The sequence below is a fragment of the Pseudomonas sp. IPO3774 genome (assembly GCF_013386835.1).
In the GTDB taxonomy this organism is placed as follows: domain Bacteria; phylum Pseudomonadota; class Gammaproteobacteria; order Pseudomonadales; family Pseudomonadaceae; genus Aquipseudomonas.
Genome location: NZ_JACAQY010000036.1, coordinates 55,096 through 109,685, shown reverse-complemented (window position 1 = coordinate 109,685; position 54,590 = coordinate 55,096). Strand labels below are relative to the sequence as shown.

At 60.0% G+C, this 54,590-nt stretch carries 58 protein-coding genes, 5 tRNA genes and 1 pseudogene (2 of these 64 only partly in view); 39 read left to right on the top strand and 25 right to left on the bottom strand.

Going from position 1 to position 54,590, the window contains the following annotated elements:
* The 9 genes from folC to HYE77_RS20390 form a co-directional block, all read left to right on the top strand.
* Nucleotides 1-1,238: the 3' portion of a bifunctional tetrahydrofolate synthase/dihydrofolate synthase gene (folC, locus tag HYE77_RS20430; protein WP_177069229.1), read on the top strand. It extends 70 nt beyond the left edge of the window; 1,238 of the gene's 1,308 nt are visible here — the last part of the coding sequence; the start codon falls outside the window, past its left edge; its stop codon occupies nt 1,236-1,238.
* A complete protein-coding gene (locus tag HYE77_RS20425; protein ID WP_087693954.1) occupies nt 1,222-1,884 on the top strand; it encodes an SPOR domain-containing protein in 663 nt (220 codons plus the stop codon). The genes folC and HYE77_RS20425 overlap by 17 nt, the downstream gene beginning before the upstream one ends.
* A gap of 254 nt (nt 1,885-2,138) precedes the next feature.
* Nucleotides 2,139-2,696 carry a CvpA family protein gene (locus tag HYE77_RS20420; RefSeq protein ID WP_003212681.1) on the top strand — a complete coding sequence of 186 codons (558 nt, stop codon included), beginning with the start codon at nt 2,139-2,141 and terminating at the stop codon, nt 2,694-2,696.
* Nucleotides 2,697-2,737: 41 nt separating this feature from the next.
* The gene (purF, locus tag HYE77_RS20415; RefSeq protein ID WP_003212683.1) at nt 2,738-4,243 is read left to right on the top strand and encodes an amidophosphoribosyltransferase; all 1,506 of its coding nucleotides are present in this window, start codon (nt 2,738-2,740) and stop codon (nt 4,241-4,243) included.
* A gap of 66 nt (nt 4,244-4,309) precedes the next feature.
* Nucleotides 4,310-5,521, top strand: a complete 1,212-nt coding sequence (locus HYE77_RS20410; RefSeq protein ID WP_008438742.1) for an O-succinylhomoserine sulfhydrylase — start codon at nt 4,310-4,312, stop codon at nt 5,519-5,521.
* Between the two features lie 11 nt (nt 5,522-5,532).
* Nucleotides 5,533-6,297 (top strand): SDR family oxidoreductase, encoded by a 765-nt coding sequence (locus tag HYE77_RS20405; protein ID WP_003212687.1) that lies wholly within the window; start codon nt 5,533-5,535, stop codon nt 6,295-6,297.
* Nucleotides 6,298-6,404: 107 nt separating this feature from the next.
* Nucleotides 6,405-6,480, top strand: a tRNA-Val gene (locus tag HYE77_RS20400).
* A 55-nt stretch (nt 6,481-6,535) separates the two neighbouring features.
* Nucleotides 6,536-6,612: transfer RNA gene (locus HYE77_RS20395), tRNA-Asp, on the top strand.
* A 105-nt stretch (nt 6,613-6,717) separates the two neighbouring features.
* Nucleotides 6,718-6,794: transfer RNA gene (locus tag HYE77_RS20390), tRNA-Asp, on the top strand.
* Between the two features lie 166 nt (nt 6,795-6,960).
* Here HYE77_RS20390 and HYE77_RS20385 read toward each other — a convergent pair.
* Nucleotides 6,961-8,244 (bottom strand): FAD-binding oxidoreductase, encoded by a 1,284-nt coding sequence (locus tag HYE77_RS20385; RefSeq protein ID WP_008438740.1) that lies wholly within the window; start codon nt 8,242-8,244, stop codon nt 6,961-6,963.
* Nucleotides 8,245-8,427: 183 nt separating this feature from the next.
* Here HYE77_RS20385 and HYE77_RS20380 point away from each other — a divergent pair.
* The 3 genes and pseudogenes from HYE77_RS20380 to HYE77_RS32990 all read left to right on the top strand — a co-directional run.
* Nucleotides 8,428-8,504, top strand: a tRNA-Val gene (locus HYE77_RS20380).
* A 187-nt stretch (nt 8,505-8,691) separates the two neighbouring features.
* A complete protein-coding gene (locus tag HYE77_RS20375) occupies nt 8,692-9,906 on the top strand; it encodes a hypothetical protein (protein ID WP_256347386.1) in 1,215 nt (404 codons plus the stop codon).
* A gap of 201 nt (nt 9,907-10,107) precedes the next feature.
* Nucleotides 10,108-10,323: pseudogene (locus tag HYE77_RS32990) on the top strand (transposase domain-containing protein); the annotation flags it as partial.
* A gap of 241 nt (nt 10,324-10,564) precedes the next feature.
* Here HYE77_RS32990 and HYE77_RS20365 read toward each other — a convergent pair.
* Nucleotides 10,565-11,689, bottom strand: a complete 1,125-nt coding sequence (locus HYE77_RS20365; protein ID WP_177069228.1) for an acyltransferase — start codon at nt 11,687-11,689, stop codon at nt 10,565-10,567.
* A gap of 360 nt (nt 11,690-12,049) precedes the next feature.
* On the opposite strand from HYE77_RS20365, the gene gltS reads away from it, so the two are divergent.
* Nucleotides 12,050-13,261, top strand: a complete 1,212-nt coding sequence (gene gltS / locus HYE77_RS20360; protein ID WP_087693957.1) for a sodium/glutamate symporter — start codon at nt 12,050-12,052, stop codon at nt 13,259-13,261.
* Nucleotides 13,262-13,284: 23 nt separating this feature from the next.
* On the opposite strand, the gene HYE77_RS20355 is transcribed toward gltS, so the two are convergent.
* From HYE77_RS20355 to HYE77_RS20330, 6 genes are all read right to left on the bottom strand, one after another.
* Complete coding sequence (locus tag HYE77_RS20355; protein WP_250884727.1) at nt 13,285-14,376, bottom strand: carboxylesterase; 1,092 nt, start codon at nt 14,374-14,376, stop codon at nt 13,285-13,287.
* Between the two features lie 214 nt (nt 14,377-14,590).
* A complete protein-coding gene (locus HYE77_RS20350) occupies nt 14,591-15,850 on the bottom strand; it encodes an FAD-binding oxidoreductase (protein ID WP_177069227.1) in 1,260 nt (419 codons plus the stop codon).
* A 3-nt stretch (nt 15,851-15,853) separates the two neighbouring features.
* On the bottom strand, nt 15,854-17,425 hold the full coding sequence (locus tag HYE77_RS20345; RefSeq protein ID WP_177069226.1) for an aldehyde dehydrogenase (NADP(+)): 1,572 nt from the start codon (nt 17,423-17,425) through the stop codon (nt 15,854-15,856).
* Nucleotides 17,426-17,604: 179 nt separating this feature from the next.
* The gene (locus HYE77_RS20340) at nt 17,605-18,552 is read right to left on the bottom strand and encodes a dihydrodipicolinate synthase family protein (RefSeq protein WP_087693960.1); all 948 of its coding nucleotides are present in this window, start codon (nt 18,550-18,552) and stop codon (nt 17,605-17,607) included.
* A 38-nt stretch (nt 18,553-18,590) separates the two neighbouring features.
* Entirely contained in the window at nt 18,591-19,517 is a 927-nt protein-coding gene (locus HYE77_RS20335; RefSeq protein ID WP_177009387.1) for a 4-hydroxyproline epimerase, read from the bottom strand.
* 30 nt (nt 19,518-19,547) lie between these two features.
* Nucleotides 19,548-21,164, bottom strand: a complete 1,617-nt coding sequence (locus tag HYE77_RS20330) for an APC family permease (RefSeq protein ID WP_177020887.1) — start codon at nt 21,162-21,164, stop codon at nt 19,548-19,550.
* A 211-nt stretch (nt 21,165-21,375) separates the two neighbouring features.
* Here HYE77_RS20330 and HYE77_RS20325 point away from each other — a divergent pair, with 211 nt between their 5' ends.
* Entirely contained in the window at nt 21,376-22,152 is a 777-nt protein-coding gene (locus tag HYE77_RS20325) for an AraC family transcriptional regulator (RefSeq protein WP_177069225.1), read from the top strand.
* Between the two features lie 263 nt (nt 22,153-22,415).
* On the opposite strand, the gene HYE77_RS20320 is transcribed toward HYE77_RS20325, so the two are convergent.
* The gene (locus HYE77_RS20320; protein WP_177069224.1) at nt 22,416-23,330 is read right to left on the bottom strand and encodes an SGNH/GDSL hydrolase family protein; all 915 of its coding nucleotides are present in this window, start codon (nt 23,328-23,330) and stop codon (nt 22,416-22,418) included.
* A 165-nt stretch (nt 23,331-23,495) separates the two neighbouring features.
* On the opposite strand from HYE77_RS20320, the gene HYE77_RS20315 reads away from it, so the two are divergent.
* From HYE77_RS20315 to pcp, 4 genes are all read left to right on the top strand, one after another.
* Nucleotides 23,496-23,921 (top strand): GNAT family N-acetyltransferase, encoded by a 426-nt coding sequence (locus HYE77_RS20315; RefSeq protein WP_177069223.1) that lies wholly within the window; start codon nt 23,496-23,498, stop codon nt 23,919-23,921.
* A gap of 457 nt (nt 23,922-24,378) precedes the next feature.
* Nucleotides 24,379-25,092 carry a DUF969 domain-containing protein gene (locus tag HYE77_RS20310; protein ID WP_003219990.1) on the top strand — a complete coding sequence of 238 codons (714 nt, stop codon included), beginning with the start codon at nt 24,379-24,381 and terminating at the stop codon, nt 25,090-25,092.
* Nucleotides 25,089-26,039: a DUF979 domain-containing protein gene (locus tag HYE77_RS20305; protein WP_003219989.1), complete on the top strand. Its 951-nt coding sequence runs from the start codon at nt 25,089-25,091 to the stop codon at nt 26,037-26,039. Before HYE77_RS20310 ends, HYE77_RS20305 begins: the two co-directional genes overlap by 4 nt.
* A gap of 7 nt (nt 26,040-26,046) precedes the next feature.
* Nucleotides 26,047-26,694, top strand: coding sequence for a pyroglutamyl-peptidase I (pcp, locus tag HYE77_RS20300; protein ID WP_177020890.1), 648 nt, complete (start codon nt 26,047-26,049; stop codon nt 26,692-26,694).
* Here pcp and HYE77_RS20295 read toward each other — a convergent pair.
* The 5 genes from HYE77_RS20295 to HYE77_RS20275 form a co-directional block, all read right to left on the bottom strand.
* Entirely contained in the window at nt 26,687-28,099 is a 1,413-nt protein-coding gene (locus HYE77_RS20295) for a heavy metal sensor histidine kinase (RefSeq protein ID WP_003219987.1), read from the bottom strand. The two genes, pcp and HYE77_RS20295, sit on opposite strands and share 8 nt — an antisense overlap.
* Nucleotides 28,096-28,767 (bottom strand): heavy metal response regulator transcription factor, encoded by a 672-nt coding sequence (locus HYE77_RS20290; protein ID WP_003219986.1) that lies wholly within the window; start codon nt 28,765-28,767, stop codon nt 28,096-28,098. Before HYE77_RS20290 ends, HYE77_RS20295 begins: the two co-directional genes overlap by 4 nt.
* A 51-nt stretch (nt 28,768-28,818) precedes the next feature.
* Entirely contained in the window at nt 28,819-29,076 is a 258-nt protein-coding gene (locus HYE77_RS20285) for a DUF2790 domain-containing protein (protein ID WP_003219985.1), read from the bottom strand.
* A 111-nt stretch (nt 29,077-29,187) separates the two neighbouring features.
* A complete protein-coding gene (locus HYE77_RS20280; RefSeq protein WP_008438701.1) occupies nt 29,188-29,958 on the bottom strand; it encodes an alpha/beta fold hydrolase in 771 nt (256 codons plus the stop codon).
* A 161-nt stretch (nt 29,959-30,119) separates the two neighbouring features.
* Nucleotides 30,120-30,332, bottom strand: coding sequence for a phage infection protein (locus tag HYE77_RS20275; RefSeq protein WP_177069222.1), 213 nt, complete (start codon nt 30,330-30,332; stop codon nt 30,120-30,122).
* Between the two features lie 243 nt (nt 30,333-30,575).
* Here HYE77_RS20275 and HYE77_RS20270 point away from each other — a divergent pair, with 243 nt between their 5' ends.
* The gene (locus tag HYE77_RS20270; RefSeq protein WP_003219982.1) at nt 30,576-31,250 is read left to right on the top strand and encodes an HAD-IA family hydrolase; all 675 of its coding nucleotides are present in this window, start codon (nt 30,576-30,578) and stop codon (nt 31,248-31,250) included.
* 16 nt (nt 31,251-31,266) lie between these two features.
* Here HYE77_RS20270 and HYE77_RS20265 read toward each other — a convergent pair whose 3' ends face one another.
* Both HYE77_RS20265 and HYE77_RS20260 read right to left on the bottom strand, forming a co-directional pair.
* Nucleotides 31,267-31,581 (bottom strand): hypothetical protein, encoded by a 315-nt coding sequence (locus HYE77_RS20265; protein ID WP_008438700.1) that lies wholly within the window; start codon nt 31,579-31,581, stop codon nt 31,267-31,269.
* A gap of 159 nt (nt 31,582-31,740) precedes the next feature.
* On the bottom strand, nt 31,741-32,001 hold the full coding sequence (locus HYE77_RS20260) for a hypothetical protein (RefSeq protein ID WP_003219977.1): 261 nt from the start codon (nt 31,999-32,001) through the stop codon (nt 31,741-31,743).
* 170 nt (nt 32,002-32,171) lie between these two features.
* Between HYE77_RS20260 and HYE77_RS20255 the strand changes: the two genes are divergently transcribed.
* Entirely contained in the window at nt 32,172-32,630 is a 459-nt protein-coding gene (locus HYE77_RS20255) for a DUF2214 family protein (RefSeq protein ID WP_003219974.1), read from the top strand.
* Between the two features lie 120 nt (nt 32,631-32,750).
* Here HYE77_RS20255 and csrA read toward each other — a convergent pair whose 3' ends face one another.
* Nucleotides 32,751-32,945: a carbon storage regulator CsrA gene (csrA, locus tag HYE77_RS20250; RefSeq protein WP_003192511.1), complete on the bottom strand. Its 195-nt coding sequence runs from the start codon at nt 32,943-32,945 to the stop codon at nt 32,751-32,753.
* 263 nt (nt 32,946-33,208) lie between these two features.
* Here csrA and HYE77_RS20245 point away from each other — a divergent pair, with 263 nt between their 5' ends.
* The gene (locus HYE77_RS20245; RefSeq protein WP_032899812.1) at nt 33,209-33,586 is read left to right on the top strand and encodes a hypothetical protein; all 378 of its coding nucleotides are present in this window, start codon (nt 33,209-33,211) and stop codon (nt 33,584-33,586) included.
* A gap of 43 nt (nt 33,587-33,629) precedes the next feature.
* Here the strand turns inward: HYE77_RS20245 and HYE77_RS20240 are convergent, their stop codons facing one another.
* From HYE77_RS20240 to HYE77_RS20230, 3 genes are all read right to left on the bottom strand, one after another.
* Nucleotides 33,630-34,319: an endonuclease gene (locus HYE77_RS20240; RefSeq protein WP_177069221.1), complete on the bottom strand. Its 690-nt coding sequence runs from the start codon at nt 34,317-34,319 to the stop codon at nt 33,630-33,632.
* Between the two features lie 4 nt (nt 34,320-34,323).
* Nucleotides 34,324-34,575: a DUF1654 domain-containing protein gene (locus tag HYE77_RS20235; RefSeq protein WP_008438695.1), complete on the bottom strand. Its 252-nt coding sequence runs from the start codon at nt 34,573-34,575 to the stop codon at nt 34,324-34,326.
* A gap of 231 nt (nt 34,576-34,806) precedes the next feature.
* A complete protein-coding gene (locus tag HYE77_RS20230; RefSeq protein ID WP_003219965.1) occupies nt 34,807-35,895 on the bottom strand; it encodes an asparaginase in 1,089 nt (362 codons plus the stop codon).
* Between the two features lie 566 nt (nt 35,896-36,461).
* Here HYE77_RS20230 and HYE77_RS20225 point away from each other — a divergent pair.
* Genes HYE77_RS20225 through HYE77_RS20195 form a run of 7 tightly spaced genes read left to right on the top strand, consistent with a single transcriptional unit; the run spans nt 36,462 to nt 43,430 of the window.
* Nucleotides 36,462-37,421 carry a sugar ABC transporter substrate-binding protein gene (locus HYE77_RS20225; RefSeq protein WP_003219963.1) on the top strand — a complete coding sequence of 320 codons (960 nt, stop codon included), beginning with the start codon at nt 36,462-36,464 and terminating at the stop codon, nt 37,419-37,421.
* Nucleotides 37,422-37,479: 58 nt separating this feature from the next.
* A complete protein-coding gene (locus tag HYE77_RS20220) occupies nt 37,480-39,033 on the top strand; it encodes a sugar ABC transporter ATP-binding protein (protein WP_008438693.1) in 1,554 nt (517 codons plus the stop codon).
* Nucleotides 39,030-40,007, top strand: coding sequence for an ABC transporter permease (locus HYE77_RS20215; protein WP_003219960.1), 978 nt, complete (start codon nt 39,030-39,032; stop codon nt 40,005-40,007). The genes HYE77_RS20220 and HYE77_RS20215 overlap by 4 nt, the downstream gene beginning before the upstream one ends.
* A 3-nt stretch (nt 40,008-40,010) precedes the next feature.
* A complete protein-coding gene (locus tag HYE77_RS20210) occupies nt 40,011-41,033 on the top strand; it encodes a LacI family DNA-binding transcriptional regulator (RefSeq protein WP_177069220.1) in 1,023 nt (340 codons plus the stop codon).
* Between the two features lie 23 nt (nt 41,034-41,056).
* Nucleotides 41,057-41,974 carry a ribokinase gene (rbsK, locus tag HYE77_RS20205; protein WP_008438691.1) on the top strand — a complete coding sequence of 306 codons (918 nt, stop codon included), beginning with the start codon at nt 41,057-41,059 and terminating at the stop codon, nt 41,972-41,974.
* Nucleotides 41,971-42,375 (top strand): D-ribose pyranase, encoded by a 405-nt coding sequence (gene rbsD, locus HYE77_RS20200; RefSeq protein WP_008438690.1) that lies wholly within the window; start codon nt 41,971-41,973, stop codon nt 42,373-42,375. The genes rbsK and rbsD overlap by 4 nt, the downstream gene beginning before the upstream one ends.
* Before the next feature lie 26 nt (nt 42,376-42,401).
* Nucleotides 42,402-43,430, top strand: coding sequence for a nucleoside hydrolase (locus tag HYE77_RS20195; RefSeq protein ID WP_003219953.1), 1,029 nt, complete (start codon nt 42,402-42,404; stop codon nt 43,428-43,430).
* A gap of 33 nt (nt 43,431-43,463) precedes the next feature.
* Here HYE77_RS20195 and HYE77_RS20190 read toward each other — a convergent pair whose 3' ends face one another.
* Nucleotides 43,464-43,676 carry a hypothetical protein gene (locus tag HYE77_RS20190; RefSeq protein ID WP_076014608.1) on the bottom strand — a complete coding sequence of 71 codons (213 nt, stop codon included), beginning with the start codon at nt 43,674-43,676 and terminating at the stop codon, nt 43,464-43,466.
* Nucleotides 43,677-43,818: 142 nt separating this feature from the next.
* Between HYE77_RS20190 and HYE77_RS20185 the strand changes: the two genes are divergently transcribed.
* Entirely contained in the window at nt 43,819-44,124 is a 306-nt protein-coding gene (locus tag HYE77_RS20185; RefSeq protein WP_102368537.1) for a hypothetical protein, read from the top strand.
* Between the two features lie 147 nt (nt 44,125-44,271).
* Entirely contained in the window at nt 44,272-44,592 is a 321-nt protein-coding gene (locus tag HYE77_RS20180; protein WP_008438688.1) for an I78 family peptidase inhibitor, read from the top strand.
* A 73-nt stretch (nt 44,593-44,665) separates the two neighbouring features.
* On the opposite strand, the gene HYE77_RS20175 is transcribed toward HYE77_RS20180, so the two are convergent.
* On the bottom strand, nt 44,666-44,878 hold the full coding sequence (locus HYE77_RS20175) for a cold-shock protein (protein ID WP_003179963.1): 213 nt from the start codon (nt 44,876-44,878) through the stop codon (nt 44,666-44,668).
* A gap of 289 nt (nt 44,879-45,167) precedes the next feature.
* Nucleotides 45,168-45,482 carry a hypothetical protein gene (locus tag HYE77_RS20170; protein WP_080673250.1) on the bottom strand — a complete coding sequence of 105 codons (315 nt, stop codon included), beginning with the start codon at nt 45,480-45,482 and terminating at the stop codon, nt 45,168-45,170.
* A gap of 364 nt (nt 45,483-45,846) precedes the next feature.
* Between HYE77_RS20170 and thrS the strand changes: the two genes are divergently transcribed.
* From thrS to HYE77_RS20125, 9 genes are all read left to right on the top strand, one after another.
* Nucleotides 45,847-47,769, top strand: a complete 1,923-nt coding sequence (gene thrS, locus HYE77_RS20165; RefSeq protein WP_003219944.1) for a threonine--tRNA ligase — start codon at nt 45,847-45,849, stop codon at nt 47,767-47,769.
* Entirely contained in the window at nt 47,769-48,320 is a 552-nt protein-coding gene (gene infC / locus HYE77_RS20160) for a translation initiation factor IF-3 (RefSeq protein ID WP_169875357.1), read from the top strand. Before thrS ends, infC begins: the two co-directional genes overlap by 1 nt.
* A 59-nt stretch (nt 48,321-48,379) precedes the next feature.
* Nucleotides 48,380-48,574 carry a 50S ribosomal protein L35 gene (gene rpmI, locus HYE77_RS20155; protein WP_002553160.1) on the top strand — a complete coding sequence of 65 codons (195 nt, stop codon included), beginning with the start codon at nt 48,380-48,382 and terminating at the stop codon, nt 48,572-48,574.
* A gap of 28 nt (nt 48,575-48,602) precedes the next feature.
* Nucleotides 48,603-48,959, top strand: coding sequence for a 50S ribosomal protein L20 (gene rplT, locus HYE77_RS20150; protein ID WP_003219940.1), 357 nt, complete (start codon nt 48,603-48,605; stop codon nt 48,957-48,959).
* 109 nt (nt 48,960-49,068) lie between these two features.
* Complete coding sequence (gene pheS / locus HYE77_RS20145; RefSeq protein ID WP_003219939.1) at nt 49,069-50,085, top strand: phenylalanine--tRNA ligase subunit alpha; 1,017 nt, start codon at nt 49,069-49,071, stop codon at nt 50,083-50,085.
* A gap of 26 nt (nt 50,086-50,111) precedes the next feature.
* Nucleotides 50,112-52,490 (top strand): phenylalanine--tRNA ligase subunit beta, encoded by a 2,379-nt coding sequence (gene pheT / locus HYE77_RS20140; RefSeq protein ID WP_177069219.1) that lies wholly within the window; start codon nt 50,112-50,114, stop codon nt 52,488-52,490.
* A gap of 3 nt (nt 52,491-52,493) precedes the next feature.
* A complete protein-coding gene (ihfA, locus tag HYE77_RS20135; RefSeq protein ID WP_002553164.1) occupies nt 52,494-52,796 on the top strand; it encodes an integration host factor subunit alpha in 303 nt (100 codons plus the stop codon).
* Complete coding sequence (locus tag HYE77_RS20130) at nt 52,777-53,133, top strand: MerR family transcriptional regulator (RefSeq protein ID WP_003219935.1); 357 nt, start codon at nt 52,777-52,779, stop codon at nt 53,131-53,133. The genes ihfA and HYE77_RS20130 overlap by 20 nt, the downstream gene beginning before the upstream one ends.
* A 90-nt stretch (nt 53,134-53,223) precedes the next feature.
* A tRNA-Pro gene (locus HYE77_RS20125) sits at nt 53,224-53,300 on the top strand.
* Nucleotides 53,301-53,389: 89 nt separating this feature from the next.
* Here HYE77_RS20125 and HYE77_RS20120 read toward each other — a convergent pair.
* Both HYE77_RS20120 and HYE77_RS20115 read right to left on the bottom strand, forming a co-directional pair.
* Nucleotides 53,390-54,502, bottom strand: coding sequence for a phage integrase Arm DNA-binding domain-containing protein (locus HYE77_RS20120; protein WP_177069258.1), 1,113 nt, complete (start codon nt 54,500-54,502; stop codon nt 53,390-53,392).
* Nucleotides 54,502-54,590, bottom strand: the end of a protein-coding gene (locus HYE77_RS20115) for a hypothetical protein (RefSeq protein WP_177069218.1). 124 nt of this gene lie beyond the right edge of the window; the window shows 89 of its 213 coding nt (coding positions 125-213); the start codon falls outside the window, past its right edge; it ends in the stop codon at nt 54,502-54,504. The genes HYE77_RS20120 and HYE77_RS20115 overlap by 1 nt, the downstream gene beginning before the upstream one ends.

Here is a 54,590-nt window from a genome sequence, read left to right as displayed (position 1 = left end):
GCCTGGAGCGCTCGCAACAGGTAGCGGCCCGCCTCGGGTTGGGCCGGCCGGCGCCGCGTGTGATCACGGTGACCGGCACCAACGGCAAGGGCTCTACCTGCGCCTTTGTCGCGGCCTTGCTGCAAGCCCAGGGCCTGAAGGTCGGCGTGTACAACTCGCCGCACCTGCTGCGCTACAACGAGCGGGTGCAGCTCAATGGCGTCGAAGCCACTGACGAGCAACTCTGCGAAGCCTTCGCCGCACTTGATGCCGAGCGTGGCGAGATTTCCCTGACCTATTTCGAGATGGGCACCCTGGCGGCGTTCTGGCTGTTCGAGCGTGCGCAGCTGGATGTAGTGGTGCTGGAAGTCGGCCTGGGCGGGCGTCTGGACACGGTCAACGTGGTGGATGCCGACCTGGCGCTGATTACCAGTATTGGCGTCGACCATGCGGACTACCTGGGTAACACCCGTGAGTCCGTGGCCTATGAAAAAGCCGGGATCTTCCGCCAGGGCAAGCCTGCACTGTGCGGCGACCTGGACCCGCCGCATACCTTGCTGGACAAGGTGCGCGAGCTGGATTGCCCGTTCTTCCTGCGCGGGCGTGATTTCAATCTCGAGATTGGCGACCAATTCTGGCAATGGCGCGGGCTTGACGCGCGCGGTCAAACTGTTGAGTTGCGCGACTTGCCACTGCTGAACCTGCCGATGGAAAACGCCGCGCTCGCGCTGCAAGCCTACCTGTTGCTGGATTTGCCCTGGCATGCCGAGCAGATTGCCGCTACGTTGCAGGCTACTCGCGTGGTGGGGCGCCTTGACCGGCGCACGTTCGACTGGGAGGGCAAGCGCCTGAACCTGCTGCTGGACGTGGGGCATAACCCTCACGCCGCTGAATACCTGGCCAGGCGCCTGGCACGCACGCCGCCCGCCGGCCGCCGCCTCGCGGTGTTCGGGTTGTTGTCCGACAAGGACCTGGACGGCGTGGTTGCACCCTTGCTGGGCGACGTCCAGGCCTGGGCGGTTGCACCGCTGGATACGTCCCGCAGTCGTCCTGCCATCGAGTTGCAGGTTGCCTTGCAGAACCTTGGCGCGTCCGTGACGTCCCATGCAAGCGTGACAGCCGCCCTGGAAGCCCAGTGCGCGGTTGCGACGCCTGAGGATGAGATTCTGTTGTTCGGATCATTTTATTGTGTTGCCGAGGCGCTCGAATGGTTGGCCCGGCGCTCCACGGAGGAAGCTGCACATGGCATTACTGGATAGCGCATACAAGCAGCGAATGGTTGGAGCCCTGGTCCTGGTGGCGTTGGCGGTGATTTTCCTGCCGATGCTGTTTTCCCGTCAGGATGAGCAGCGCCAAGTGACCGTTGAAGCGCCAGCTGCGCCCCAGGCGCCTGCGGTGCCTCAGGTTCAGGTTGAGCCGGTGGTGGTTCCCGAGCCGCAAGCGCTGCCGGAAGAAGAGCCGGTGCCGACCGATGACGAAGTGGCTGCACAGCAAGCGCCGTCGATGCCGGTGCAGCCGAGCGTGCCGGTGGTTAAGCCTGCGCCTGCTGCTCCTGCAGTTGCTGCGAAGCCTGCGGCGCCGGCGCCAGCACCAAAACCTGTGGCCCCGCAACCTGCGGCACCGGGCAAGCCGGACGTGGGCCAGAGCCGTATTGACCCGAATGGCTTGCCGATCAGTTGGTCGATCCAGCTGGCCAGCCTGGCTAACCGCGAAAGTGCTGATGCGTTGCAGAAGAAGCTGCGCACCCAGGGTTACAACGCCTATATCCGCAGCGCCGATGGCAAGAACCGGGTATTCATCGGGCCGCTGATCGAGCGGGCTGAAGCCGATCGCCTGCGGGACCTGTTGGATCGCCAGCAGAACCTCAAGGGTTTTGTGGTTCGCTTCCAGCCCGAAAAAGGCTGAGGCTGCAAGGATTCAAGCTGGAATGCGGTCAATGTGGGAGCGGGCTTGCTCGCGAAGCGGTGTATCAGTCAGCAGATTTATTGGCTGCCCCACCGCCTTCGCGAGCACGCCCGCTCCCACAAGTGTTTTGGGTGTGCCGCAACAGGCCGGTTTCCCCTATAACTCATTGATTTCAAATGCACTGCCAATCACAGCTTACCGATAGCCCAGCGCTCTGCTAAAATGCGCCGCCTTATCCGTCTGTAGGCTGAACTGTGCCATTTACCTGGGTTGATTGGGCGATCGTTGCAATCGTCGCCATCTCCGCTTTGATCAGTCTGAGCCGCGGCTTCGTCAAAGAAGCATTGTCGCTGCTGACATGGATCATCGCAGGAGTTGTAGCCTGGATGTTCGGCGGTTCATTGTCTGTCTACCTGGCCGGATACATCGAGACACCTTCGGCTCGCGTCATCGCGGGCTGCGCCATCATGTTCATCGCCACGTTGTTGGTGGGGGCAATGGTCAATTATCTTATCGGCGAATTGATACGCGTCACCGGCCTCTCCGGGACCGATCGATTTCTCGGCATGGCCTTCGGCGCCGCGCGTGGCGGCTTGCTGGTGGTCGTGGCGGTCGGGCTGTTGAGCCTGGGGCCGGTACAGCAGGATTCGTGGTGGCAGGAGTCGGTACTCGTGCCAAAATTTCTATTGGTTGCAGATTGGTCCAAAAACCTCATTTTGGGGTGGAGCAGTCAGTGGCTGGCCAGCGGGATCAGCGTACCCGCTGATCTTCCGTTCAAGGAACACCTCTTGCCGGCCAAAACGCCTCAGTAAGTTGTGTTCAGTCAAGATTCATTAAGTAGGGGTTGCGTCGCATGTGTGGCATCGTCGGTATCGTCGGTAAGTCGAACGTGAATCAGGCGCTGTATGACGCGCTAACCGTCCTCCAGCACCGCGGCCAGGATGCTGCCGGTATTGTGACCAGCCACGACGGCCGGTTATTCCTGCGCAAGGACAATGGTCTGGTGCGTGACGTGTTCCATCAGCGCCACATGCAGCGCCTGGTCGGGCACATGGGCATTGGCCACGTGCGCTACCCGACAGCGGGCAGCTCGACCTCGGCCGAAGCCCAGCCGTTCTACGTCAACTCGCCCTATGGCATCACCCTGGCGCACAACGGCAACCTGACCAACGTTGAACAACTGGCCAAGGAGATTTACGAATCTGACCTGCGCCACGTCAACACCAACTCGGACTCCGAAGTACTGCTGAACGTGTTCGCCCACGAGCTGGCCCAGCGCGGCAAGCTGCAGCCGACCGAAGAAGACGTGTTCGCTGCCGTGACTGACGTGCACAACCGCTGCGTCGGTGGCTATGCGGTAGTGGCGATGGTGACCGGCTACGGTATCGTCGGTTTCCGCGACCCCCACGGCATCCGCCCGATCGTGTTCGGCCAGCGTCATACCGACGAAGGCGTCGAGTACATGATCGCTTCCGAAAGCGTGTCCCTGGACGTGCTGGGCTTTACCCTGATTCGCGACCTGGCGCCGGGCGAAGCGGTCTACATCACTGAAGACGGCAAGCTGCACACCCGTCAGTGCGCACTGAACCCGAAACTCACCCCGTGCATCTTCGAGCACGTCTACCTGGCGCGTCCGGATTCGATCATCGACGGTGTTTCGGTGTACAAGGCGCGCCTGCGCATGGGCGAGAAGCTGGCGGACAAGATCCTGCGCGAGCGCCCGGATCACGACATCGACGTGGTTATCCCGATCCCGGACACCAGCCGCACCGCTGCGCTGGAGTTGGCGAACCACCTGGGCGTGAAATTCCGCGAAGGCTTCGTCAAGAACCGTTACATCGGCCGCACCTTCATCATGCCTGGCCAGGCTGCGCGCAAGAAGTCGGTGCGCCAGAAGCTCAACGCGATCGAGCTGGAGTTCCGCGGCAAGAACGTGATGCTGGTGGATGACTCCATCGTACGCGGCACCACCTGCAAGCAGATCATCCAGATGGCCCGCGAAGCCGGTGCGAAGAACGTTTATTTCTGTTCCGCCGCGCCTGCCGTGCGTTACCCGAACGTGTACGGCATCGACATGCCGAGCGCCCACGAACTGATCGCCCACAACCGTTCGACCCAGGACGTTGCGGACCTGATCGGCGCCGACTGGCTGATCTACCAGGACCTGCCGGACCTGATCGAAGCCGTCGGTGGTGGCAAGATCAAGATCGAGGAGTTCGATTGCGCGGTGTTCGACGGCAAGTACGTCACCGGCGATGTCGACGAGGCCTACCTGAACAAGATCGAGCAGGCCCGTAACGATTCCTCGAAGATCAAGACCCAGGCGGTCAGCGCGATCATCGACCTGTACAACAACTGAGTAGACACCGGCCCTGAGGGGCCGGTTTTGTATCTTTGATAAAGCATTCGAGTTGAGGAGTAGAGCATGAGTCAGGAATGGGATGCCGGTCGCTTGGACAGCGACCTCGATGGCGTAGCTTTCGATACCCTGGCTGTGCGCGCCGGCCAGCACCGCACCCCGGAAGGTGAGCACGGTGACCCGATGTTCTTTACCTCCAGCTATGTGTTCCGCACTGCGGCCGACGCCGCTGCGCGTTTTGCCGGTGAAGTGCCGGGCAACGTTTATTCGCGTTACACCAACCCGACCGTGCGCGCGTTCGAAGAGCGTATCGCCGCGCTGGAAGGCGCCGAGCAAGCTGTCGCCACTGCCACGGGCATGGCCGCGATTCTCGCGGTAGTCATGAGCCTGTGCAGCGCCGGCGACCACGTCCTGGTGTCGCGCAGCGTGTTTGGTTCGACCATCAGCCTGTTCGAAAAGTACTTCAAGCGTTTTGGTATTGAAGTCGACTACGTGCCGCTGGCGGACCTGTCCGGCTGGGACGCGGCCATCAAGGCCAACACCAAATTGCTGTTCGTCGAGTCGCCGTCCAATCCGTTGGCCGAGCTGGTGGACATTGCCGCATTGTCTGAAGTGGCCCACGCCAAGGGCGCGATGCTGATCGTCGACAACTGCTTCTGCACCCCTGCATTGCAGCAGCCGCTGAAGCTGGGCGCAGACATCGTTGTGCACTCGGCCACCAAGTTCATCGACGGCCAGGGCCGTTGCATGGGTGGCGTGGTTGCCGGCCGCAGCGAGCAGATGAAGGAAGTGGTGGGCTTCTTGCGCACCGCCGGCCCGACCCTGAGCCCGTTCAACGCCTGGATCTTCCTTAAAGGCCTGGAGACCCTGAGCCTGCGGATGAAGGCCCATTGTGCCAACGCCCAGGCCCTGGCCGAGTGGCTGGAGCAGCAGGACGGCATCGAGAAAGTCCATTACGCCGGCCTCAAGAGCCACCCGCAACACGAGTTGGCCCAGCGCCAGCAGCGTGGTTTCGGCGCCGTGGTGAGTTTCGAGGTCAAGGGCGGCAAAGAGGGCGCCTGGCGCTTTATCGATGCGACTCGCCTGATCTCCATCACCGCCAACCTGGGTGACAGCAAGACCACTATCACTCACCCGAGCACCACCTCCCACGGCCGCCTGGCGCCGCAGGAGCGTGAAGCTGCCGGGATTCGTGACAGCCTGATCCGCATTGCCGTGGGCCTGGAAGACGTCGCTGACCTGCAGGCCGACCTGGCCCGTGGGTTGGCTGCCCTGTGATCGAGTGGTCCATGGAGGCGGCGAGCGCCAGTAACGGGCGGGTCGCGCTGGTGACCGGCGCGGCGCGGGGCATCGGCCTGGGGATTGCCGCCTGGTTGATCAGCGAAGGCTGGCAGGTGGTATTGACGGACCTGGACCGTGAGCGCGGTTCCAAGGTGTCCAAGGTGCTCGGCGACAACGCCTGGTTTATTACCATGGACGTGGCCGATGAGCGGCAGGTTGCCCAGGGCGTGGCCGAGGTACTTGGCCAGTTCGGGCGCCTGGATGCGCTGGTGTGCAATGCCGCCGTGGCCGACCCGCGCAACATCACCCTGGAAAGTCTCGACCTGGCTTACTGGAATCGTGTACTGGCGGTGAACCTCAGTGGTCCCATGTTGCTGGCCAAGCACTGTGCGCCCTACCTGCGGGCCCACGGCGGCGCCATCGTCAACCTGGCGTCGACCCGGGCACGCCAGTCGGAACCGGACACCGAAGCCTATGCGGCGAGCAAGGGCGGTTTGCTGGCCCTGACCCACGCGTTGGCTATCAGCCTCGGGCCGGAAGTACGGGTCAATGCCGTCAGCCCGGGCTGGATCGATGCCCGTGACCCGGCTGCACGCCGTGCCGAGCCGCTGACGGATGCGGATCACGCCCAGCACCCGGCCGGCAGGGTAGGCACTGTGGAAGACGTAGCGGCGATGGTGGCGTGGTTGCTGTCGCGCAATGCCGGGTTTGTCACCGGGCAAGAGTTCGTCGTCGACGGCGGCATGAGCAAGAAGATGATTTACACCGAGTAGGGCGGGTCGCGGTCCTGAAGCCATTTTGTCTTTTTCAGAAAAACTTCAAGCAGGCTATTGACTTAGGTCCGCTACCTGCGTAAATTTCGCGGCCTCAACGAAGCAAAGGGTGATTAGCTCAGCTGGGAGAGCATCTGCCTTACAAGCAGAGGGTCGGCGGTTCGATCCCGTCATCACCCACCACTTCTTGAGAGTTTTGCCCTAGGGCAAGACGCAACGTTAAAGGTTGCACCGACGCGCAGCGGTAGTTCAGTCGGTTAGAATACCGGCCTGTCACGCCGGGGGTCGCGGGTTCGAGTCCCGTCCGCTGCGCCATATTTTCCAGGTCTGATGTTTCAGATTTGAGATTGAACAGCCAAGGTTGGTCAGTCAGATGTTTGAAGGCGGTTGAAGGTGACACTTCAGCAGTCTGAGCGATACGCAGCGGTAGTTCAGTCGGTTAGAATACCGGCCTGTCACGCCGGGGGTCGCGGGTTCGAGTCCCGTCCGCTGCGCCATATCTGTTCCAGGGCCCACTGAACGCCCTGAGACGCCAAAGCAAGCCGCTGGCTTGGTTGGATCGATAGCAAAGACCCTGGTCGAAAGACCGGGGTTTTTTGTGTCTGCGATTGGGTGCCGGGGCGGCAAGTGCAGGGGCCGGCAAGCCAGCCCCGTGGTCCCGGATCAGAATCCCAGCTTGTCCCGCAACCCGTAATACCAGGCCCCCAGCGCCGCAAACGGCGTGCGCAACAGTTGTCCGCCGGGGAAGGGGTAGTGCGGCAGGCCGGCAAACGCATCAAAACGTTCTGCCTGGCCTCTCAGCGCTTCCGCCAGTACCTTGCCCGCCAAGTGGGTATACGTCACGCCATGGCCGCTACAGCCCTGGGAGTAGTAGATGTTATCCCCCAGGCGACCGACCTGCGGCAGGCGCGACAAGGTCAGCAGGAAATTGCCGGTCCAGGCGTAGTCGATCTTCACGTCCTTGAGCTGCGGGAAGGCCTTGAGCATCTTCGGCCGGATGATCGCCTCGATATTCGCCGGGTCACGCGCGCCGTACACCACGCCACCGCCGAAGATCAGGCGCTTGTCGCTCGTCAGGCGGTAGTAGTCCAGCAGGTAATTGCAGTCCTCGACGCAGTAATCCTGTGGCAGCAGCGTCTTCGCCAGTTCATCGCCCAGTGGTGCGGTGGTAATCACCTGCGTACCACACGGCATCGACTTGGCCGCCAGTTCCGGAACCAGGTTCCCCAGATAGGCGTTGCCCGCGACAATAATGAACTTGGCCCTGACCTTGCCGTGCGCCGTATGCACCACCGGATTGGCGCCGCGCTCGATGCGAGTCGCCGCCGACTGCTCATAAATGGTGCCGCCCAGGGACTCCACGGCTGCCGCTTCGCCCAGCGCCAGGTTCAGCGGGTGAATGTGCCCGCCGCTCATGTCGAGCAGGCCGCCCACATAGTTGTCACAGGCGACCACCTCGCGAATGCGCCGCTCGTCCAGCAACTCCAGCTGGGTGTGGCCGTAGCGCTCCCACAGGCGCTTCTGCGACTCCAGGTGGCCCATGTGCTTGCTGTTCAGTGCCGCAAATACACCGCCGTCCTTCAGATCGCACTGGATCTGATACTTGGCCACCCGCTCCCGAATGATCCTGCCGCCTTCAAATGCCATGTCGCCGAGTAATTTCGCCTGCTGGGGGCCGACACTGCGCTCGATCACATCGATATCACGGCTGTAGCTGTTGACGATCTGCCCACCATTACGGCCCGACGCGCCAAAGCCTACCTTGGCAGCTTCCAGCACTGTCACGCTAAAGCCGTTTTCCAGCAGGAACAGCGCACTGGACAGGCCGGTATAACCGGCGCCAATCACGCACACATCGGTTTCGACTTCACCTTGCAGCTCTGGGCGAGGAGGTACCGCATTCGCAGACGCGGCGTAATACGACTGGGGGTAGGGGGTGTTCGCCATCCTGGAACCTCTGTTTTATATTTTTTACGAGTGCGCCGATCCTACCTGAGTTGAAAATCCGCTGCCAGCCGCCGGAAAATACCGTTGTGCTGGCCACAAATAAAAAATTCGCATATTCATAGGCTTAGCTGCAAAAAAGGTGTTGACACCCCTCGGGAATTCCGTAGAATGCCGCCTCACAGCAGGCACGTAGCTCAGTTGGTTAGAGCACCACCTTGACATGGTGGGGGTCGTTGGTTCGAGTCCAATCGCGCCTACCAAACAAAATCCGCTCTGCTGGGCGGTCTAGAAGGGCTCACCGAAAGGTGGGCCCTTTTTTGTTGCGATTTGCGAAGCCTTTGCAACCTACCCCCTCAGAATGACGATTCGGCGGCTCCTCCTGGCTTGTCGATTTTTTCCCGTTGCGCCTTTCTGAGCGTGCTTCGGCATCTTCTTTTCCCGTCTCCCATGAGCCTCACTGAACGCGATAACGGCTTTATCACGCGTCCGGCGCGTGTGATGCGTATGTCGGTGTCTGTGGGCAATAAAGTGAGCATTGAGAATGCTGCTTTTGTAGGATTTTTAGCTGTATGCATGTACAGTTGTTTCGCCGAAAAATGGCCATGGGAAATCAGGAGAAGTCATATGTCAATTTACATCGATACCCCTTATGTTTTTACCCCGAATCCCTCTGCGGATAACGGCCCTCAACTCCAGTCGGTGATGAAGGCCGGATACCGTTGGATTCAAATCAATGGCACTGACTGCCCTATCGGGACAACAGTCCTGCTAAACCGTGATGACAACTGGCCCTACAGTGGGCAGATCATCGAGCCTGCCCCAGGGATCGATAAGGTCACTATTGACGTTTCAGGGATCGGCCGTAACCCGCTGGACCCCACAGATCCAAGTTATGCCGCCATCGACTACCAAGGCAATGTTCGCCCGGGCAGTTATTTGACCGCGCCGGCCTACGTCAATACGACCGAAATCTCCGTGGCCGACACGACTCCGTACACAAACGGTTCCTGGATCGTCATCTCGGATGCTTCAACCGATTTTGCAACCTACCCTATGCCACTTGACGGCCCCCTGGAGGTTCGCCAGGTTATATATGTGCTGGCTAACTCATTGATTGTTAATCGCGTAATCAAACGTGATCATCCCCTGGGCGCAATCGTGGCTTTATGTGACCCGATTAAAAACGTGTATATCCGTAACCTTGAGTTCACCGGGGACGCTGCGGTTGGCCTGCATCTGCACTACGCACAACACTGTGTTATAGAGAACATCACGTCGGTTGACTGGACCGGGCGCTGCATGCTGCTGCTGGACAACGGTGGCGAGTACAACACCATTCTTGATAGTTATTGCACGGCTACTGAGCCAGGTGTTGATCCTGAACAGACCGCCTGGGGTGTTGTCATTGAGGGGCAGGACTCTACCCGCGTGATTAATTCAGGTGGTGAAAATTGCGGCTTGGGGATGGGGATGAATTACAGCATTGATTGTGTGTCGATTAACGCTAGGGCTCGCCTCAATACAGTAAACGTTGGGGTCTATACAGCGTCTATTCGTACCGGGTTCCTTCGACCTGCGACCGAGTCCCCTCTGATTCTGGATAACGTCATCACTTCAGACTGCGTTGATTGCTATATGGTTGAGCCCATACCTTTTTCCTGATAATCATGGAAAAGAAAGCCCGCATTGAGCGCAATGCTCTTCACTTAAGGATTGTTGACTAATCCTCAAGCAGCCGGAAAATCCGGAGTCTGATAAGGACTTCGGATTTTTTATGCCTGTTGCTCAGGATTTAAACACCGTTCTGGATTTTGCTGAGCGACCACTCTCACGTCTTGAGGTGTTCGCCGATCATATTCCTGATGGATAACAGCAGCGGCCACGCAGGCTGATAAAGCAACGATCCGACGTCGCCGTCTGCCTTCGGATATGGTGCTTTGGCTGGTTGTCGGGATGGCCCTTTTCAGGGGCGAGCCGGTCATTGAAGTCGCCCGTTGATTAAATATCTGCGCCGATGGAATTGCCAAGGAGATGCTCCTGGGCAAGAGCGGGCTGTCCCAGGATCGCCAACGCCTGGGGATATGAGCGCTACCTACAAGACGACTGGCGTGGACTCCTTGGTGGCCATGGCTGGCGCCGTGTCGCCATCACACACGCCAAGACGCATGGAAGAGCTTCGCGGCAGCATAGGTGTGCTCTTCATAACAAAACGCCCCAGGCCAGCGAGGCTTAGGGCGGTGAGGCTGTCAAAAAACCGGTATTCGATTACCCGCAATGCTGCTCCGCTTAAGTGAACAGCATTGCGCATTGAGCGGGCTTTTTATTGGGATTGTCCAGGTAGCAAATTATTAGTTGGCTTTGTACTGAACAGGCCGGCAATTCTTTTTCCGAGTACGTGGGTAGGGGCTTCAACCCCCTGATGGATAAGCCAGGACAGTAAAATGGTGGCTAGTGACTGGATAACGAGGGCAGGAATCGGGCTGATCCCCTGGTCAATCATAATCCGCATCCCGACAATACCAAACGCCCCATGGCAGGCGTATAGCGGATAGCTGATATCGGCCAGAAAATTGAATACCGGGGCCCCCGTCCAGTTGCTGCAAAACAGGTAGAACATGGTAAACAGCGCAAATGCCATAAAGTAGGCAGCGATCACTTCAAACGGCCAGCCTTCAGTGAACCCGCTATACCCGAATACGCAGAGCATACAGATGGTTATGCCGAACAGCTTTTCAAGGCTTAACAGTCCACGGTAGTAATAGTTGAACGCAACGCCGATCATCATGAAAAAAATGTATTTGAACGGGAAGACGAACGCGGCCAACGGACCGGTGAGATAAATATTTCCAGGGTATAGGTTCGCGGCCAGCACAGTTGCGACGCCCAGCAACACGAGCGGCAGCAATTTTCCCTTGGTAATCATTGACCAACACAGAAGCACGATCAGGTAGAACTTGATTTCAACCTCCAGTGTCCACACCACGCCATCCAGCGGTGCGGAACTGCCAAACCAGTCTCGAAACAAAGACATTTGCGCGAGGACCTGGAGAGTCGTGTAGGTCGTGATGTTCCCCATATATGAGGCAGCTATTTCAAGGCTACCCAGGGTGATTAGAAGGCCAATGATATAAGTAGGCCATATTCGAAAAAGCCGGCCAATCACGAATTTCGTTTTCGCAAGAGCCGTTCCGCTCAGGCTGGATACCGAGATTGGAATTACCAGACCGCTGATCAGAAAGAACAATGCCACTCCGAACCCGCCCATGTTCACGTTGTTGAGCGGATTAAAGATGCTGATCATCCAGGCTGGAAAGGGTGGCTCAGCTAGGGGTGGCAGGCCACCGAAGCCACCTTTGAGGTAGTTGAACATCAGAATGTAATGGGCAATGACGACGCTGAGCGCCGCAATACCTCGCAAAGCGTTTGCGAAAGCGATCCGTTGCATGATGTTGTCCTGTTTATCATCGACGATCCTGTCGACTGGACATGATTATAGGTGGCTTTGGACAGGACGCCGGAGATTGTCAAATTCGAATGGGCGCTGAGTCGGCAGGATGCCGCGGACCTGTAAAGCGCCCGTCCAGACGCAGTTCTGCGGCCCTTGTCATGCACTCGATTTTCTCGTCGTGCCCCTTCAGATTGCGCTTCGCAAGTCTTTCGCCTGAACGTCCTGGGGATTCCGTTCGGCAACGTTAGGACTTTTCCGAGGTTAAAGATGACGTCGTACTACTACTCTTCCTGTGTTGTTCCGAAGGATCGATAGGCCTGCCCCGATTCGTCATAAATAACTACAGAGAGCTGCCCCATGCTTCAACTCGACTTCTATTCAACGCTGGTCGCCGCCTCCCTGGTGCTTTTACTTGGGCGCGGGCTGGTCGCTCGAATCGGTTTCCTGCGCACTTACAATATTCCGGAGCCGGTGGCCGGCGGTTTAGTTGTGGCGGTGCTGCTCCTGGTCCTGCGTATGCTCGCTGGCATTGAGGTCCGGTTTGATTCGTCGCTGCAGACGCCACTGATGTTGGCTTTCTTTGCCACCATTGGTTTGAATGCGGATTTCGCCAGTCTGAAGAAAGGCGGGCGGGTGCTGGGGATTTTCCTGCTGGTGGTGACGGCGCTCCTGGTGGTCCAGAACGCGATGGGGATTGCGCTGGCCAAGGCGCTGGGGCTCGATCCATTGATGGGGTTGTTGGCGGGCTCCATTACGCTGTCGGGTGGGCACGGGACCGGCGCGGCCTGGGGCGCGGTGTTCAGCGAGAAGTATGGCGTGGCGTCGGCGTCCGAACTGGCCATTGCTTCCGCGACCTTTGGCCTGGTGCTCGGCGGCCTGATTGGCGGCCCGGTCGCTCGCCTGCTGATCAAGCGCGTCCAGACGCCCGCCCTGGCGCCGGTACAACCGCTAGGGCCAAAAGGATTCGAGCAGCCGAATCAAGAGCGCATGATCACCTCCTTCTCGTTTATCGAGACCCTGGCGCTGCTCGCCATCAGCCTGCAAGTGGGCACGTTCCTCAGCGGTTTTATCCAGGGCACGGCCTTTGAGCTGCCGACGTTTGTGTGTGTCTTGTTTGTCGGTGTGGTGTTGCGTAATGGCCTGTCGGCGCTCGGCTGGCACCAGGTATTCGAGCGCGAAGTCTCGGTGCTCGGGAATGTCAGCCTGTCGTTGTTCCTGGCGATTGCATTGATGTCGCTCAAGCTCTGGGACCTCGCCGCGCTGGCCCTGCCGATTTTCATCCTGCTGGCTGCGCAGGCGTTGATGATGGCGCTGTTTGCGATTTTCGTGACGTTCCGGGTGATGGGGAGCAACTATGACGCGGCGGTCCTGGCGGCGGGGCACTGCGGTTTCGGGCTCGGTGCCACGCCAACTGCCATTGCGAACATGCAGGCGGTGACCCAGCGTTTCGGGCCATCGCAGATTGCATTTCTGGTGGTGCCGATGGTGGGCGCCTTTTTCATCGATATCACCAATGCGATCGTGATCAAGTTGTACCTGGCGCTGCCGTTCCTGGGCGTCGCGGGATAAACGCGGTTTACCGGATTTGCCGTTTAATGACTCGCCAGGTCCTGCTTGCCCAGGACCTCGTCAATCACCCCAAGCTGCCAGGTGAAATACGGATTGAACGTCAACCGCGCGTGCATCTTGCCCGGCTCACGGTAGCCCCAGTCCGAATACCACACGTCGGCCCCTTGTTCGCAGGCGCGGGTTGCGTCGTCCGTCTGGCCGTTCCAGCAAAACCGCAGGCTGCCCTGTTCGCCATACAGAGCGTTGTCGGGTGAGAACAGCAACCCCATGTGGGAGAACTGGCTGATCCGCAACTCCGGCAGGTAGTCGGTACGCGCTTTTACACGGCGGGTATCCCAGGCGCTCTCTGGCAATGTGCCGTACCAGGCGAGGCGGCTATGGGGGTTGCTGAAGCGTTGCTGGAAGGTCTCCAGCACGTAGTGCGTATCGAGTACTGAGTCGTGGGCTGCGACGGCAATGAACACCGGCTTGTCATAGGGGCGTCGCTCCAGGTCCTGGCGGGCTAGCCGGCTGCTGCGGTAGAACTGGGCAAAACCGTTGGTGGGCACTGTCATGTAGCGCACCAGGCTCTGTTGTGGCCGGCTGGCGTCTGGCGCCAGCAGCCAGGGGCGCGCCCAACTGATCAGGGGTGTCAGCCAGTCGTAGGTCATGCTGGACTGGAACGCGGGAGAGAACAGCAGCAGCCCCGCGACGTCGTCGTGTTTGTAGGCGTAGTCGAGTACCAGGTTGGCGCCGGTGGAAAAGCCGCCGAGGTAGATTTCTCCCACCTCTGCGCGAAGGATCGCAGCCTGTTCGTCCACCACCCGGCGCCAGTCTTCCATGCGCACCTGCAGCATGTCGGCCGGTTGCGTGCCGTGGCCGGGCAGCAGCACGGTCCTGACCAGAAAGCCGCGGGCGGCCAGTGCGCTGCCGATATCGTGGAAAGACCAGGGTGAGTCGCCCAGGCCATGCACGAGAATGATCCCGCGCTTGGGGGCACCAGCCGGGCGCCATTCCTGCGGGGCGTTCCAGTTGAGTTCGGCATCCTTGTCGGTGCCCTGGAAGTCACGATGGTCCCGCAGCCATTGCAAGGTAGCGGCGCGATACGCTTCGAATGACTTCTGGCCAAGCGGCATGCCCGGTTCTGCCAGGGCTGTCGTGCAGAGCAATAGGGCGAGCATGCCGCAAGCAACGCTTCGGAGCGTTCTGCGCATCGATGGACGGGGCTGCATACAGGTGTGGTTGTTCAAGGCAGGTTCTCAACGGAGCGTAACCGTAAGGTCATGCACGATAATGACCTGCCTTGTATCGCCGAAAGTGCGAAACAGTAGCAAGACGTTTCCGATGATCTCAGAAACGATCCAGCCGGTAGGGCTCAAGCGCCGGCAGCCCGTTGGACGCGGCCGCAGGCGATGCCAGCCGTGCAATCAACTCCGCCGTCACCGCAGCCTGCGTCAGGCCCAGATGCTGATGCCCAAAGGCAAGCAGCACCTTGCCCTCGCACACCTTGTCGATAATCGGCAGCGAGTCCGGCAGGGAAGGGCGAAACCCCATCCACGGCGTCGCGTCCTCGGCACTCAAGTCACGACGAAACAGCCCCTGGCTCAGTCGATGCAACTGCCACGCGCGTTCCATGTTCGGTGGGCGATCAAGGCCGGCGAACTCCACGGTACCTGCCAGCCGCAATCCGCCGTCCATGGGCGTCATGATGAACTTGCGCTCCAATGACGTGACCGCAAACGGCAACCGTCCATGCTCATGGGGCAACATCAGGTGATAGCCGCGCTCTGTATCCAGCGGGACCTTTTTGCCAGTCAGTGCGCCGGTCAGGCTGGCTGAGTGCGCACCGCATGCGATCAACACCTGGCGCGCGGCCACGGTGCCTTGGTCGGTCCGCAATGAAACACCGTGCTCGTCCAGCTTCCCGCCCACGACCTGACGCTTGAGAAATTGCACCCCGCTGGCCTTGGCCGCCTCCATCAGCTCGCAAACCACCCCATAGGGATCGAGAAAATGCCCGGTGCGTGGAAAAAACAACCCGCCCTGAATCCCTTCGCTGAGTTGTGGCGCCGCGTCCTGCACCACGCTGGCGTGCCAGTGGTCCACCGGCACTTCCTGCTGACTCATGCGTGCCTGCAATGCATCAATGGCCTGTCGCGACTCGGCGCGCTCGAAGACCAGCAACGAGCCGTCTTCGCGCATCAGGTGCGGGCGCTCGATGCTGCCCAGCAGCCGGTGCCAGGCGCCCAGGCTGCCTTCATTGAGCGCGCGGATCCCGGCGACGGTGCGCTGGAAGGGCGCCGGGCGCAGGTTCAGCAGCAGCCGGGTAAACCACGGCAGTGCACGCGGCAGGTATTTCCAGTCCAGGCGCAGCGGGCCCATCGGGTCCATGAGCATGGCGGGCAAACGCGACAGGATCGACGCATCCGCGATGGGGAACACTTGCTCGGTCGCCAGGTGGCCGGCATTGCCGAACGAGGCGCCGTGGCCGGGTTCCTGCTGATCGATGATGACCACCCGCCGGCCCTGGCGCGCCAGTTGCAGCGCGCAGGCGACGCCGATGATGCCGGCGCCCACTACGGCGACATCTGGCATGACGTTATCGGACATGTTCTAGGCTTCCCTCTGACCGTCGAGCAAGCGCCGCAGCAGCAATGGGTTGCCGTGTTGCAGGGCCGTCGGCAGCAAGCTATCCGGGAAATCCTGGTAGCACACCGGCCGCAGGAATCGCAGGATCGCGGCGGTGCCCACCGAGGTGGTGCGTGAGTCCGAGGTGGCCGGGAATGGTCCTCCGTGCACCATCGCATCACACACTTCAACACCGGTCGGCCAGCCGTTGACCAGCAGGCGGCCGGCCTTGCGTTCCAGGGTCGGCAGCAGCGCGCGGGCAGTTGCCAGGTCGTCGTCATCCAGATGCAGGGTTGCGGTCAGTTGGCCCTCCAGGTGTTCGCTGACCTGGCGGACCTCATCGACGTTGGCACATTGCACGATCAATGACGTGGCGCCGAATATCTCGGCTTGCAGGCTGTGATTGGCGAGAAAGTCCCGGGCCTGGGTCACGAACAAATGGGCCTGTCCCTGGTTCGGCCCTTCTGCCGGCAGACCGGTACCTGCGAGCTGAGCATGCCGGGTCAGGGCGCTGACGCCGTCTTCGTAAGCCTTGAAGATCCCCGGTGTCAGCATGGTCTGGGCAGTGCTGTATCGAAGCAGGTTGGCAGCCGTGCCGACGAAGTGGTCCAGCGCTTGCCCTGCAACGGCAATCACCAGCCCGGGGTTGGTGCAGAACTGGCCGGCACCCTGGGTCAGGGACGCGACAAAACCTTGTGCCAATGCTTCACCGCGTGCGCTCAACGCAGCGGGAAACAGGTAGACCGGATTGATCGAGCTCATCTCTGCATACACCGGGATCGGCTCGGGGCGCGCCTGGGCCGCCTGGCACAAGGCAATACCGCCGCTGCGCGAGCCGGTGAAACCCACGGCCTTGATGCGCGGATCGCAGACCAGCGCGATACCGACCTCGCGGCCCGAGCCATACAACAGCGAAAACACACCCTCAGGCAGGCCACATTGCTGAACGGCCCGGGCCACCGCGCGGCCCACCAGTTCGCTGGTGCCAGGATGCGCGCCGTGTGCCTTCACGATCACCGGGCAACCGGCCGCCAGTGCCGACGCGGTATCACCGCCCGCCACCGAGAATGCCAGCGGAAAATTGCTTGCGCCGAACACGGCCACCGGCCCCAGCGGTACGTGGCGTTGACGCAGGTCCGAGCGAGGCAGCGGCTGGCGTTCCGGTTGTGCAGTATCCACCCGCACATCCAGCCATTCACCCGCGCGCACGGTGCGGGCAAAGGTGCGCAATTGCTGGCAGGTGCGCCCGCGTTCGCCCTGGATGCGTGGGCGGGGCAGGCCGGTCTCGGCCATCGCCCGTTCAATCAGTTCATCGCCCAGGGCTTCGATTTCGTTGGCGATGGTTTCAAGGAATTCGGCGCGAGCCGCCAACGGCGTTTCGCGATAGTTATCGAAGGCGCTCCAGGCCAACGCACAGGCGTGTTCGACATGTTCGGCGGTGCCGCCGGCGTAGGCGGGTTCCAGCGCAAGGTTGGTGGCAGGATTGATCGCCCGGATGGCCTCGCGGCTGCCTGGAATGGAGTGCTGACCAATCAGCATGGTGCCCGTCAGAGTCATGGCGTAGTCCTGGAAAGTAAAGATTGGCTTGGCGAAGAGAATCCACTGTGGGAGCTGTCGAGCCCCAGCGAGGCTGCGATGCAGGCGCTGCGGTCTGGCAGGTACACCGCAGTGATCCCATCGCAGCCTCGCCGGAGCTCGACAGCTCCCACATTTGATTTTTGCTGCCTTGAATAGTGTTAAGCGACGTTCTGCTCGGCCGACCAGTTGGCGTACCACTGGCGGAACAGCGCGTACTGGTTCTCTGCATAACGACGCTGGGCATCGCTGAGGGCATCGGTCTCGTTGAAGTGCAGGGTGTATTCCTTGTCGCCGTTGAGCACCATCAGATGTTTGTAGAACAGCACCAGGTCGCAGCCTTCGTCGAAGGACGACAGCACCGCCAGCGCCGACTCCAACTCCCGCGCCTGGCGACGTGCAGTGGCGTCGCCCTTGGCGGCTTTCTTGCTCAAGGCCACCAGTTGCAGGACTTCCCGTGGCAGTGCATTGCCGATGCCGGTGATTGCGCCGGTGGCGTTGCAGTTGACGAAGCCGTGCACCACTTGGGTATCCACGCCGACCATCAAGGTCACGTCATCGTCCTTGGAGGTGATGTGTTCGGCCGCGTAGCGCAGGTCTGCAGCACCGCCGAATTCCTTGAAGCCGATCAGGTTCGGGTACTCGCGACGCAGTTCGAAGAACAGGTCGGCGCGGGTGGCGAAGCCGTAGTAAGGGCTGTTGTAGATCACCGCCGGCAGGTTTGGCGCCGCCTTGAGGATGGCTGCAAAGTGATCCTTTTGCGCCGTCGCCGATGCGCCACGGGACAGCACCCGCGGGATGACCATCAAACCATGGGCGCCGACCTTCGCCGCATGCGCTGCATGGGCCACGGCTTCACGGCTGTTGACCGCGCCGGTGCCGACGATGGTCGGCACACCGGCGGCCACCAGGCGCGCCACGCCTTCCTGGCGCTCGGCCTCGGTCAGCAACGGCCAGTCGCCCATGGAGCCGCAGTACACCACCGCGCTCATGCCGATATCGATCAGTTCGCGGCCCTTGGCGACCAGTGCGTCAAAGTCCGGTTTGCGCTGGGCGGTGCACGGCGTCATCAATGCAGGGATGCAACCGGTGAAGATAGTGGTATTCATTGTTTCAGCTCCAGTTTGATTGAAGGGGCGGGGGCGGTTCAGATGCCCCACGCGAAGGGGTCCTGTTCGTCGATCAGCAAGGTGCTGTCGGCGGTCATGTAGGCGCGGCCGGTGATGGAAGGGCGCACACGTTCGCCCTCCCATTCATAGCTGCCTTCGAATTGGCTGCCGGTGATGCTGGCTTGTATCCACGGCTCACCGGCGGCGAGTTTCCCGTCGGCCGCCAGGCATGCGAGCTTGGCGCTGGTGCCGGTGCCGCAGGGCGAGCGGTCGTAGGCCTTGCCTGGGCACATGACAAAGTTACGGCTGTCGGCCTGGGGGTCGTCGGCGAACAGTTCGATATGGTCGATCAGGGCGCCGTCTTCGCCGTGGATGCCCTGGGCTTCGAGGGCCTTGAGCATTGTCCAGGTGTAGTCGGTCAGGGCTTCGACGTTGTCCATTTCCAGTGCTTGGCCATGATCGGAAACCAGGAAGAACCAATTGCCGCCCCAGGCGATATCGCCGTAGACCAAGCCATGTCCAGGCACTTGCACCGAGACATGCTGGCGATAGCGATAGGCGGGCACATTGCGCAGCGTGACCGCGCCGTCGGCGTGCAACGTGGCGCTCACCGGGCCGACCGGCGTGTCGATCTTGTGCACCCCCGGCGCGATCTGCCCCAAGTGGTGCAACGAGGCAACCAGGCCGATGGTGCCGTGGCCGCACATGCCGAGGTAGCCGGCGTTATTGAAGAAAATCACGCCGCAGGTGGCATCGGCCGAGACCGGCGCGCAATACAGTGCGCCCACCAGAACATCGTTGCCACGGGGCTCCAGCAGGCACGCCCTGCGCCATTGGTCATGCCGGGTGCGCAGGTCGTCGAGTTTGTCGACCATGGTCTCGCCGGCCAGCGTGGGAAACCCCGTCATCACCAGGCGCGTGGGCTCGCCGCCGGTGTGGGAATCAATGATGTGCACTCGTTTCATAGAACAATCCATCCAGTGGTTGGCTGAGGCTCAGGAAGCCAGCTGTGCCCGGCCGATATCGGGCTCAGGGGCTTCGCTTTCGTCGTCTTCGGTTTCCAGGCGAACCAGGTGCGCCGGCACGCCGGTGGCCGCGCCCCAGTAATAAATCCCCAGCGCGCAAGCGGCGACGACCACGGTGTCGAACGGGTGGCTGAGGATGCCCAGGCCACCGAAGCTGCCGAGCTTCGACAGGATGATGGTCACGGCGTAGAAGCCGATCAGCCAGGCGGAGGAGCGAACCTGGCGGCCCAGGCTCAGGTGCAGGGTCGGCACAAAGCGCCCGCACAGCAGGTACACCACGAACATCAGGATTTGCAGGCCGAGCAGCCACGACACGGTGCTCCAGCCGGACCAGTAGACGATCAGCGCGGCGATGATGAACGACAGCGGGCCGAGCAGGCCCATCCACTTGACCCGGAACGGGCGCGGCAGGTCAGGCGCATTGCGGCGCAGGGCGGCCACGGATACCGGCGCCACGGCGTAGCTCAACACCAGCGCGGCGGACACCACGTTGATCAGCGCTTCCCACGACGGGAAGGGCAGGGTCCAGAACACCGACAGGCCAAAGGTCAGCCACAGCGCCGGGCGCGGGATGCCGGACTTTTCATCGATGCGGGTGAAGATCTTGAAGAAGGTTCCGGTTTGCGCCCAGCCGTAGATCACCCGTGGCGTGGCGTTCATGTAGATATTGCCGCAGCCGCTGGGGGAGATCACGGCGTCGGCGACTACCAGGTACGCCAGCCAGCCCACACCCAGGGCGAGCGCGATGTCGCGGTACGGCAGGGCCAGTTCCTTGGCGACGCCGGCCCAGCCGTTGGCGAGCATTTCGGTGGGAATGCCGCCGAGGAAAGCGGTCTGCAACAGCACGTAGATTGCAGTGGAGAGCAGCACCGACAGGATCAGTGCAATTGGAATGGTGCGTTGCGGGTTCTTCACTTCGCTGGCCACCGAGATGATCGGCGTCAGACCCAGGTAGGCGAAAATCACCCCGCCGGCAGACACGGCCATTTCAATCCCCGAAAGGCCGAACGGCGCGAAGCCCTGGGCGTGGAAATTCTCCGGCTTGAAAAAGGTGAACAGCACGCCGATCACCAGCAGCGGCACGATGAACTTGAACACGCTGACCAGGTTATTGGCCATGGCGAAGGTCTTCACGCTGCGGTAGTTGAGGGCGAAAAACAGCGAGAGCAGCGCAAACTGCACGAACCAGCCGAGGACGGTGGGGTTGCTGGAACCCGCCTGCGTCAACTCGGGAAACCACGCCGCGGCGTATTGGCGCGAGGCGACCACTTCAATTGCCACCAGGCTTGAAAACGCGATCAGCGTGATAAAGCCCATCAGGTAGCCCAGCAGCGGGCCGTGGGAATAGACCGGGTAGCGCACCACGCCGCCGGCGCGGGGCAATGCCGCCCCCAGTTCGCAATACACAATGCCCAGCAGCAACACGGCGAAGCCGCCCAGCAACCAGGAAAAAATCCCCGCCGGTCCGGCGATGGCGGAGACGTGACTGGCCGCGAACAGCCAGCCCGAACCGAAGATCGCTCCCAGTCCGATAAAGGTGAGGTCGATCAATGAAAGCTGTTTCTTGAACTTGCCTTGGGCTGACATGGCGGCGCCTTCTTGTGGGTTATTGGATAGGCATGCAGTGGCCATACAGTGAACCCATCAACGGCGCCGCGATTGATGTTTTGCGCAGGCTGCGATGACGAAATCAGCACAATTGCGAGTGCTCGACAGGGCTACCGCCATGCGGCAATCTGCTCGCCAGGCACCGCCCGCCGGGCGCCTGGCCTGTCCGCAAAATGCAGGAGAGAGCGTCATGATGCAGAGCGCGTTCGCGACCCTATGCCAAGGGAGCGAGTCGAATCGTCCACAGACCATCGAAGAATTACTGGCCGGCGTGGGGTTGCTGTTGCCGATGCTGGACGTGATTCCCAATGCCGCGATCTTTATCAAGGACGTGCAGGCGCGCTACGTATTGGCCAACCGCACCCTGGTGCAGCGGTGCGGCTTGAAGGACTTGCAACCGCTGTTGGGAAAAACCAGCGCCGAGGTATTTCCCGCGCAGTTGGGGCCCGGCTATACCGAGCAGGATCGGCGGGTGCTGGAGCAGGGATTTGTCCTCGAAGACCAGTTGGAACTGCACCTCTACGGTACCCGCGAGCCGGGTTGGTGCCTGACCCACAAATGGCCGCTGTACAGCCGCGACGGTGCAATCATCGGCCTGGCGGGCATCTCGGTCGACCTGCAAACCGCCAGCGAAACCCACCCGGCCTATCAACGGCTGGCGGCGGTGGACGAGCACATCCGGGCGCATTTCAATCGGCGGGTCACGTTGGGTGAACTGACGCGGATCGCCGGGATTTCCGTGGCGCAACTGGAGCGCTACTGCAAGCGCGTGTTCCACCTGACACCGCGCCAGATGATCCAGAAGGTACGCCTGGAACATGCGCACCGGCTGCTGCATACCGAGCTGCCGATCACTGAGGTGGCGTTGCAGTGCGGGTATACCGACCACAGTGCGTTTACCCGGCAGTTCAAGGCGTTGACCGGGTTTACGCCGCGCCAGTATCGGCAGGCGACCAGTGTGCGGTGATGTCTAATTGGATCTACGTGAATGTCATGAGCAGCGGTGGCGCCAACAAGGAGGGCGCCAACGCTCTTCGCAGTTGCGCAAACCTGGTCAGTTTTATCCCTGCCGTTGGTGCGACTTATCAAGTCGTCCAGTCCGTGCCGGTGAGTGGCTGCGTGGTGGATGTCACCGACAAAAGCACCGGGGGCTCTCCCGATTCGTTCAGAAGAGAAGCGGTTATCGGTGGGTGTTCGCCTTGGCTCAGTAGGACGGCGTCACCTGGGTAATCACTGGCCGGCCTTCAACGTTTCAAGCATCGCCTGTGCTGCCAGCGCATGCACCTTGCGCGTCGGATGCCATTCATCCCAGTAGTAATGCGCATCCGGGTTTTCACACACCGGCTTCACGTCCGGATAGGTGTGTTGGCAGGGCGTATCCAGGTCTTTCAACCCCGCCACCTGGGGAGCTGCGCGCAGCTTGTCGCTGAACGCCACGTGGTCGAAGTAGCTGATGCTGACCTGATGCGCCTTAGCCAATGTGCTCAGCACAACCGGCAGTTTTTGTTCCAGTACCTGCTGGTAGTTTTTCGCGTTCTCGACTTGATTGCCCTGCACCACGGCTGGCACATGACTCAAATCCGTGGTGCCCACTACCATCACGTGTTTTGCGCCCGCTGTAATCAGTGTCTCGGTGGCTTTCTGAATATTTGCCACGCTGTTCTGGCTGAGTACGGCAACCGACTCGGTGTGCGAGAAGTCGGCCCATTCAAAAAAGTCGTTGGCCGAGATGAAAATGAAAAACAGCGCCTTCGGGTCGGCTTTTTGTGCCTTGGCGGACTTCAGGTAGTCAGCGATCTGGCCTGAAACGCCGGTGTCGCGGGCGGGCTCCATCCAGGCGTAGTAGTTGCCATTGCCACTCTTGGCGCCGCCCACTGCGTAGTCGGTCAAGGGTGTTTTCAAGGCGTGGGCCAGGTTCTCGACGGCAGTCGGGCCATTGCTCCAGCGGCCCTTCCAGTACAACGAGCCGGGCAGTTCCTGGGCATCCTTGACCTTCAGAGTGGCCAGGGTCTTGGTGAAGCGTTCACCCGCACCGTTATCGGAGTAGCTATCGCCGAACGCATAGAGGTGATCGTAGCGGGGAGCGCCAAAGGCGGTGGAGGCGGTCAGTACCAATAGAGCGGCCAAGCAAGCGCGTAGAGTCATTGGAAATCTCCCGGGTGGTGCTCCAAGAGTACTGGCGATGAAGTGCATGCCCGCGGGCGGTTGCGACCTGTGTGTAGCTGAGGGCGCAAAGACTGTCCTGTATGCGACAGGTGGCTATCGCTGGTAGTGTCCGCAGAATTGGGCATTCACATCAGGAAGATTGAGATGGCATCAGCGATAGAGTTGTCTTTTGAAGTTACGGAGCAAGAGCGCCAGGCCATCCTTCAGCCGCTGAGGGCATACAACATCAGCCAATGCGGCGAGAACCCGTTCGAAACGTTTGGGCTGTTACTGCGTGATCCCGCCAGCCAGGAAGTGGTGGGCGGCCTGTACGGGAAAATTTCCTATGGCTGGATGTTCATTGAGCTGTTGAGCGTGCCTGAGTCAATGCGCACTCAAGGCATGGGCTCGCGGCTGATGCACGCGGCTGAGGAGCTGGCACGGGAGAAAGGGTGTGCGGGGATCTGGCTGGACACCTTCAGCTTCCAGGCGCCCGGGTTCTACCGGAAGCTGGGTTTCAGCGAGTTCGGGCATATCGCCGAGTACCCGCCAGGACACACGCGCCACTTTTTCCAGAAGCACCTGGGCTGAGGGCTAGCGGGTCACCGTTCACCACGTGACCAAGCCGTCCAGCCCTTTATCGGACTTCAAGTACCTGAGCACGTTCTGCGCCGGGGCCTTCTCTTCAAACGGGCCGACAAAGGCGTGAGGCGGCTCATCGAGCACGGTGGGCACATCGAGCGCCCGCAGTTGCGCAACCCGTTCGCCAAACGCTTTGTCGTTATCGGCGTAGGGCGCACCACCCAGCCGCTGCGATACAAATGCCCTCTAACGCTTCAAACACCCACAAACTTTATTGGATTGCAGCAACAATTTTTCTTGTTGGACACCTCCCTCCCCAAGCAGCAAAGATGCGGCCACTGACGCTCGACCTTCCAGGTCAACAATAAAAAATCGAGCCGGGCTGCACGCCGTCTTCTTGCAGTGAACCCTTTGTTCACTACCTGCTTTACTGGCGCCGCAGCGCGCACTTAAGGACCTCACCACCATGCAAACTGTTGTGAACCTATGGCCGCTGATTGGCGTACTCGTCATCGTGGTCGGCTTTGTGTTGCGCTTCAATCCGCTGCTGGTCGTCACGGCGGCAGCGATTGCCACCGGGTTTGCCGCCCACTTTCCACTGGAAAAGATCCTCGCCACCATGGGCGACGGCTTTCTCCAGACTCGCGCCTTGCAATTGATCCTGTTGTTGCCCCTGGCTGTCATCGGCTTGCTGGAGCGCCATGGCTTGCGCCTGCATGCGCAAAACTGGATCGCGCGCTTTGAGCGGGCCACGGTTGGGCGCTTGCTGATCATCTATCTGTTTGTGCGTGAATCCACAGCGGCCATGGGCCTGACGAGCCTGGGCGGGCACCCGCAGATGGTGCGCCCGTTGCTGGCGCCGATGGCGGAAGGTGCGGCGGAAAAACGCTATGGCAAACTCCCCGACAAGCTTCGCCACAAGGTCCTGGCCATGTGTGCCGCGACCGACAACGTCGGGCTGTTTTTTGGCGAGGATATCTTCGTCGCCTTTGGTGCGATTGCGTTGATGCACACCTTCCTGTTGGGTTCGGGGATTGATGTCGAGCCTCTGCACATTGCGGTCTGGGGCATCCCGACGGCGATCTGCGCCTTCATCATTCACGCCATCCGCTTGCACCGCTTTGACCGAATGCTGACCCGAGAGCTGTTGCCGGCCAACACAGCGGAGGCGGCGCAATGATCATTTCCATTCAATACCTGTACTGGCTGGCCGGCGTTCTGCTGGTGATCACCGCCGGGATGATCCTGATGGATCGCACCCACCCCAAGCGCTGGTCGAGTTCGTTGTTCTGGCTGCTGTTTGCCATTCCGTTCCTGGTGGGGGAGCGCCTGCCCTCGGTGGTGGTCGGCGTGGGCGTGGTGGTGATGGCACTCATCGCGGGCCTGGGCGGCGTAGGCCGCGGCGCGCATGCCCAGTTGCATGACAAGGCCGCACGGGCCAGCGCTGGTCGCCTGGGGCATAAATTGTTTATCCCGGCATTGGCCATTCCGTTGACTACGGTGATCGGCTCGGTATTGCTCAAACACACCGAGATCGGCGGCGTGCCGCTGCTGGACCCGAAGAACACCACCTTTGTTTCCCTGGGTATCGGCTGCCTGATTGCACTGGCACTGGCCTGCTGGCTGACGCGGGACACCCCGGTGCAAGCCCTTCGCGAATCCCGGCGCCTCACCGAAGCGCTGGGCTGGGCGATGGTGCTGCCGCAGATGCTGGCGATGCTCGGGCTGTTGTTCAACGAAGCGGGCGTGGGCACAGCGGTGGCGCACATCACCACCACCTATATCAACCTGGATTACAAGCTGGTAGCGGTGATGGTGTATGTGTTGGGCATGGCACTGTTTACCGTGATCATGGGCAATGGCTTTGCCGCCTTCCCGGTGATGACCGGCGGCGTTGGCGTACCGGTGCTGGTGGGCATCTACGGCGGCAACCCGGCGGTGATGGCTGCCATCGGCATGTTCTCCGGTTACTGCGGTACGCTGATGACACCCATGGCGGCCAACTTCAATATTGTCCCGGCGGCGTTGCTGGAGCTGCCGGATAAAAACGCGGTCATCAAGGCACAGATGCCGACCGCGTTGATGATGCTGGTGGTCAATATTGTCCTGCTTTACCTGCTGATGTGAGGCTGTAATGCGCACTGTATTGCTGACGGGTTTCGAACCGTTTGACCAAGACCTTGTCAACCCGTCCTGGGAGGCGGTACGCCTGTTAGAGGGTGTGCAGCTGGGCGCTGATGTGCGGATTGTCGCGCGGCAGTTACCCTGTGCCTTTGCCACGGCGGGCGAGCGCCTGGCTCAGCTGTTGGCCGAACACCGCCCGCAGATGGTCATTGCTGTCGGGCTGGGCCCCGGGCGCAGTGATATTTCCATCGAGCGGGTCGCGATCAACCTCAACGACGCGCGGATCCCGGACAACCTGGGTGAGCAACCTGTCGACACGGAAGTGCTGCCCGGCGGCCCTGCGGCCTACTTCGGCACCTTGCCGAGCAAGGCCATGGTGAGGGCCGTGCGCGAGGCCGGCATTGGGGCCAGCGTGTCGCAAACCGCCGGCACTTTCGTGTGCAACCAGGTGTTCTATCTGTTGCAGCACGCGCTCGCCGGGTCAGGGGTACGCAGCGGTTTCATCCATGTGCCGTGGCTGCCCGAGCAGGTGGTGGGCCGAATACCCGAGCCGGCCTCGATGGCATTGCCGATGCAGGTCGAGGGCTTGCGGATTGCGTTGCTGACGGCCTGGAATACCTTGGTGGATATCAGTGAAACGGGTGGGCAAGTCAGCTGAGGTTTTCGGCTTCGCGTCCCGGGAAAAACAACGCGAAGCAGGTCACACCGTTCTCGCTGCTCACGCTGTATCGGCCGTTATGCAACTGCATGATGGTCGCGACAATCGACAGCCCCAATCCATTGGAATGCGCCGAACGCTCCCGTGATTCATCCACGCGATAAAACCGCTCGAACAACCTGGGCAAGTGCTCCGCCGGGATGGTCGCGCCGTGGTTGGTCACCGTCAGGTTGATGCCTTCGGCGCAGGGTGTGGCCTGGATCAGCAGTTCAGAGGCGGGCGCACCATATTTGATGGCGTTGGCGCACAGGTTGGCCAGGGCACGGCGCAGCAGCATCGGCTCGGCCCAGATCACACCGGCGCCCTGGGCGAGGATGCTGATATCGACATCGCCCGCCAGGCCTTCGAAGTAGTCGGCCATGCGTTCCACTTCATCGGCCGCGTCCAGTTCCTGGCGCTGGCGCAGTGCACTGGCCGGGTCGGTGCGGGCCAGGAACAGCATGTTGTCGAGCATGCGCGCCAGGCGTTCGAGTTCTTCGACGTTGGAGGCCAGCAGTTGCTGGTAGGCCTCGATGCTACGGTGTTGCTGCAGCGCCACCTGGGTTTCCCCGAGCAAGTTATTGATCGGCGTGCGCAGTTCGTGGGCCATGTCGGTGGAGACCTGGCCCAGTTGCACAAAACCCTTGGCCAGGCGTTCGAGCATGGTGTTGAACGAATCAATCATCGGCAGCAGTTCTTTGGGGGCGCCGTGGCTGTCGAGGCGCGCGGCGAGGTTGCCGACGCCGATGCCCTGGGCATGCACGGCCAGGCGCCGCAATGGCAGCAGGCCGCGATGCACCATCAGGTAACCGACCACCGCCAGTACCAATGCCGCGATGCTGGCGAGGATATAGACACTCAGCCGGTAGCTGGCGAGCACTGCGGTGCGCTCGGTCATCAACCGCCCGGTAGTGACTTGCAGGCTGCCCAGGTCGCCTGAATCGATGGTGGCGGCGAGGGTGGAGAAGGGGACGCCATTGACGCCGGGTAAATGCTGCACGTCGGCGAATTCCAGGGCGTGGTCCCGGGGCACCGGTGCAACGTCGGGCATGTCGATGTTGCCGGGGTTTACTTCCAGCAGCGGTTTCTGCCCGGGTGCGGCGATGCTCAGCACCGATTCGCGGTTGCCCAGCATGTTCTGGAACAGTTCGGGCTTGGTCTTGATCAGGTCCAGGGTGTTGCTGTCGTTCAGCAGGTTGCGCAGTTGGTCGACGCGGTAGATCAGCGCAGCGTCGTCGCGGTGGATCAGTTCGCGCTCAAGGTCGCGGTACAGCGCCACGCCGAGGGTTGCCAGCAGGGCGAACGCCAGCAGGGCGAAGATCAGCGCCAGGCGCAGCGTCAGGGAGTAATGCCGGGGCTTGCTCATGGTTGCGTATCGAAGCGATAGCCGATGCCGCGCACGCTATGGATCAGCTTGAGCTGGAACGGGTCGTCGATTTTCAGGCGCAGGCGGCGCACGGCCACGTCGACCACATTGGTGTCGCTGTCGAAATTCATGTCCCACACCCTTGAGGCGATCAGCGAGCGCGAGAGTACCTGGTCCTGATGGGTGGCGAACAAGTGCAACAAGGCGAACTCCTTGTTGGTCAGGGTGATGCGCACGCCGCCACGGCTGACGCGGCGCTTGAGCACGTCGATCTGCAGGTCGGCGATCTGCAAGTGTTCTTCTTCACGGCTTGGCCCGCGCCGGGTCAGGGTGCGCAGGCGCGCCACCAGTTCGGCGAAGGAAAACGGCTTGATCAGGTAATCGTCGGCGCCCAGTTCCAGGCCCTTGATGCGGTCGGCAATATCGTCCCGGGCGGTCAGGAACAGCACCGGCGTGTCGGCTTCCTTGCGCAGGCGACGCAGCACTTCCCAGCCGTCCATCTTCGGCATCATCACGTCCAGCACGATCACGTCGAACGGGGTTTCCAGGGCCTGGTGCAAACCGTCCACGCCATCGCGGGCAAGGCTCACGGAGTAACCCAGTTCCTGCAGGCCGTTAAGCAGGTAGTTGCCCGCCTTGGGCTCGTCTTCGACTACGAGGATATTCATGGGATTCGCCCTGGTGATGTGCAGTTCTTGCGTGGCGCAAGTGTAGCCCGATCAATTGTCATTGGGGCAGCCGATGCCCTGTACTTGATAGTCCAGCACGTGTTCGCGGCCCTGGCTGTCGAGGTAGTCGAGGCGCGCAGGGACAATGCCGCACTGGCCGTAGGTATCGGTGCTCGACAGTACTTTGGCCACGTCCATGTGCATGAAGAAGCCGGGGGTGTCATGGATCACCGAGGTGGTGGCGGTGGTATCGGCAAAGGCCGAGCCGGTGGCGAGGAGGGCAGCAAAGCCGAGGATAAACAGTTTCATGGCGGTATCTCTCTTTAAGGGTTGGCTGCCGGTATCCGGCAGTGAGTTCACAGTAACCAGGCGACACAAACAGCCAGCCAACAGGATGATGACAAGATCGTAATGAAGGGCTTAAGGCTGGCGGCCGGACGCTTCGAGGATCAGGTCGGTGATTTCCTTGGCGTGGGAAACCAGGGACAAGTGGCTCGATGGCACCTCGATGGTGGTGGCGTTCATGCGCTTGGCGAGAAAGCGTTCCAGGTCCGGGTTGATGGTCTGGTCATTGCTGGACACCGCATACCAGGACGGCTTGGTGTGCCACGCGGCGTTGACGGTGCGACCGCTGAACAGGGTCTTGGCGATCGGTTGTTGCACGGCGTACAGCTCCATGGCCTTGGCGTGGGGTACGTCGGCGGCAAAGTACTTGAGGAAGGCGTCCTGGTTCAGGGTCAGGTAACCGTCGTGCTCCACCACACCGGCCCGCACGGGTGTGCTTGGGTACTTGGCGGACAGGGCGACGAAGTCTTCGTTGGCGTCCGGAGCGCGGGCGGCGACGTATACCAGGGAGCTGACCTTGGGGTTGGCCCCGGCGTCGCTGACCACGGTGCCGGCGTAGGAATGGCCGACCAGCACGGTAGGGCCGTCCTGTTGATCGAGTACGCGATTGGTGGCAGCGACGTCATCCGCCACCGAGGTCAGCGGGTTTTGCACGGCGGTTACATGCAAGCCGGCGGCCTGCAGGCGGGTAATCACTTCGGACCAGCTGGAACCGTCGGCCCAGGAGCCGTGTACCAGCACTACGTTATTGGCTTTCACCGGTGCAATCGGGCCGGCCACGGCGGCGCCGGTCCCCAGCATCAACAGGCTGGCGGCGATCAGGCAGAGTTTGCTTGCAGGTTTCATGGGCGGGCTCGCTTCATTTTCAGTGGGAAGTTGGGTCACCCGCTGTGGGTGACTGACGACTTCACTGTATGAAGTGAGGGTGCGGGCAACACTGACAGCTTGATGACAAGTTTGTAATGCAATGGGCAGCCGGAAGGCTGCCCTGGTTGGACGGTGACCCATCAGACAGTACGGGCTGCTTGCAGGCGTTCAGCGCCGCCTTCCGCCAGGCCGTGTTCGTGCAGGCGATCTGCGCCGCCCTCGGCGAGCAGGTGGGATGACTGGTCTTTGACCGCGCCAGCGTCGGTGTCGGCCGACGCCATGGATGACAGCCCGAGGCCCGCGATGACAGTCAGGCCGAGTACCAGGGACGAAGCTTTCGAGAGATTGAACATGATGAGGCTCCTACGCGTGAGTCAGCCGGATTGGCTGGTGGTCGTAGTTAATCGCCGGGGTGTATCTGCCATGTGTGCCCAGGCGTGGCGAAATGCGGGTTCGCGTATCCAGGCGGGGTTCCCATACAGTCCGATACAAACCACGGGAAGGTTTACAGCGTTTGGGCCGATCCGTAGATTGCACCAGGCAAGTGGTTCGTCAGCGCCCAAGACCGGGTGACGAAAGTAAGAGGAAGCCGAGCAGTGTCCACCCGCGATTCAGCTGTATTCGCCCACCGTTACCGCGCCTTTCTGTTCGATATGGATGGCACACTCCTGAACTCCATTGCCGCCGCCGAGCGCGTATGGGCCACCTGGGCTGAACGCCATGGGCTGGATGTCGAGGCCTTTCTGAAGACCATCCATGGTGCCCGGGCCATCGATACCATCACCCGCCAGGCGTTGCCCGGTGTGGACGCGCAGGCTGAGGCGCAGTGGATTACCGAGGCTGAACTTGAGGATGTGGAAGGGGTGGTGGCGATTGCGGGCGCGGTGGAATTCCTCAACGCATTGCCCGGCGATCAATGGGCGCTGGTTACGTCTGCCCCCAAGGCACTGGCTCTGCGCCGTATGCAGGCGGCCGGGATCAACCCGCCGGCGGTGCTGGTCACCGCGGAGGATGTCGCCAGCGGCAAGCCGGATCCGGCCTGTTATGTGCTCGGTGCGCAACGGCTGGGAGTACCGGTACAGGACTGCCTGGTGTTTGAGGATGCCAGCGTCGGGATTCGCGCCGGCGAGGCGGCGGGGGCCGATGTGATGGTGGTGACGTCGACCCACCTTGTGCCCATGGTCACCGCGCATCCTTCGATTGACGGGTATGAGCGTCTACAGGTTCAGCGGGACGAAGCCGGGCTGTTGCATCTACAGCGCCTGGCGTAAAAAAAGGCCGACCCGGTTACCCGGATCGGCCTTCTTCGTAAAGGGGCGGTTCAACGTTGGAGCCGTTTCCAGTCAGCGTCTGCAGGCGGTTGCCCTTGAGCCCCTGGCGGGACAAGACCATTTCCTTGAGGATTTCGCTGGCAAGCCTGGCAATCGCCTCCGGCCCTCGATGGTGGGCGCGGACGATGCCGGTCACTGCAAAGTGATCAGCTTCCGGGCCGCTGAGAATCGCGGAAAGCGTGCCATCGGCATGCAGGGTGCAGACGATTTTGTAGCTCGGCAGGCGCGCTGCCAGTGCTGATTCGATTTCGCTTTTACTCAGTGTGTCCATCAGCGCTACAACCTTTCACCGACCGTGCATGCCCAAGCATAGGTTGTGTCGCGCAGCTGTAAATACCGGCGATCTGATAGCAAGTGCGGCGACGGTTTCAACCCGCTTGCGGGATACACCGCGCTGGGGCAACGAACTTCAAGATGAAACCCAAAGCCGTCAGGATGAGGCTTTGCGGCGATCACTGTGAGGCGCGCGCCGGCACAGTCTGCGATGGACGGCGACCTGAATGGGCTTGAGGCAGAAGAAAAACAAGTACGCGCTCAGGAACAGCGTCAGGTCCAGCCATGAGTAGGCTTTGTCGGAGGAACCTTCGATTTCGAACTTGAGGCCATACTCCAGCGCCACAAACGCCACGCTGATCAGCGTGACAATCAACCAAGACTTGGATAAGTAAGGCTGTTTAACGGTACGCCTCATCAACGTGCTCCTTGGCGCGCTGCAGACTGTAGGGGATTTGTCACGAGATTCGGCCCTGGAAAACTCCACAAGTTCCCTTTGTTTGCAGGCTGTTTCATGCGTTGAACGCAGCCAGCGACTATTACTGAGAAGTGTTCCTGCCATGTGTCATACAAAAGGGAGTACGCCTTATGTTGGTTCAGTGGTTTCTTGCAGCAGTCCATTTACTGGCATTCGCCATGGCATTGTCGGCCGTGCTTGCGCGTGGCAAGGCATTGCGCGGTGTATCTGATAGTGACCCATCCACCCTGCGCCGCGTATTGATCGCGGACAACATCTGGGGAATCAGTGCCCTGGTGTTATTGGTAACCGGTGGCCTGCGGGCCTTCGGCGGCTACGAAAAGGGCAGTGATTATTACCTGCACCAGCCGTTGTTTCACGTGAAGATGACGCTGCTTGTATTAATTTTGTTACTGGAGCTCGCGCCGATGATTCGCTTTATCAAATGGCGCATCGCGTTGGCGCGTGGCACGCGCCTCGATTTGCACAAGGCAGGTCTTTTTGCGCGCATCAGCCATGTGCAGGCGTTACTGCTGGTGCTGATGATGATTGCAGCGAGTGGCATGGCACGCGGTGTCGGCCTGGGATGACGCTGGCCTGACGCTGGAACAAGGGAATAGGGCGCGCTGGCCGCGGGAAGCCGCGAGCAGGCTGAAAGAGGTTTTCGCCAGCCGTTACAGTGAACGAAAGGGCTGGCTACTGGAGGCGCTTCAAGGTGTCTGGTTTTTATCCGGAGCCGTCAGGCCCGCCTGGATACGTTGGTAGATCTCCTCGCGATGCACGGCAACGTCCTTTGGAGCATTGATGCCGATTCTTACTTGCTGGCCGCTAACGCCCAGGATGGTGATCGTGATGTCATCACCGATGTTTATGCTTTCACCGACTTTGCGGGTGAGTATCAGCATGGACTTCTCCTTGATTGCTTTGAAGGACACATGTTTCAGACAGGGCAGATGTCGGATGTGTGTAGCTTACTGCGAAGCGCTTCCCTGTGGCTGCCTCTTTTAGGACGCATAGAGGCGGCATTAATTCCCATGCCGCCATCATACAGGTCTGCGATACATCATTCGCATTGTTTAAGCCAACGTTTATGACGGCCAGAATAGACAGTGAATGATAAAGTCGCCTCTTTGATCCTCTAAGGAGCAGGGTAGTGCGTAAAGTAGCGATGGCAATTGCGGTGTTGGCATTGGCCGGTTGCGGTGAAGGTAAAAGTGTCGACGCCCCCAAGGCCAGGCCTGCCGTTGCCGAGGCGCCCGCCCAGGCGCAACCTGCGGTCGGCGCGATCGCCTCTCAAGAATGGGATGTATGGGTGGGGCCGCCGGATCACAAGCTGCAGGCGATGACTGACCTGACCGCGTGGTTGCTGGAACACGGTTTCAGTTTCTATCTGGCGAAGGAAGACGGTAAGGACCAGGTGCTGCTGGGCCCATTCAGCACCAAGGCCGAGGCCGAGGCGAAACAAGCGCAGTTGACCGAGAAACTGGCCACTGCGAAGAAGAATGACACGGTGTCCGAGGTCATCGAACACAAGGTTGCGCAGTAAAGAGTCGACAAGCGGGAGGCCATGGCGCTCCCGCTTTTTTCGTTCAGCCGCAGGCTTTCAAGTTCACCGGGCCGACAAATTCATTGCCGCGCCCCATCACGCACGCCACGGTTTGATTGCGCTGGCGTTCCCAGGGCTGTACCGGGTAGGTCTTGTTCCAGGCTTCATACAGCTGGCGATCCTGTTTCGACAGGCGCAGGCCATACTGCTTGCTCATATAGAAATAGGTTCGGGCGATCATGCCGCGAATGGAAGGGCGGGGCATGACCTTCTTGGCCTTGAAGTCCACCTGGGTCAGGCATGATCCATATTGGCCGCTTTGTACCGGCAGCCAGCCAAAACTGAAATTGTTTCGGTCGCCATTCACCTCGCCGATGCTCGGCACCAGGTTGTGCAGGTCGGCTTCGGCCCGCTTGTAGACCGCGTCCTTGCGGGTGCAGTTCTTGCGCCCGCCATCCTGCCAGCACTGGCGCTGATGGCCGATCTGCCAGGCCGGAACAATGTGTTCCCATTCAATACGTGCCGCCCGGTTGGCGTTTTTGCGCGGGATATAGCCGCAGGCTTTCAGGTCTACCCGGTTGCCGTTGTATTTGCAGCCGCAATAGAACTCCGTGGATTGCGGTTCATACAGTTTCCAGGCGATTTTCTTGGCTTCGCTGAATGTCTTGGGGGCTTGGGCTTGAGCGGTAACAGCAAAAAACACACACAACAGACTGATAAAACGGACACTCATTGACTCAATCTTCCTTCGGCACAACCCAGAAAATCTGCACGCCGCCGTCATCGCGATAGGCGAGGGTGACGTTGTCGTTTTCTGCGATCTCCTCCAGTAGTCGTGCCCACTCGTCTTCCGGTTCCTCCGGCAAACGGAAGATCAACGCCGCCTTGTTCTTCTGGGCGTTGGTGGAATTGATGATTTTTTGCACGCGAACGGCCAGGCGTTGATAGGCGTCAGGCGCTGCGGGTGCTGCGGAAGAAGGCTTTGCCACGGAGTATTCCTTATTAGGCTGTACGTGCATACAGTATTTAACTGTGGGCAATTTCGCAACTGCTTAAAATTCAAGAATTTCTTCTGACATTGGTTTTGCCGATTTGGTGTAGGAACGCTTTGTTTTTCAAAGGTTTTTTTTGCGCGGGGGATAAAGCGGGGGAAATCAGACCCGCTCGCGGTACGCCACGAGCGGGATGGCCCAACCGTTGCCGGCCGGGCCCGGGAGCGATCAATATTCCCAGAACATCCGTTGCAGTTCCTTGCTGTCCTGGGTCTTGGTCAGGGCGACCATGGCCAGGATGCGGGCTTTCTGCGGGTTCAGGTCATGGGCAACTACCCAGTCGTATTTGTCGTCTGGTTGTTCGGCGTTACGCAGAACGAAACCACCGGCATTCACGTGGGAAGAGCGAATGATCTGTACGCCTTGCTTGCGCAGTTCCTGCAGGGCAGGCACCACCTTGGACGACACCGAACCATTGCCGGTACCGGCATGGATGATGGCTTTCGCGCCGGCCTGGGCCAGGGCCTTGTAGGCGGTGTCGCTTACGTTGCCATAGGAATAGGCGATTTCGACGTCCGGCAGGCTTTTGATGGTCTTGATGTCGAATTCCGAGTTCATGGTGTGACGCTTGGCTGGCAGGCGGAACCAGTAGGATTTGCCTTCTACCACCATGCCCAGCGGGCCCCATGGGCTCTTGAACGCTTCAGTCTTGATGTTGATCATCTTGCTGACGTCGCGACCCGACTGGATCTCGTCGTTCATGGTCACCAGTACGCCTTTGCCGCGGGCGTCCTTGCTGCCGGCGACGGCAACGGCGTTGTACAGGTTGAGCATGCCATCAGCCGACATGGCGGTGCCTGGGCGCATCGAGCCGACCACGACGATTGGCTTGTCGGTCTTTTCCACCAGGTTGAGGAAGTAGGCAGTCTCTTCCAGGGTGTCGGTACCGTGGGTGATCACGATGCCGTCGACGTCCTTGCTGTCGGCCAGTTCGGCGACACGACGACCCAGTTGCAGGAGGTTTTCGTTGGTGATGCTTTCGGAGGCAATTTGCAATACTTGTTCGCCGCGGACATTGGCGATCTGGCTAAGCTCAGGAACACCGGCGATCAATTGTTCGATGCCGACCTTGGCGGCCTGGTAGGTCGCACTGTTGGCCGCGCTGGCGCCGGCGCCGGCGATGGTGCCGCCGGTGGCAAGGATCACCACGTTGGACAGTTTTTGCTGGGTTTCAGCTTCTTTTGCCTGAGCGGCAACGGGGAACAACAGCAGGAGGGCTAACGCGCCCGGTACGAAAGTTTTCAACGCAGATTTCATTATTCTTCTCTCTAGTTTTGATGAGTGCTGATGCAGGTTCATCTAGAAACACCCGGGCGGTTCTGAACGCCACGAGGTGCTGAGTAAGAGCAGGATTTGTACCAGCGGGATTTTGTTTGGCAATAGAATTTAACCTATTGATTTATATCTATATTTGTTTGATTTGTAAGTAAATGGCTTGGTCTTCTGTCCGGCTTTCCGAACAAAGCGGTGCGCGGGTGTTCGGTTGTCCGAAAAGGATGACGGAAAAGTTTGGTTTTAAACGCAGGAGGCACGCCGCGACCTGTCGTTTCAGAGAACGATCCAGCAACGCGGATGTTTAAAGGGGGTACCGGATGGCTTCGAGGGCAGGGCGTAAAGCGGATTCAACAAAAGGCTGTTTTCTCCCGTTGACAAATCTCGACAAGCTTCTCATAGTTTGACCTAACGCAAACGTTTGCGAGATGTTTCACGGGGTGCTCCTCGAGTGTCGTGAAAGCTCGTATCAGCCGCCCGGGTGGGTTGGCTGCCGAAGCGTTCTTCGGTGCAAGCGTTGCTCACAATAATCATAAGATCGGAGTGAACCCATGAAGCTGCCATTTGCTGGACGTCTTCTTGCTGTCGCTGTGCTTGCTGCCGCATCCGCTGCCCTGCCTCTTTCCTCTGCATTTGCTGCCGAGACCGCCGCCAAACCCAAGGTCGGCCTGGTGATGAAATCCCTCGCCAACGAATTCTTCGTCACCATGCAAGACGGTGCCAAGGAATACCAGAAAGCCCACGCCGCCGACTTCGACATGATCACCAACGGGATCAAGAACGAAACCGATACCAGTGCGCAGATCGATATCGTCAATCAGATGATCCTGTCGAAGGTTGACGCGATCGTCATTGCTCCCGCCGACTCGAAAGCCCTGGTCACCGTGCTGAAAAAGGCCTCCGACAAAGGCATCAAGATCGTCAACATCGACAACCGTCTTGATGTGGATGTGCTGAAAAGCAAAAACCTTGATATCCCGTTCGTAGGTCCAGACAACCGCAAGGGCGCGCGCCTGGTCGGTGAAGAACTGGCCAAGCACCTCACCAAGGGTGACCAGGTTGGCATCATCGAAGGTGTGTCCACCACCACCAACGCCCAGCAGCGTACCGCTGGCTTCAAGGACGCGATGGATGCCGCCGGCATGAAGATCGTCTCCACCCAATCCGGTGAGTGGGAAATCGACAAGGGCAACGCGATTGCCGCTGCCATGCTCCAGGCAAACCCGAACATCAAGGCGCTGCTGGCCGGTAACGACAACATGGCACTGGGCGCAGTATCCGCCGTACGTGGCGCCGGCAAGGCTGGCAAGGTGCTGGTCGTAGGCTACGACAACATCGAGGCCATCAAGCCGATGCTGCAGGACGGCCGTGTCCTGGCCACCGCCGACCAGGCTGCTGCCCAGCAAGCCGTTTTCGGTATCCAGAACGCTCTGAAGCTGGTCAAGGGTGAAAAAGTCGATGCCGTGGATGGCATGATCGAAACCCCGGTCGAACTCATCCTCAAGAAGTAATTCCCCGGCAGCACAAAACAGCGTCCGCTCACCCGAGCGGACGCCTGGAGACGTTCCTATGTCATCTTCCGCACCGAACGCTGTCCTCTCGGTCAGCGGTATCGGCAAGACCTATGCCCAACCGGTTCTGTCCGACATCACCCTGACGCTCAATCGTGGGGAAGTGTTGGCGCTTACCGGTGAGAATGGCGCGGGGAAAAGCACCCTGTCGAAAATCATCGGCGGGCTGGTCACCCCGACCGACGGCCAGATGCAGTTCAATGGCCAGGCCTACACGCCAGGCAGTCGGACCCAGGCTGAAGAGCAGGGCATCCGCATGGTCATGCAGGAGCTTAACCTGCTGCCAACCCTGACGGTCGCTGAAAACCTGTTCCTCGATAACCTGCCCAGCCACGGTGGCTGGATCAGCCGCAAGCAACTGCGCAAGGCCGCCATTGAAGCCATGGCCCAGGTCGGCCTGGACGCTATCGACCCGGACACCCTGGTCGGCAGCCTCGGCATCGGCCACCAACAGATGGTCGAAATTGCCCGCAACCTGATCGGCGATTGCCACGTACTGATCCTCGACGAACCCACGGCGATGCTGACCGCCCGTGAAGTCGAGATGCTGTTTGAACAAATTACCCGCCTGCAGGCCCGGGGCGTGGCGATTATCTATATTTCCCACCGGCTCGAAGAACTGGCCCGGGTTGCCCAGCGCATTGCGGTGCTGCGTGACGGCAAGCTGGTGTGTGTCGAGCCGATGGCCAACTACAACAGTGAGCAACTGGTCACGCTGATGGTGGGCCGCGAACTGGGCGAGAAAATCGACCTGGGCCCGCGCACCATCGGCGCGCCGCTGTTGACGGTAAAAGGCCTGACCCGCTCGGACAAGGTCCGCGACGTGTCGTTTGAAGTGCGTGCCGGCGAAATCTACGGCATCTCCGGCCTGATCGGTGCGGGCCGTACGGAGTTGCTGCGCCTGATCTTCGGCGCCGACCTGGCCGACAGCGGCACCGTGGCCCTGGGCACACCGGCGCAAGTCGTCAGCATTCGCTCGCCCGTCGACGCGGTTGGCCATGGCATCGCCCTGATCACCGAAGACCGCAAGGGCGAAGGCCTGCTGCTGACCCAATCCATCGGCGCCAACATTGCCTTGGGCAACATGCCGAAGGTGTCCAGCGGTGGCCTGGTGAACAGTCGTGACGAAACGGCCTTGGCCAAGCGCCAGGTCGACGCCATGCGTATCCGCAGTTCCAGTCCAGCGCAGCTGGTGTCCGAGCTGTCGGGTGGCAACCAGCAGAAGGTGGTGATTGGCCGCTGGCTGGAGCGCGATTGCGCGGTGATGCTGTTCGATGAACCGACCCGAGGCATCGACGTCGGCGCCAAATTCGATATCTATGCGTTGCTCGGCGACCTGACCCGCCAGGGCAAGGCGCTGGTGGTGGTGTCCAGCGACCTGCGTGAGTTGATGCTGATCTGCGACCGCATCGGCGTACTTTCCGCCGGGCGCCTGATCGAGACCTTCGAGCGCGACAGCTGGACCCAGGACGAATTGCTTGCCGCTGCTTTTGCCGGCTATCAGAAACGTGATGCGCTGCTCAACGACGCAGCGCCTAGGAATACCCCATGAAAACCACTTCCTCCCCCGCAAAACGTGGCGGCAACTTCTATGGCCTGGGCACCTACCTGGGCCTGGCCGGCGCCTTGCTGGCGATGATTGCGCTGTTCTCGTTCCTGAGCGACCACTTCCTCTCGTACGACACCTTCAGCACCCTGGCCAACCAGATTCCCGACCTGATGGTGTTGGCAGTCGGCATGACCTTCGTGCTGATCATCGGCGGCATCGACCTGTCGGTAGGCTCCGTGCTGGCCCTGGCCGCATCGGCCGTCAGTGTGGCGATTCTCGGCTGGGGCTGGAGTGTGTTGCCGGCAGCCGTGCTGGGCATGGGCTGCGCCGCGTTGGCCGGGACCATTACCGGTTCGATCACAGTGGCCTGGCGGATCCCGTCATTCATCGTGTCCCTCGGCGTGCTGGAAATGGCGCGCGGCGTGGCGTACCAGATGACCGGCTCGCGTACCGCATACATCGGTGATTCGTTTGCCTGGCTGTCCAACCCGGTGGCCTTCGGCATTTCACCTTCGTTCATCATCGCGTTGCTGGTGATCATCGCCGCGCAGCTGGTGCTGACCCGTACCGTGTTCGGTCGCTACCTGATCGGCATTGGCACCAACGAAGAGGCCGTGCGCCTGGCGGGTATCAATCCCAAGCCCTACAAGATCCTGGTGTTCAGCCTGATGGGCCTGCTGGCGGGTGTGGCGGCGCTGTTCCAGATTTCGCGCCTGGAAGCGGCCGATCCCAACGCCGGTTCCGGCCTGGAGCTGCAAGTGATCGCTGCGGTAGTGATCGGTGGTACCAGCCTGATGGGCGGGCGTGGCTCGGTCATCAGTACCTTCTTCGGCGTGCTGATCATCTCGGTACTGGCGGCAGGGCTGGCGCAGATTGGCGCCACCGAGCCGACCAAACGTATCATCACCGGTGCCGTGATCGTGATCGCGGTGGTGCTCGATACTTACCGCAGCCAGCGCGCCAGTCGGCGAGCCTGAGCCATGGCAACGATCAAGGATGTGGCCGCGCTGGCGGGGATTTCCTACACCACGGTGTCTCATGTGGTGAACAAGACGCGCCCGGTCAGCGAGCCGGTACGGATCAAGGTCGAGGCGGCCATCAAGCAGCTCGACTATGTACCCAGTGCGGTCGCGCGCTCGCTGAAGGCCAAGACCACAGCCACCATCGGCCTGTTGGTGCCCAACAGCCTCAACCCGTATTTTGCGGAACTGGCCCGGGGCATCGAGGATTACTGCGAGCGTAACGGCTATTGCGTGATCCTCTGCAACTCCGACGATAATGCCGAAAAGCAGCGCAGCTACCTGAGGGTGCTGCTGGAAAAACGCATCGACGGCTTGATCGTGACCTCGGTGGGCGGCGACGACAGCGGCCTGGCGACAGGCCTCAAGGCGGTGCGCACGCCGATGGTCATCGTCGACCGTGCATTGGACGGGATCGATGTCGACCTGGTGCGCATCGACCATGAACAGGGCGCTTACCTGGCGACCCGGCACTTGCTCGATCTGGGTCATCGCGACATTGCCTGCATTGGTGGCCCGAGTCACACCCGCGTGGCGCAAATGCGGATGGCGGGTTACTACCGCGCCTTGGCCGAGGCGGGGCTCGAAGTGCCGGCCGGCCGTGTGCTGGAAAGTGATTTCACCAGTACCGGTGGTTACGCGGCCGCGGCGCAATTTCTGGCGGATAATCCCCCCAGCGCGATTTTTGCCGGCAACGACATGATTGGCTTCGGCGTCTTGCGCGCCGCTGCCGAACGTAATATCCGGGTGCCCGGTGAGCTGTCGGTGATCGGGTTTGATGATATCCAGATGAGCCAGTACGTGTACCCGGCGCTGACCACCGTGGGCCAGTCGATCCTGCAGTTGGGAGAGATGGCGGCCGAGCTTTTACTGCGACGAATTGCGACACCCCAATTGCCGATCGATCAGCGCATCGTGACGCCGAGTATTGTCCTGCGCGAGTCGACGGCGCCGTTGGCCGGTGTGTTTGCCCAATACCGCTGAACCGAATTGATGAGTACTGATGTATGCCAGCAAAAGTAGTGGTAATAGGCAGCCTGAACATGGACCTGGTCACCCGGGCCAGTCGGCTGCCCCGCGCCGGTGAAACTCTGATCGGCCAATCGTTTTCCACCGTTCCCGGCGGCAAGGGCGCGAACCAGGCGGTCGCTTCGGCGCGCCTCGGGGCTGAGGTCGCCATGGTCGGCTGCGTGGGCACCGATGCCTATGGCGCGCAATTGCGCGACGCGTTGCTGGTGGAGGGCATTGATTGCCAGGCCGTCAGCACCGTCGACGGTTCCAGCGGCGTGGCGCTGATCGTGGTGGATGACAGCAGCCAGAATGCGATCGTTATTGTCGCCGGTAGCAATGGCGAGCTGACCCCAGCCAAATTACAGGCATTTGACAGTGTGCTGCAGGCTGCCGACGTGATTGTCTGCCAGCTGGAAACGCCGATGGAGACTGTCGGCCATGCCCTCAAGCGCGGTCGCGAGCTGGGCAAGACGGTGATCCTGAACCCGGCGCCGGCCAGTGGTCCGCTGCCCGAGGATTGGTACGCCGCCATCGACTACCTGATTCCCAATGAAAGCGAAGCCTCGGCCTTGAGCGGTGTGGTGGTCGACTCGCTGGACAGCGCCAAGGCCGCCGCCACACGCCTGATCAAGGCCGGTGCTGGCAAAGTGATCATTACCCTCGGCTCCGAAGGCGCGTTGTTTGCCGATGGCCAAGGCTTCGAGCACCTGGTCGCGCCCAAGGTCAAGGCGGTCGATACCACGGCTGCCGGTGACACCTTCGTCGGCGGTTTCGCAGCCGCGCTGGCCAACGGCAGGAGCGAGGCCGAGGCCATTCGTTTCGGCCAGGTAGCCGCCGCGCTGTCCGTGACCCGCGCGGGTGCGCAACCCTCTATTCCCACATTGCATGACGTCCAAGGTTTTGTGCCCTCATGAAAAAGACTCCCTTGCTCAATATCGCGCTGTCGCGGGTGATCGCGTCCCTTGGCCATGGCGACATTCTGGTGATCGGTGATGCCGGCTTGCCGGTGCCGCCGGGTGTCGAGCTGATCGACCTGGCGCTGACCAAAGGCATTCCGGATTTCGTCAGTACCTTGCGCATCGTCCTCAGCGAGATGCAGGTGGAAAGCCACGTGCTCGCGGAAGAAATCCTGCTCAAGCAACCGCCGGCCCTGGCGGATCTCAATACCCTGACCGAACAGGCCGCCCTCGGCGAGCGCCGCCTGGTCAGCCATGAAGAGTTCAAGCAGCTCAGCCGCAAGGCGAGGGCGGTGGTGCGCACCGGCGAGTGCCAGCCCTACTGCAATATCGCGCTGGTTTCCGGCGTAACGTTCTAGAATTCCCCAACGACAAGGAGTGCGTCATGCAACGTGGTACCCAAACCCTGCGACACCTGTTCCGGAGTGTGCTGCTTTTGTCCGTGCTAACTGCTGCAAGCGCCCACGCGGCGGAAAAAATCGACCTGATCATCGACACCGATCCCGGTGCCGACGACGTGGTTGCCTTGCTGTTCGCCATGGCTTCGCCCGATGAACTGCAGATCCGCGCGCTGACCACCGTTGCCGGTAACGTGCGCCTTGACAAGACCTCCCGCAACGCACGCCTGGCCCGCGAATGGGCAGGGCGCGAGGACATCCCGGTATATGCCGGTGCACCGAAACCGATGCTGCGCACGCCGATCTACGCTGAAAACATCCATGGCAAGGAAGGTATCTCCGGCGTCACCGTGCATGAGCCGAAAAAAGGCCTGGCCGAAGGCAATGCCGTTGATTACCTGATCAAGACCCTCAGCACCGCCAAGCCCCACAGCATCACCATCGCCATGCTCGGTCCGCAGACCAACCTGGCGCTGGCATTGACCCAGGCGCCGGAGATCACTCAAGGCATCAAGGAAGTGGTGGTGATGGGCGGCGCGCACTTCAACGGCGGCAATATCACGCCGGTGGCCGAGTTCAACCTGTTCGCCGACCCGATCGCGGCCGAGATCGTGCTCAAGAGCGGCGTCAAGCTGACCTACCTGCCGTTGGACGTGACCCACAAGGTCCTGACCAGCGACGCACGCCTGAAGCAAATCGCTGCGCTGAACAACAACGCGAGCAAGGTGGTGGGCGATATTCTCAATGAATACGTCAAGGGCGATATGGAGCACTACGGCATCCCGGGCGGCCCGGTGCATGACGCTACCGTCATTGCCTACCTGCTCAAGCCTGCGCTGTTCAGCGGCCGTGAGGTCAACGTGGTGGTGGACAGCCGTGAAGGCCCGACCTTCGGCCAGACCATCGTCGACTGGTACGATGGCCTGAAACAACCGAAGAACGCGTTCTGGGTTGAAAATGGCGATGCCCAGGGCTTCTTCGATCTGCTGACCGAACGCCTTGGTCGCCTGAAGTAAACAGCCTGCCGGTCGACGTTCGTCGGCCGGGTCTTATTCGCGCTCGGGGTCTGGCGCCCCCATGTGATCGGCCGGGTATTTCTCGAATACCTGGCCGATGAATGCCTGCGCGGCCTGTGTGCCCAGTTCCTTGACCAGCAGGTCGATACCGATGATTGCCAACTCCTCCGGGCTGCCCGGGCTATAGGAGCTTTGCCCTTGGGGCCACTTGGCTTTGATGTCGGCGTGGATCGTGACGATGGTCATGGGTGTCTCGCGAGGCTGAAAGGCGGTTAGTGCGTTCTGCGTGTGGAGTTAACCATTTTGCGCCGTGTTTGGCACTGCTACTTAGGCATGAGGGGAGGGCTGTGCGACACTGTCCGCCTGTTTAATTGCCAGGGCAAACCGCGTGCAGATCGACTTGAACAACCCCGTCAACCTGACGCTGGACGCTGTGCGGCAGCTGCTTGCGTCCGCCAGTGACAACGTTCACACCCAATTGCGCGTTACCAATGCCGGCATTGCCTACATTTCTTCGGGCGTGGTGGGTGGCGTCGATATCGACGGCCTTCTGTTCCGCCTGGAGACCTGGGCGGCGGGTTCGGGTTATGTCGGCAACGTCGCAGCCAGCGACGAGGTGTGGGTGATGCAGATTTTCAACGCGCTCAAGCAGAACTGGCCAACGCCGCCGTTTGATTACATCGACATCTACTGAGTGCGTTCATATCTGGTGACGATTGATTCGCCAGCGCCCGGTGTCGACTCAGGCAGACTGGCCCACAGCCAATTGTGACAATTCTGAAACCAATCGGCCAAACCACGGTCGCACGATCTCTGTCCATTTTTTCTCAAAGGAGGCTTCATGCCTTGGAAGCTCGCATCATTCGGTACTTTGTTGGCTGCGCTCGCCTTGTCGGGTTGCAGCACCCCGGGTACCTCTGAGCCAGCCAAAGACACTGCCGTGACCGATGCTGGTCATAGCCGCTGTGAGGCGAAGGCTGCCGAGTTCGCAATCGGCCAGAAAGCTTCGCCACAATTGCTGGAACAGGCCCGTAGCCGCGCCGGAGCGCAGAACGCACGCATTCTCAAGCCAGATGACATGGTCACGCTGGAATACCGCTCCGATCGCCTGAACCTCAATACCGATGACAACCTTGTGATCAATCGGGTCAATTGCGGCTGATTGCTCCAGCGCTTTTCTCCAGGCCATAAAAAACCCCGTCACATGGACGGGGTTTTTTTAGTTCGGCGCAGAATTACTCTGGGCGAACCTGTGCAGCTTGCATACCCTTTTGGCCTTTCTCAGCCACGAAGGAAACGGTTTGGCCTTCTTTCAGGCTTTTGAAACCGTCGCTTTCGATAGCTTTGAAGTGTACGAACAGGTCGTCACCGCCACCTTGAGGAGTGATGAAGCCGAAGCCTTTTTCATCGTTGAACCATTTAACGGTGCCGGTTTGGCGATTAGACATGGTGTATCTCCAAGAAACATATATTTTCAGTAGTGCTGTGCTGCTCAGGCCAACTGGGCACACCGAGCTATCATAGTCGAAATGTTCGGCTTGGGAGCCCCCCCAAGGCATTGTTTGCTAATCAATCGCGTTGTGTTTCATGCCTTGGCTGGCTGAAAGCCCCGATCTACGGGGCTTTCAGGCGAAATATCAGCTGTTAAAAAAAGCCGTAAAAGCTGCGTAATTTGTGAGAAATGGCAGTTTTCATGGCGATTTCTGGTCCTTCAGCCGGTCTGGCAGGGTGTAAAAATTACTTTTTCTTCACGACTTTGCAGGACGAAATAGCCGTCACAGCTTTGGTCTTGAGCGCGGGATCTGCGTTCTGGTTGGTCATGAGTTCCTTGATTTCGGCACTGCTCAATTCGGCATTGATTTTGTCCGCGCCACATTCACAGTGGTCTTTGGCGGTTTTGGCATCAACACTTTGCTGGGCGGCTGCGCTGCAATCCTTGATGAAGCTGTCCCGCGCACCGGCAGGCCAGTTCGACGGGGCTGCGGCGTGCGCACCCAGGGACATGAGGGTCAGGGATGCAGCAAGGGCGAAAGTCGAGGTAAAACGCATAATCAAATGCTCCTGGAGTCGTGGACGAACGGCGATTCTCGGTGTGTTTGAGGGTTGCCGTACAGTTCAAGTTCACTTTTGCCCTTAAAAGCCGGGAATTTTCGTTTCCTGAAGCGGCTTCGGCGCCATGACCGTTCATCTGTGCTAGCATCTTTCGCTTGGCTATTTTCCGGCGCGCCCTATGCCGCCTTGCCAAGGTCTTTTTTGTTTAACTCCAGTCACTCTGGTTCGATTATCGGTTGGCCGAAAGGCTCCTGCCGCTGTAAGGCAGGCGTTCATCACTGAACGGCCTGGTATTGGATCTTGTACTGGCTCATCCCAACCCACGTGACCTTTGGTAGGGGTCACCACTAGGAGAGGAGGCGCCATGCCAACTATTACTCTTCCCGACGGCAGTCAACGTTCATTCGATCATTCGGTTTCCGTAGCCGAGGTCGCCGCATCCATTGGTGCCGGCCTGGCCAAGGCCACCGTGGCCGGCAAGGTCGACGGCAAGCTGGTTGACGCCAGCGACCTGATCACCGGCGATGCCAGCCTGCAAATCATCACGCCCAAGGATCAAGAGGGGCTGGAGATCATTCGCCACTCTTGCGCGCACCTGATTGGCCATGCGGTCAAACAGCTGTACCCAACCGCGAAGATGGTCATCGGCCCGGTCATCGACGAAGGCTTCTATTACGACATCGCCTACGAGCGTCCTTTCACCCCGGACGACCTGGCGGCTATCGAACAGCGCATGCACGCGCTGATCGAAAAAGATTACGACGTCATCAAGAAAGTCACTCCGCGTGCCGAAGTGATCGACGTGTTCACCGCCCGCGGCGAAGACTACAAGCTGCGCCTGGTGGAAGACATGCCGGACGAGCAGGCCATGGGCCTGTATTACCACGAAGAATATGTCGACATGTGCCGTGGCCCGCATGTGCCGAACACACGCTTCCTCAAGTCGTTCAAGCTGACCAAGCTGTCCGGTGCCTACTGGCGCGGTGACGCGAAGAACGAACAACTGCAGCGGATCTACGGCACTGCCTGGGCTGACAAGAAGCAGCTGGCGGCCTACATCCAGCGCATCGAAGAAGCCGAAAAACGCGACCATCGCAAGATCGGCAAGCGCCTGAACCTGTTCCACCTCCAGGAAGAAGCGCCGGGCATGGTGTTCTGGCACCCGAACGGCTGGACCCTGTACCAGGTGCTCGAGCAGTACATGCGCAAGGTTCAGCGCGACAACGGCTACCTGGAGATCAAGACGCCGCAAGTCGTCGACCGCAGCCTGTGGGAGAAATCCGGGCACTGGGCCAACTACGCCGACAACATGTTCACCACCCAGTCGGAAAACCGCGACTACGCCATCAAGCCGATGAACTGCCCGTGCCACGTACAGGTGTTCAACCAGGGCCTGAAGAGCTACCGCGAGTTGCCGATGCGCCTGGCCGAGTTCGGTGCCTGCCACCGTAACGAGCCATCGGGTGCACTGCACGGCATCATGCGCGTGCGCGGCTTCACTCAGGATGACGCCCACATCTTCTGCACCGAAGAGCAGATGCAGGCCGAATCCGCTGCGTTCATCAAGCTGACCATGGACGTGTACCGCGATTTCGGTTTCACCGAAGTCGAGATGAAGCTGTCCACTCGTCCGGAAAAACGCGTCGGTTCCGACGAACTGTGGGATCGCGCCGAAGCTGCACTGGCCGCAGCGCTGGACAGTGCGGGGCTTGCATACGACTTGCAGCCGGGCGAGGGCGCGTTCTACGGTCCGAAGATCGAGTTCTCGCTGAAAGATTGCCTTGGTCGCGTCTGGCAGTGTGGTACCCTGCAGCTCGATTTTAACCTGCCGATCCGTCTGGGAGCCGAATACGTCTCCGAAGACAACAGCCGTAAGCACCCGGTTATGCTGCACCGGGCGATCCTCGGCTCGTTCGAACGGTTCGTCGGGATCCTGATCGAGCACTACGAGGGTGCATTCCCTGCGTGGCTGGCTCCGACCCAGGCAGTGATCATGAATATCACTGATAAACAGGCAGATTTTGCCGCTGAAGTTGAAAAAACTCTCAATGAAAGCGGATTTCGTGCCAAGTCCGACTTGAGAAATGAAAAGATCGGCTTTAAAATCCGCGAGCATACTTTGCTCAAGGTTCCCTATCTTTTGGTTATCGGAGATCGGGAAGTCGAGATGCAGACTGTCGCTGTGCGTACTCGTGAAGGTGCTGACCTGGGCTCGATGCCCGTCGCCCAGTTCGCTGAGTTCCTCGCGCAAGCGGTTTCCCGGCGTGGTCGCCCAGATTCGGAGTAATTATTATTAAGCGTGAAATGAGACAAGATAAACGAGCTGCACCGAAAGCCCCGATCAACGAGAATATCTCGGCACGCGAGGTTCGGTTAATTGGCGCTGACGGCGAGCAGATTGGCATCGTCTCGATTGATGAAGCGCTTCGTATTGCTGAAGAGTCCAAATTGGACCTGGTGGAAATCTCCGCCGACGCAATCCCACCCGTTTGCCGGGTGATGGACTACGGCAAGTCGATCTTCGAGAAGAAGAAGCAGATTGCCGCGGCGAAGAAGAACCAGAAGCAGATTCAAGTAAAAGAAATCAAGTTTCGTCCAGGGACGGAGGAAGGGGATTACCAGGTAAAACTGCGCAACCTGGTACGTTTCCTGAGTGATGGGGACAGGGCCAAGGTATCCTTGCGATTCCGCGGCCGTGAGATGGCCCACCAGGAGCTGGGGATGGAACTCCTCAAGCGGGTTGAAGCTGACCTGCTCGAGTACGGTTCGGTCGAACAGCATCCTAAGATGGAAGGACGCCAGCTTATTATGGTCATCGCCCCGAAAAAGAAGAAGTAATCAATAGGGCACGGCAGGCCTTCTGATTATGTTTATCAACTGAATGCGGAGTACCGAACATGCCAAAGATGAAAACTAAAAGTGGTGCTGCTAAGCGGTTTCTGAAAACTGCTAACGGTATCAAGCACAAGCACGCTTTCAAGAGCCACATCCTGACTAAAATGTCGACCAAGCGTAAGCGTCAACTGCGCGGTAGCAGCTTGCTGCATCCGTCTGACGTGGCAAAAGTCGAGCGCATGCTGCGCCTTCGTTAATTTTAGTCAAGAATAGAGGAAGTAACTCATGGCTCGTGTAAAGCGTGGCGTCATGGCGCGTAAGCGCCACAAGAAAATTCTGAAACTTGCTAAAGGCTACTACGGCGCGCGTTCACGCGTATTCCGTGTTGCCAAGCAAGCGGTTATCAAGGCTGGCCAATACGCCTACCGTGACCGTCGTCAGAAAAAACGTCAGTTCCGCGCTCTGTGGATCGCTCGTATCAACGCTGGTGCACGTGTTAACGGTCTGTCCTACAGCCGTTTCATCGCTGGCCTGAAAAAAGCGTCCATCGAGATCGACCGTAAGGTTCTGGCTGATCTGGCAGTGAACGAAAAAGCGGCGTTTGCTGCGATTGTCGAGAAAGCTAAAGCCACCTTGGCTTAAGTACCCCCGACAGTCACCCTGGGTCGCTTCCGCGGCCCACGGTGTTAAACGTCTTAAATAGGGGAAGAGCCTTCAAGCTCTTCCCCTATTTTGTATCTGGAGTCTGTACATGGAAAACCTGGATGCGCTGGTCTCTCAAGCACTAGAGGCTGTGCAAAGCGCAGAAGATATCAATGCCCTGGAGCAAATCCGGGTTCACTACCTTGGCAAAAAGGGTGAATTGACTCAGGTGATGAAGACCCTGGGGAATTTGCCGGCTGAAGAGCGTCCGCAAGTCGGTGCGCTGATCAACGTGGCCAAGGAGCGTGTTACAGAGGTTCTCAATGCGCGCAAGGCGTCGCTCGAGGAGGCCGATCTTGCGGCCAAGCTCGCCGCCGAATCCATTGACGTGACCCTGCCTGGCCGTGGCCAGACCTCGGGCGGCCTGCATCCGATTACCCGGACTCTGGAACGTATCGAGCAGTTCTTCACCCACATCGGCTACGGCATTGCCGAAGGCCCTGAGGTCGAAGACGACTATCACAACTTCGAGGCGCTCAACATCCCAGGCCACCACCCGGCCCGGTCGATGCATGACACCTTCTATTTCAACGCGAACATGCTGCTGCGCACCCATACCTCGCCGGTACAGGTCCGCACCATGGAATCGCAGAAGCCGCCGATCCGCATCGTCTGCCCAGGCCGTGTGTATCGCAGCGACTCCGATATCACCCACTCGCCGATGTTCCACCAGGTCGAAGGCCTGCTGGTTGATCGCGACATCAACTTCGCCGACCTCAAAGGCACCATCGAAGAGTTCCTGCGGGTGTTCTTCGAGAAGGAGCTGGCGGTACGTTTCCGTCCTTCATTCTTCCCGTTCACCGAGCCATCCGCTGAAGTCGATATGGAATGCGTGATGTGCAGCGGTAAAGGCTGCCGCGTCTGCAAACAGACCGGCTGGCTGGAAGTGATGGGTTGCGGCATGGTTCACCCCAACGTGCTGCGCATGTCCGGGATCGACCCGGAAGAATTCTCGGGCTTTGCCTTCGGCATGGGCGTTGAGCGTCTGGCCATGCTGCGTTACGGCGTGAACGACTTGCGTCTGTTCTTCGACAACGACTTGCGGTTCCTCGCGCAATTTCGCTAGTCGTAACGGATCTTTAGGAGAGCAGGATGAAATTCAGTGAACAATGGCTGCGTGGCTGGGTAAGCCCGCAGGTAAGTCGCGACGAGCTGGTTGCTCGTCTGTCGATGGCCGGCCTTGAGGTCGATAGCGTTACGCCGGCCGCCGGTGTTTTCAGTGGCGTGGTAGTGGGCGAGGTGCTGAGCACCGAGCAACACCCGGACGCTGACAAGTTGCGTGTGTGCCAGGTCAGCAACGGCGCGGAAACCTTCCAGGTCGTGTGCGGAGCGCCAAACGTGCGCCCGGGCCTGAAAATTCCGTTCGCCATGATCGGTGCCGAGCTGCCAGGCGACTTCAAGATCAAGAAGGCCAAGCTGCGTGGCGTTGAGTCCAACGGCATGCTGTGCTCCCAGGCGGAACTGCAGGTCGGTGAAGGCAACGATGGCCTGATGGAACTGCCGTCCGATGCGCCAGTGGGCCAGGACATCCGTGTCTACCTGGAACTGGAAGACGCCAGCATCGAGGTCGACCTGACCCCGAACCGTGGCGACTGCCTGTCGCTGGCGGGCCTGGCGCGTGAAGTCGGCGCACTGTACGCCGCGAACGTGGCCCGCCCGGTGGTTGCAGCGGTACCTGCCGTGCACGACGAAGTGCGTTCGATCGAAGTGCTCGCCCCCAATGCCTGCCCACGTTACCTGGGTCGCGTGATCCGTAACGTCGACCTGTCCAAGCCAACCCCACTGTGGATGGTTGAGCGCCTGCGCCGTTCCGAAGTGCGCAGCATCGACGCTGCCGTCGACATCACCAACTACGTGATGCTGGAACTGGGCCAACCGCTGCACGCCTTCGATCTCGCCGAAATCAACGGCGGCATCCGCGTGCGCATGGCCGAGGAAGGCGAGAAGCTGGTACTGCTCGACGGCCAGGAAGTCAGCCTGCGTGCCGACACCCTGGTGATCGCTGACCATTCCCGCGCCCTGGCGATTGCCGGCGTGATGGGGGGTGAGCACAGTGGCGTGTCCGCAACCACTCGCGACATCTTTCTCGAAAGCGCTTTCTTCGATCAGATCGCCATCGCTGGCAAGGCCCGTTCCTACGGCCTGCACACCGACGCCTCGCACCGCTACGAGCGTGGCGTGGACTGGCAGCTGGCCCGTGAAGCCATGGAGCGCGCCACTGGGCTGCTGCTGGAAACCACTGGCGGCGAAGCCGGCCCGATCATCGAAACCGTCAGCGAACAGCACCTGCCGTCGGTTGCACCGATCATCCTGCGCGCCAAGGCCGTTGAGCAAATGCTCGGCCTGGTGATCGAGCCGGTTGAAATCGAGCGCCTGCTGTCGGCACTCGGCCTCGGCATCTCGGCCGGTGAAGCAGGGCAGTGGCACGTAGAAGTGCCAAGCCATCGCTTCGATATCAGCCTGGAAGTCGACCTGATCGAAGAACTGGCCCGCCTGTACGGCTACAACCGCCTGCCGGTTCGTTACCCGCAAGCGCGCCTGGCGCCGCAGCCGAAAGCCGAAGCCCGTGCACACCTGCCGGAACTGCGTCGCCTGCTGGTTGCCCGTGGTTATCAGGAAGCGGTGACCTACAGCTTCATCGATCCAAAGCAATTCGAACTGTTCAACCCGGGTGTCGAGCCGCTGTTGCTGGCTAACCCGATCTCCAACGACATGGCCGCCATGCGCTCGTCGCTGTGGCCGGGTCTGGTTAAGGCGCTTTCCCACAACCTGAACCGTCAGCAAGACCGCGTGCGGATGTTCGAAAGCGGGCTGCGTTTTGTCGGTCAGCTGGATGGCCTGAAACAAGAGCCGATGCTGGCTGGCGTGGTTTGCGGCAGCCGCTTGCCTGAAGGCTGGGCACAGGGCCGTGACACCGTCGACTTCTTCGACGTCAAGGCCGATGTGGAAGCGGTGCTGGGCTTTGCCGGTGCGCTGGATGCCTTCACTTTCACCCCTGGCAAACACCCGGCGTTGCACCCGGGCCAGACCGCACGTATCGAACGTGAAGGTCGCCTGGTGGGCTTCGTTGGCGCGATTCACCCGGAACTGTCGAAAACCTTGGGGCTGGACCGTCCAGTCTTCGTTTTTGAGCTAGTCTTGGCTGAAGTGGCCTCGGGCAAAATGCCTAAATTCAGCGAGTTGTCGCGTTTCCCTGAAGTACGACGTGATCTGGCGCTGATTGCCGATCAAGGTGTTGCGGCCAGTGCTGTTCTGGACGTAATCCGTGAAAATGCAGGGGAATGGCTGACAGACCTCAGGCTATTTGACGTTTATCAGGGTAAAGGCATTGATCCGCATAGAAAAAGCCTTGCAGTTGGCTTGACCTGGCAGCATCCATCGCGCACTCTTAATGACGATGAGGTGAATACGACGACGCAAAATATCCTCACCTCGCTCGAACAAAGGTTGAACGCCACGTTAAGGAAGTGACGTATGGGGGCTTTGACGAAAGCTGAGATGGCGGAACGTCTGTATGAAGAGCTGGGCCTGAACAAGCGCGAGGCCAAGGAATTGGTCGAGCTGTTCTTTGAAGAAATCAGGCACGCACTTGAAGACAACGAACAGGTCAAATTGTCCGGTTTCGGCAATTTTGACCTGCGGGACAAACGCCAGCGGCCTGGCCGCAATCCAAAAACGGGAGAAGAAATCCCGATCACGGCTCGCCGTGTGGTCACCTTTCGTCCAGGGCAGAAGTTGAAGGCCCGAGTTGAGGCTTATGCTGGAACCAAGTCATAACGACGAACTGCCCGTCATCCCAGGCAAACGCTACTTCACCATTGGTGAAGTCAGCGAGCTTTGTGCGGTAAAGCCGCACGTGCTGCGCTATTGGGAGCAGGAGTTTCCTCAACTCAACCCCGTCAAACGCACCGGGAACCGTCGGTATTATCAGCGCCAGGATGTGCTGATGATCCGACAGATCCGTGCGTTGCTGTACGACCAGGGGTTCACCATCAGCGGCGCGCGCCAGCGTATGTCCGGTGATGAAGCCAAAGACGACACCACCCAATACAAGCAAATGATCCGCCAGATGATCTCCGAACTCGAAGATGTGCTGGTGGTTTTGAAGAAGTAATTCCGGCTTTTAAAATACTTCCACATTTCAAAAGCTTGCGGTATATTCCTGATCGCTTCGTTGCGAAGCGAACCCAGTAACACGCCTAGTCGGGGCGTAGCGCAGTCCGGTAGCGCACTAGCATGGGGTGCTAGGGGTCGAGTGTTCGAATCACTCCGTCCCGACCATTATTCCTGAGTAAAATCAGACACTTAAGCCGATCAGATGGATCGGCTTTTTTGTGCCTGCGCAAAACCCGCGCAAAACTGGCGCAAAACTACCCTGTAATTTCGCTGATATTCAGGTCCGGAATCGCCTCGGACCAGATGATTTCCTCGTGGTCTCGCTGGTAATTCCTGGTCATGCCCTCGCTCGCATGGCCTGCGACCTTCTGCCCATCCTTTCCTGCTTTCTTGTACAAGTGCAGCGACAGCGCCCGCACTTCATGGAAGCCTGGCATCTCCTCCTCCCTCCATCCCGCGTAGCAGTTCGCAGCCTCTCTGGCCTCCTTGAATGCCCGCGTCAAATACCTCTCTTCAACCTTCGTCCAGTGGTCCTTTGTCTGTGCCTGCTTCTGTTTAAGCCGATCTGGTTTACGGTGCACCAAGTACGGCGAGACGACATCGTCGCGGCACCGGCTGATGACCGCTTGAAGCTCCGGCGTCACTCGAAAGCGAATCCAGGCGGCATCGCTGGCCTTGGCCGTTTTCTTTTGGACCACATACAGGAAGCCTTCTCGAACTCCGTCAAAGCGCATATCCAGGATGTCGGTGCGGCGTTGAGCGGTGATTAGGGCCAGGTCGATTGCATTCTGTAGCCAGGCTGGCGACTTCTCCCTGATTGCTTTCAGCCCCTCTGTGGTGTGCCGCTTGCGTTGTTTCTTCTCAATCCGATTGATGGTGCTGGCCGCTGGGTTATCCGGGCACAAGCCTTTGGCTGCTGCGTGGTTGAAAATGTCGATCAGCAGCGCCCTGGACTGGTTCGCCGATCGCGGCGTAATGGCGTCCAGCATTTCCGCGATCATGCGGATCGTGATCTGGTCGACCGCTTTGCCTTCGAACTGTTTCCGGAATCGGCGGAAGTGCACGGCATAAAGCCCCAGAGTTCCTTTTGCTAGCTCACGCGGGGGCAGTACGTCGCGCTCGTAGGTATCGAGGAAGGAGGCGAACGATTCCGATGATACGGAGAGAACGGCACCGACCAGGTCAGCGCCACGCATGAACTCCAGGTTCAGTTGTTTTGCAGCATCGATCGCTTTGATGCGGTCGCTGCCGAACTGGAACCACTTTCCATCGGTAGGCCGGCGGTAGCGATAAGTTGAGCGCCGCGCATCGAAGTACAGGTTCTGCGGGAGGTTCTTATTCGCTTTGTTCCTCGGCCGAGGCACCATCATGCAGCTCCTTTTAATACCATCGCCACCAGGTCGTTGCCGTCAGAGCGGCAGAAGGCGATCCAGTCAACGTACCAGAGCTTCCCAA

Excerpts from the sequence above, each read along its gene's own strand:
- HYE77_RS20255 (WP_003219974.1), top strand. The coding sequence starts at position 32,172 with ATGTTGGTTCAGTGGTTTCTTGCAGCAGTCCATTTACTGGCATTCGCC.
- HYE77_RS20410 (WP_008438742.1), top strand. The coding sequence starts at position 4,310 with ATGAGTCAGGAATGGGATGCCGGTCGCTTGGACAGCGACCTCGATGGC.
- HYE77_RS20340 (WP_087693960.1), bottom strand. The coding sequence starts at position 18,552 with ATGAATACCACTATCTTCACCGGTTGCATCCCTGCATTGATGACGCCG.
- HYE77_RS20175 (WP_003179963.1), bottom strand. The coding sequence starts at position 44,878 with ATGTCTAATCGCCAAACCGGCACCGTTAAATGGTTCAACGATGAAAAA.
- rbsD (WP_008438690.1), top strand. The coding sequence starts at position 41,971 with ATGAAAAAGACTCCCTTGCTCAATATCGCGCTGTCGCGGGTGATCGCG.
- HYE77_RS20330 (WP_177020887.1), bottom strand. The coding sequence starts at position 21,164 with ATGTCAGCCCAAGGCAAGTTCAAGAAACAGCTTTCATTGATCGACCTC.
- HYE77_RS20210 (WP_177069220.1), top strand. The coding sequence starts at position 40,011 with ATGGCAACGATCAAGGATGTGGCCGCGCTGGCGGGGATTTCCTACACC.
- thrS (WP_003219944.1), top strand. The coding sequence starts at position 45,847 with ATGCCAACTATTACTCTTCCCGACGGCAGTCAACGTTCATTCGATCAT.
- HYE77_RS20180 (WP_008438688.1), top strand. The coding sequence starts at position 44,272 with ATGCCTTGGAAGCTCGCATCATTCGGTACTTTGTTGGCTGCGCTCGCC.
- pcp (WP_177020890.1), top strand. The coding sequence starts at position 26,047 with ATGCGCACTGTATTGCTGACGGGTTTCGAACCGTTTGACCAAGACCTT.
- HYE77_RS20335 (WP_177009387.1), bottom strand. The coding sequence starts at position 19,517 with ATGAAACGAGTGCACATCATTGATTCCCACACCGGCGGCGAGCCCACG.
- csrA (WP_003192511.1), bottom strand. The coding sequence starts at position 32,945 with ATGCTGATACTCACCCGCAAAGTCGGTGAAAGCATAAACATCGGTGAT.
- HYE77_RS20120 (WP_177069258.1), bottom strand. The coding sequence starts at position 54,502 with ATGGTGCCTCGGCCGAGGAACAAAGCGAATAAGAACCTCCCGCAGAAC.
- rpmI (WP_002553160.1), top strand. The coding sequence starts at position 48,380 with ATGCCAAAGATGAAAACTAAAAGTGGTGCTGCTAAGCGGTTTCTGAAA.
- HYE77_RS20220 (WP_008438693.1), top strand. The coding sequence starts at position 37,480 with ATGTCATCTTCCGCACCGAACGCTGTCCTCTCGGTCAGCGGTATCGGC.
- HYE77_RS20275 (WP_177069222.1), bottom strand. The coding sequence starts at position 30,332 with ATGTTCAATCTCTCGAAAGCTTCGTCCCTGGTACTCGGCCTGACTGTC.
- HYE77_RS20315 (WP_177069223.1), top strand. The coding sequence starts at position 23,496 with ATGGCATCAGCGATAGAGTTGTCTTTTGAAGTTACGGAGCAAGAGCGC.
- pheS (WP_003219939.1), top strand. The coding sequence starts at position 49,069 with ATGGAAAACCTGGATGCGCTGGTCTCTCAAGCACTAGAGGCTGTGCAA.
- HYE77_RS20285 (WP_003219985.1), bottom strand. The coding sequence starts at position 29,076 with ATGAAACTGTTTATCCTCGGCTTTGCTGCCCTCCTCGCCACCGGCTCG.
- HYE77_RS20325 (WP_177069225.1), top strand. The coding sequence starts at position 21,376 with ATGATGCAGAGCGCGTTCGCGACCCTATGCCAAGGGAGCGAGTCGAAT.
- gltS (WP_087693957.1), top strand. The coding sequence starts at position 12,050 with ATGCTTCAACTCGACTTCTATTCAACGCTGGTCGCCGCCTCCCTGGTG.
- HYE77_RS20190 (WP_076014608.1), bottom strand. The coding sequence starts at position 43,676 with ATGACCATCGTCACGATCCACGCCGACATCAAAGCCAAGTGGCCCCAA.
- HYE77_RS20240 (WP_177069221.1), bottom strand. The coding sequence starts at position 34,319 with ATGAGTGTCCGTTTTATCAGTCTGTTGTGTGTGTTTTTTGCTGTTACC.
- HYE77_RS20260 (WP_003219977.1), bottom strand. The coding sequence starts at position 32,001 with ATGAGGCGTACCGTTAAACAGCCTTACTTATCCAAGTCTTGGTTGATT.
- HYE77_RS20225 (WP_003219963.1), top strand. The coding sequence starts at position 36,462 with ATGAAGCTGCCATTTGCTGGACGTCTTCTTGCTGTCGCTGTGCTTGCT.
- rbsK (WP_008438691.1), top strand. The coding sequence starts at position 41,057 with ATGCCAGCAAAAGTAGTGGTAATAGGCAGCCTGAACATGGACCTGGTC.
- HYE77_RS20245 (WP_032899812.1), top strand. The coding sequence starts at position 33,209 with ATGGCAATTGCGGTGTTGGCATTGGCCGGTTGCGGTGAAGGTAAAAGT.
- HYE77_RS20405 (WP_003212687.1), top strand. The coding sequence starts at position 5,533 with ATGGAGGCGGCGAGCGCCAGTAACGGGCGGGTCGCGCTGGTGACCGGC.
- HYE77_RS20305 (WP_003219989.1), top strand. The coding sequence starts at position 25,089 with ATGATCATTTCCATTCAATACCTGTACTGGCTGGCCGGCGTTCTGCTG.
- HYE77_RS20310 (WP_003219990.1), top strand. The coding sequence starts at position 24,379 with ATGCAAACTGTTGTGAACCTATGGCCGCTGATTGGCGTACTCGTCATC.
- HYE77_RS20385 (WP_008438740.1), bottom strand. The coding sequence starts at position 8,244 with ATGGCGAACACCCCCTACCCCCAGTCGTATTACGCCGCGTCTGCGAAT.
- HYE77_RS20295 (WP_003219987.1), bottom strand. The coding sequence starts at position 28,099 with ATGAGCAAGCCCCGGCATTACTCCCTGACGCTGCGCCTGGCGCTGATC.
- HYE77_RS20290 (WP_003219986.1), bottom strand. The coding sequence starts at position 28,767 with ATGAATATCCTCGTAGTCGAAGACGAGCCCAAGGCGGGCAACTACCTG.
- HYE77_RS20365 (WP_177069228.1), bottom strand. The coding sequence starts at position 11,689 with ATGCAACGGATCGCTTTCGCAAACGCTTTGCGAGGTATTGCGGCGCTC.
- HYE77_RS20345 (WP_177069226.1), bottom strand. The coding sequence starts at position 17,425 with ATGACTCTGACGGGCACCATGCTGATTGGTCAGCACTCCATTCCAGGC.
- HYE77_RS20230 (WP_003219965.1), bottom strand. The coding sequence starts at position 35,895 with ATGAAATCTGCGTTGAAAACTTTCGTACCGGGCGCGTTAGCCCTCCTG.
- purF (WP_003212683.1), top strand. The coding sequence starts at position 2,738 with ATGTGTGGCATCGTCGGTATCGTCGGTAAGTCGAACGTGAATCAGGCG.
- ihfA (WP_002553164.1), top strand. The coding sequence starts at position 52,494 with ATGGGGGCTTTGACGAAAGCTGAGATGGCGGAACGTCTGTATGAAGAG.
- HYE77_RS20265 (WP_008438700.1), bottom strand. The coding sequence starts at position 31,581 with ATGGACACACTGAGTAAAAGCGAAATCGAATCAGCACTGGCAGCGCGC.
- HYE77_RS20280 (WP_008438701.1), bottom strand. The coding sequence starts at position 29,958 with ATGAAACCTGCAAGCAAACTCTGCCTGATCGCCGCCAGCCTGTTGATG.
- HYE77_RS20355 (WP_250884727.1), bottom strand. The coding sequence starts at position 14,376 with ATGCCGCTTGGCCAGAAGTCATTCGAAGCGTATCGCGCCGCTACCTTG.
- HYE77_RS20215 (WP_003219960.1), top strand. The coding sequence starts at position 39,030 with ATGAAAACCACTTCCTCCCCCGCAAAACGTGGCGGCAACTTCTATGGC.
- pheT (WP_177069219.1), top strand. The coding sequence starts at position 50,112 with ATGAAATTCAGTGAACAATGGCTGCGTGGCTGGGTAAGCCCGCAGGTA.
- HYE77_RS20130 (WP_003219935.1), top strand. The coding sequence starts at position 52,777 with ATGCTGGAACCAAGTCATAACGACGAACTGCCCGTCATCCCAGGCAAA.
- HYE77_RS20350 (WP_177069227.1), bottom strand. The coding sequence starts at position 15,850 with ATGTCCGATAACGTCATGCCAGATGTCGCCGTAGTGGGCGCCGGCATC.
- HYE77_RS20320 (WP_177069224.1), bottom strand. The coding sequence starts at position 23,330 with ATGACTCTACGCGCTTGCTTGGCCGCTCTATTGGTACTGACCGCCTCC.
- HYE77_RS20425 (WP_087693954.1), top strand. The coding sequence starts at position 1,222 with ATGGCATTACTGGATAGCGCATACAAGCAGCGAATGGTTGGAGCCCTG.
- rplT (WP_003219940.1), top strand. The coding sequence starts at position 48,603 with ATGGCTCGTGTAAAGCGTGGCGTCATGGCGCGTAAGCGCCACAAGAAA.
- HYE77_RS20375 (WP_256347386.1), top strand. The coding sequence starts at position 8,692 with ATGAGCCTCACTGAACGCGATAACGGCTTTATCACGCGTCCGGCGCGT.
- HYE77_RS20195 (WP_003219953.1), top strand. The coding sequence starts at position 42,402 with ATGCAACGTGGTACCCAAACCCTGCGACACCTGTTCCGGAGTGTGCTG.